This is a genomic window from Stappia sp. WLB 29 (assembly GCF_023507705.1).
Taxonomy (GTDB): Bacteria; Pseudomonadota; Alphaproteobacteria; order Rhizobiales; family Stappiaceae; genus Stappia.
This window is the reverse complement of the sequence record NZ_JALBGD010000003.1, coordinates 1-56,148: the sequence shown is the minus strand read 5'-3', so window position 1 is coordinate 56,148 and position 56,148 is coordinate 1. Positions and strand designations below refer to the sequence as shown.

Below are 56,148 nucleotides of genomic sequence, written 5' to 3'. Positions count from 1 at the left end.
GATGCCCCTTGCTCCTGTTTCGCGTCCCTCTTAATCCAATATGGGACCGGAATGAAATGCCTGTCTGCCGCTTGTCCCGTGGCGCGGCCGGTCGGACCGCACCTAAGGCATGGGCAATCGCGCGCAGGGCGCACTATATTCGGGGATGCGCCGCGATGCCGGGCGGAGCGACGGGGCAGGGGACCTGAAGTGCCGAAGGTGGATTTGCAGAACCGGGGAGCAGGAACGTGACGCTGGGTGTGCCGTCCGTGAGCCTTGGCGATCTCGACAAGCGGTCGCGGGAGATCTTCCGCGCCATCGTCGAATCCTATCTCGACACCGGCGAACCGGTGGGGTCGCGCAACCTATCGCGCCTGCCGGGCATCCAGCTGTCGCCGGCCTCGATCCGCAATGTCATGTCGGACCTGGAACATGCCGGGCTGCTCTATTCGCCGCATACCTCGGCCGGACGCATGCCGACGGAAGGGGGCCTGCGCTTCTTCGTCGATGCGCTGCTGGAGGTCGGCGACCTGACGCGCGAGGAGCGCGACCAGATCGACATCCAGGTCAAGGCGGCGCGCAGCGAGCGCACCAGCGAGCAGCTCTTGACCGAGGCCAGCCAGATGCTGTCCGGCCTGTCGCGCGGCGCCGGCGTCGTCTTCACCCACAAGGCGGACGTGCGCCTGCGCCATGTCGAATTCGTCCGCATCGAGCCGCTGAAGGCGCTCGTCGTGCTGGTCGGCGACGACGGCTCGGTGGAGAACCGCATCGTCGACCTGCCGCCGGGCCTGCCGCAGACCGCCCTGATCGAGGCGTCGAACTATCTCACCAGCCTGATCCGCGGGCGGACGCTCGCCGAGGCGCGGCGCGAACTGGAGATCCAGCGCGACCGCCACCAGAAGGAGCTGGACGAGCTGACCGCCAAGCTGGTGGAAGCGGGCATCGCCACCCGCTCCGGCGTGGTCGACGCGGCCGGCTCGCTGATCGTGCGCGGCCGCTCCAACCTGCTGTCGCATCTGGAGGCCGAGCAGGACCTGGAGCGCATCCGCCTGCTGTTCGACGATCTGGAGAACAAGCGCGACCTGATCCAGCTCTTGACCGCCGCCGAGGGCGGCGAGGGGGTGCGCATCTTCATCGGCTCGGAGAACAAGCTGTTCTCGCTGTCCGGCTCCTCCATCGTCGTCTCGCCCTTCCGCGACCAGGACGAGAGGATCATCGGCGTGCTCGGCGTGATCGGCCCGACCCGGCTGAACTATGCCCGCGTCATCCCGATGGTCGACTATACCGCCCGGCTGGTCGGCCGCCTACTGCGCTGACCATTCGCCTCCTTCTTTCGACGCTCCGGATCCCTTGATGACCCCGCTTTCGCCCGCAGAACTCGAACGCTATGCCCGCCACATCGTGTTGCAGGATGTCGGCGGCCCCGGCCAGCAGAAGCTGAAGGCCGCAAGGGTGCTGGTGATCGGCGCCGGCGGGCTCGGCGCGCCGGTGCTGCAATATCTGGCGGCGGCCGGCGTCGGCACGCTGGGCGTCGTCGACGACGACACCGTGTCCCTGTCCAACCTGCAGCGCCAGGTGATCCACGACACCGACCATCTCGGCGAGCCGAAAGTGGCGAGCGCGGCCGAGGCGATCGCCCGGCTGAACCCGCATGTGAAGGTTGAGCCGCATGTGGCGCGGCTCGGCGCGACCAACGCGCTGGCGCTGATTTCGCGCTACGACCTCGTGGTCGACGGGTCCGACAATTTCGCCACCCGCTACCTGGTTTCCGATGCCTGCTTCTTCGCCGGCAAGCCGCTGGTCACCGGCGCGGTCGGTCGGCTCGACGGCTCCCTGACGCTGCTGAAGCCGTACGAGGCGGGCGAGGACGGCACGCCGAACCCGACCTATCGCTGCCTCTTCCCCGAGCGCCCGGCGGACGGCTTGCTGCCGACCTGCGCCGAGGCCGGCGTGCTCGGCGCGCTGACCGGCATCGTCGGCACGATGCAGGCGATGGAGGCGATCAAGGAGATCGTCGGCTTCGGCGAGGGCCTGCTCGGCCGGCTGCTGCTGGTCGACACCCGCTCCATGCGCTTCGAGACGATCCGCTATCGCTGGAGCGCGAAGAACCCGCTGAACGGCACCGTCCGCAAGCGCTTCGACGAGCTGGCCGGCGCGTGAGCGGCTTGTTCCGCCTGCGCCGGCAACAACCGGTCCTGCCCGAGGCGATCACGCTGGAGATCGACGGGCGGGAGCAGCGCATCGTGCTGCGCGGCAACCCGCAGGCGCGCCGCTATATCCTGCGCGTGCCGCCGGACGGCGGCGCGCCGGTGCTGACCGTGCCGAAGGGCGGAACCCTGGCCACCGCGCGCGACTTCGCGCAGCGCCAGCGCGGCTGGCTGGCCGGGCGGCTCGGCGAGCGGCCCGAGGCGGTGCCGTTCGCGCAAGGGGGCGTGATCCCGCTGCGCGGGGCGGCGCACCGGATCGTTGCAGCGGGGGGCTTGCGCGGACTGGTGCGCGCCGAGCCGGCGCCGGAGCCGGATGCGGACAGCGAAGCCGAGGGCTATGCGGTGGGCCGGCTGCTGGTGCCGGGCGCGGACGAACACATCGCCCGCAAGCTCACCGACTGGCTGAAGCGCGAGGCGCGGCGGGACCTTGAGCGCGCGGTCGCGCGCCACGCGGAAGCGCTGGGCCGCACGCCGACGGCGCTCACCTTGCGCGATACCCGCAGCCGCTGGGGCTCCTGTACCTCGGACGGGCGGCTGTCCTTCTCCTGGCGGCTTGTGCTTGCGCCGCCGTCGATCCTCGATTACGTCGCTGCCCATGAGGTCGCCCATCTCGCCGAGATGAACCACGGCCCGCGCTTCTGGGCCCATTGCCGCCGCCTTGCCCCGCATACGGAGGAGGCGCGCGACTGGCTGAAGCGCGAGGGCGGCCGCCTGCATCTCTACGGCTGACCCGGCAGTTCCGCCCGCCAGCCGCCCTCTCCCCACCGGCGCCCGCCCGAGCTCGCGGCCGCGCGCCGCCGCCAGAAGGCCGCTCGCATGCTCAAGCCGGACACCCTCAAGCCGGACACCTGGGCGCTCACCATCCTGCTCGCCAGCCTGACGGCGCTCGGCCCGATCTCCACCGACATGTACCTGCCGGCGCTGCCGTCGATCCTGCGCGATCTCGATACGACCCACGCCTCGGTGCAGCTGACCCTGTCGGTGTTCCTCGTCGGCTTCGCCGCCGGACAGGTGTTCTACGGCCCGCTCGCCGACCGCATCGGCCGCAAGCCGGTGCTGATCGCCGGGCTTGCCATCTATGCGGTGGCGAGCCTTGCCTGCACGCTGGCGCCCACCGTCGAGGTGCTGATCGTCGCGCGCTTCTGCCAGGCCTTCGGCGCCGCCGGGCCGGTGGTGCTGGCGCGCGCGGTGGTGCGCGATCTCTACGAGGGCCCGCGCGCGGGCCAGGAGCTCGCCCGCATGGGCTCGATCATGGGCCTTGCCCCGGCGATCGCCCCGTTCTTCGGCGGGCTGATCGCGGCGGCCGGCGGCTGGCGCTTCGTCTTCCTGGTCTCGGTCGCCTTTGCAGCCGCGGTGATCGTCGGCGTCTGGCGCGGGCTGCCCGAGACGATCCGCGCACGCGAGACGGCGCCCTTCTCGGTCCGGGCGATCCTGTCGGGCTTCGGCGGCCTGCTGCGCCACCGCGCCTATGCCGCCTATCTGGCGGTGGTGACGCTGACCTATTGCGGGCTGTTCGCCTTCATCTCCGGCTCGTCCTTCGTGCTGCAGGACATCTTCGGGCTCTCCCCCTCGCTCTACGGGATCGCCTTCGGCGTCTGCGCCGGCGCCTATGTGGTGGGAACGCTGATCGGCCAGCGGCTGGCGCCGAAAAAGGGCGCGGAAGTGACGATCCTCACCGGCTGCGCGGCGCTGGCGCTGGGCGGGGCGGCGATGATCGTCGCGGTTCTCGCCGCGCCTTCGGCGCTCTCCGTCATCGCGCCGATGATGCTCTACATGGTGGGGGTGGGCCTTGCCCTGCCGCAGGCGCAGGCCGCGGCGCTGATGCCCTTCCCGGACCGGGCCGGCAGCGCCTCCTCGCTGATGGGCATCTGCCAGATGAGCATTGCCGCGGCGGTCGGCATCGGCGTCGGCGCCACCCATGGCGGCACCGCCCTGCCGCTGGCGCTGATCATCGCCGCCAACGGCTTCGGCGCGGTGCTGGCGCTGCTGGTCAGCCGCCGCGCCCGCATGGCCGGCTGAGGGGCCTGTCGATCAGCCCCCGAAGATCCGGTTGAGGAGGTCGAGCGGGCCGCCCCCGCCGCCGTCCGAATCGCGCATCGGCGGCAGCCGGCGCGACGGATCGCCCTCGGCGGGAATGTCGCGCATCGGCATGTCGAGCGGCGCTGCGGCAGGCTCCGCCACCTGCACCGGCCGGTCGGACACGCCCGGAAGGCTGGCGACCGGCAGGCCCTGGTGCCCCGCCTGCATCACGTCCTTCCAGACCTTGGCCGGCAGCGAACCGCCGGTGGCGCGCTTGGTCGGCGAATTGTCGTCGTTGCCGAGCCAGACGGCGGTGGTCAGCGAGCCGGTATAGCCGATGAACCAGCCGTCGCGGAAATCCTGGCTGGTGCCGGTCTTGCCACCGGCCGGCCGGCCCGGCAGATTGGCGATCTTGCCGGTGCCGGTGGTCAGCGTCTGCGCCATCATCATGTTCATGTCGGCCAGCGTCGCATGGTCGATGACCCGCCCCGCGCCGTCGCCGGTGCGCGCATAGAGCACCTTGCCCTCGAGCGTGCGGATCTGGCGGATGACATGCGGCACCACCGCATAGCCGCCGTTGGAGAACGGCGTGTAGCCGGCGGCGATCTCCAGCGGCGTCACCTCCGAGGTGCCGAGCGAGATCGACAGGTTGGAGGCGAGCGGCGAGGTGATGCCGAGCTTGCGGGCGGTGCGGATGATGGCGCGCGGGCCGACTTCCTCGGCGAGGCGCGCGGCCACGGTGTTGAGCGACAGCGACAGCGCCTCGGTCAAGGTCACCGGGCCGCGATAGGTCTTGGTGTAGTTCTTCGGCGCCCACTTGCCGATCTTGATCGGCTCGTCGACCCGCACGGTCGCCGGCGTCAGCCCGCGCTCCAGCGCGGCGAGATAGACGAAGGGTTTGAAGGCGGAGCCGGGCTGGCGCCGGGCATTGACCGCGCGGTTGAACTGGCTCTGCGCATAGTCGCGCCCGCCGACCAGCGCCTTGACCGCGCCCGATCCGTCCAGCGTGACGATGGCGCCCTGGCCGACGCCGAGCTTGGCGCCTTCCTCGGACAGGGCGCGGCGCAGGGAATCCTCGGCGATGATCTGCAGGCCGAGATCGATCGTCGTGTCGACGACGATGTCGTCCTCGATGGCGCCGACATAGCCCGGCAGCAGCTCCATCACCCAGTCGGCAATGTAGTTCTCGCTGGCCGAGGTGTGGTGGGTGACGACGCGCAGCGGCGCGGCGATGGCATCGCGCGCCTCGGCATCGGTGAGATAGCCCTCCTCGGCCATGGCCGCGAGCACGGTGGTGGCGCGTTCCTGGGCAAGGTCCGGATTGCGGGTCGGGGCGTAGCGCGAGGGCGCCTTGAGCAGGCCGGCGAGCGTTGCCGCTTCGGACACGCTGATCAAGCGCGCCGACTTGCCGAAATAGCGCCGGGCGGCCGCATCGACGCCATAGGCACCGGCGCCGAAATAGACCCGGTTGAGATACATCTCCAGGATCTCGTCCTTGGAGTAGTTGGTCTCCAGCCACAGCGCGAGGACCGCCTCCTGGACCTTGCGTCGCAGGGTCCGGTCGGGCTCCAGGAACAGGTTCTTGGCGAGCTGCTGGGTCAGCGTCGAGCCGCCCTGCACCAGCCGGCCGGAGGTGATGTTGGTCAGCACCGCACGGCCGAGGCCCAAGGGATCGAGGCCGAAATGCGAGTAGAAGCGCCGGTCCTCGATGGCGATCACCGCCTGCGGCAGATAGGGCGGCAATTGTTCGAGCCGCACCGCCTCGCCGCCGGTGTCGCCGCGATTCGCCATCAAGGTGCCGTCGGCGGCGACGATGCGCACGTTGGGCGGGCGCTGCGGCACTTTCCATTCGGAGGTCGGCGGCAGGTAGGCGGCGTAATAGATGAGGACGCCGACGCCGGCGATGCCGCCCCAGATGCACAGGACGAAGCTCCAGTAGAGGCCGCGCTTCAGCAGGCGCGCGAACCCGCCGCCCTGGCGCTTTGCACGGGACTTGCCGCGCCCGCCCTTGCGGCCGCCGCCCTTGCCGCTGCTCCTGCCGCCATTGCCGCCGCCCGAGAGCCGGCCGCCGGAAACCCCGCCGAGACCGGAACCATTACCTGACCCGTTGCCCGAACCGCTGCCAGAACCGTTGCCGGCGCTCTCCAGCGAGCCGGCCTTTCGGGGCGCACGCTTGCGGGCCGGGGCGGAGGAAGAGGAAGAGGGCGCATGTCCGCCGGCCGCCGGCCGGTCGGCGCCGGTCAGCCGCATGTCGAGCGTTGCGCCGCTGCGCTCCATCTTCGGCTCGACGCGGGCGGGGCGCCGGCTTCCGGGTGACGATCCGCGAGCCATCGATTCGGTCTGTCCCTCCAAGGTGTACCAGGGGCGTCGGCTGCTGGTCGATCCGGTGCGGATCCTCCGGCACAGCGCGCCTGACCGAGCTTCGCCTTGGAGCCTAAATGCGGCGATTTAAGGGGGTGTTAAGTACGGCAGGATGGCAGCGGTTCGCGCCCCGGCACGGCTTTACAGCCCTACCGGCCGCGCGCTACGCCTTGGCCCCACACGCGGGGGCGACACGCGGCAGCACAGGGCGGCCGCAGTCCCGACGCAACTCCATGAAAGGTGCAGGCATGGCGAAGGCATATTGGGTGGCACGGGTCGATGTGAGCGATCCCGACGCCTACAAGAAATATATCGAGGCGAATGCGGAGGCGTTTCGCGCCTATGGCGCCCGCTTCATCGTCCGCGGCGGCCGCTTCGAGTGCAAGGAAGGCGCCGCGCGCCAGCGCAACGTGGTGATCGAGTTCGACAGCTACGAGAAGGCGCTCGCCTGCTACGAGAGCGAAGCCTATGCCTATGCCAAGTCGCTGCGCGCCTCGCACGCGGTGTCGGATCTGGTGATCGTCGAGGGCTACGACGGCCCGCAGCCGTGACCGCCTCCGCCGGGGCGTTCGTGGTGCGGGTCGCAGGCCCCGAGGATGTCCCGGCCCTGCACGAGCTGTGGATGGCGCAGGCGGACCGGCGCGACTGGATGCCGGCCGCCTCGCCGGGCGGCCTGCTGCCCGAGCTCGACGTGCTGGCGGCGGAAAACCGCGTCTGGGGCGCCTTCCGGGGCGGCCGGCCCGTCGCCGTGGCGGCGGCGGGCGAACTGGACGGGGCGATGTGGCTGTCGGTGCTGGGGGTGGCGAGGGAGTGCCGCGGCCGCGGCCTGTCGCGCTCGCTGCTGGCCTCGGTGCTCGGCCATGGCGCCTTCGCCTGCTATCCCGCGCTCATCGCCTTCGCGCGCCCCGAGCGCGGCGGTTTTCTCGATCATGTCGGCTTCGTGCGGCTCGACGCGGACCAGATCGAACCCGGCGCGCGGAACATCGCCGCCCGCTATCGGTTGGAGCCCTGGGCGCGGCGGCTTTGAGCCGCGCCGCAGCGGCTACTGGCTGGCGTAGCGGCCGGCGTCGGCGCCGTAATGGTTGACGTAGCGGCTGTTCAGCGCCTCCACCGGCATGACGATCAGCACGTCGGTGGTGCCGAACTGGTGGTCGACGACCGCGCCGTCGCCGATATAGGCGCCGAGCCGCAGGTAGCCCTTGATCAGGGGCGGCAGCTCGCGCAGGGCCTGGCGCTCGTTGACCTGGGCCTTGGGCATGCGGTTCATCTCGACATAGCGCTCGCCGACGGCGCGCACCCGCCAGGCTTCCGGCGCCCGCGCATTGTGGTGCAGGAAGGCGAGCTGCGAGGCCATCCGGTCCGGATCGGTGCCCTCGATGGAGGCGCAGCCGACCATCACGTCGATCCGGTGCATCAGGACATAGGCCCAGATGCCGTGCCACAGCAGCTCCACCGTGCGCTTGGTGCGGTAGGGCTTGAGCACGCAGGAGCGGCCGAGCTCCAGGAACTGCAGCCGCGGATGAGCGTCGACCAGCGACTGGATGTCGAATTCGGCGGCGGTGTAGAAGCCGCCATGGCGCTCGGCGACGTCCTGGCGCAGCAGGCGGTAGGTGCCGACGATGCGCGGCTTGCGCCGGCCCAGCTTGTTGCGCTCGGTAAGCTCGTGGTCGAGCACCAGGAGATGGTCGCAGATGTCGTCATAGGCATCGACGTCGCGCCTGGCCGCCTGGGTCGCGGCGTCGGCGATGGCCGACATCTCCTCGTAGAAGACGTGGTAGCGCAGCTCCTGGGCCTTGCGGATCTCCTTGGCGCTGCGGGCGAGGCGCACTTCCAGCGATCCGATACGGCCGAGGCTGGGCACGTTGCGGCCCGAGGGGCCGGCCTTCATCCCGGCAAGCCAGCTCGTCGCCATCGCCGGAGCGAACTTGCGCATCAGGCTGCGCGGCGACAGCGGCGACAGAACAGCGTTTCTTGACATGGCCCCGAGCCTTCCCTGCTTGCCTCCCGCGGACGCCGCCACGCAACGGGGCCGGTTTCGGGTACGCCCGGCCCGGCCATTCTCGTGTCTTTCTTGCCTGCCGATCCGGGGGCTGCCGGCATCCTCAACCGGCAAAGAATCCCGGCGGAAGCAGGCAGGCGAATCGGCCGCGTATGGCGGACGGCCACGATGCTGGCCGTGCCGTAGACCATACTTTCCCAACACTTGCGTGACAATTGGCGAAGTTTTCAGTCCGCTCCCGCCAGCGGGGTCTCGGCCGGGCGACGGAAGATGCGCCGGCGAAGCAGGTCCGGGTCGAGCGGCTTGGACAGCACCGCATCGGCCCCGGCGGCCAGCGCCGCCTTTTCCGCATCCGCGGTGACATCGGCGGTCACCACATAGACGGGCGCGCGCGACCAGCCGCCGGCTGCCTCCATCTCGCGGAAGCGGCGGATTGCCGCAATGCCGTCGACGACGGGCATGTGCAGGTCCATCAGCAGCATGTCGCAGGACCCGTCGGCCGCCGCGGCAAGGGCGGCGGCGCCGTCGGCGGCCACCACCGGCTCGTGGCCGAGTTTGCGCAGCAGGGCCTCGCTGAGCATCCGGTTGATGTCGTTGTCGTCGGCAACGAGGACGCGCAAGGGGCGCGGCGCGCAGGCATGGTCGCCGGCCTCGTCCGTCAGCGAGCGCGGCTCGGGCCGGTCCCAGGGCGACAGGCCGGTGTCGCGTCCGAGCAGCGTGGCGCAGAGCTCGGCCAGCGAGGCGGCGCGCACCGGGCGGATCAGGTAGCCGCCGAAGCCGGCCTCGCGCAGGCGCGGCAGCCGGTCGCGCTCGCTCGGCGCCAGCAGCACGCCGGCAGGCGCGGCAAGCCCGGCGGCGCGGGCGCTGGCGAGCCAGGCGCCGGCGTCCGTGACGGCGAGCGGGTCGAGCAGCACCAGATCGGCGGCGAGCAGCTTGTCGTCGCCCTCCTCCGTGCCGGGCGCCAGCAGCGAGGTCACGGCGCCTTGCGCGGCGAGCGCCCGGGCGATCAGCGGCATCTCGATGCGGCTGGCCGAGACCAGCGCGATGCGGGCGCCGGCGAGCGCGCGCGCTGCCTCGTTTTCCGCTCCCGGCGCGGGCGCTGCGGCCTCCAGCGGCAGCTCGACGCGGAAGGCGGCGCCCTCGCCCGGCGCGGACTTGGCCACCACGTCGCCGCCCATCAGCCGGGCCAGCCGGCGCGAGATGGCAAGGCCGAGGCCCGCGCCGTCGAAGCGGCGGGCCGGGCCGTGGTCGACCTGCTCGAACTCCTCGAACAGCCGCTCGGCCTCTTCCGGGGCAAAGCCGATGCCGGTGTCGCGCACTGTGATGGCGAAGCGGCGCGCAGGACCGTCGGCAGTCGCTTCGCCGGTCTCCACAATCGGCTCGATGCAGATCTCGACGCCGCCGGTCTCGGTGAATTTCAGCCCGTTGCCGGCCAGGTTGAACAGGATCTGGCGCAGCCGCGTCGGGTCGGCGACGAGGCGCGCGGGCATGTCGGGCGAGATGTAGCAGCCGATCTCCAGCCCCTTCGACTGGGCCCGCGGCGACAGCAGCTCCACCACGCTTTCGGCAAGCGGGGCGAGGGCGATCTCCTCCGGCGCCAGATCGAGGCGGCCGGCCTCGATGCGCGAGAGGTCGAGCACCTCGTTGATCAAGAGCAGCAGGATCTCGCCGGAGGCGCGCACCGCCTCCACATAGCTCGCCTGCTCGGCCGTCAGCCTTGTGTCGGCGAGCAGGCCGGTCATGCCGAGAATGCCGTTGAGCGGGGTGCGGATCTCGTGGCTGACGGTGGCGAGAAACCGGCTCTTGGAGGCGTTGGCGGTCTCCGCCTGGTTGCGCGCGGCAAGCAGCGCGTCCTCGATGCGGCGGCGGTCGGTGACGTCGCGCAGGATGGTCTGGATCAGCGGTTCGCCGCTGGCGCCGTCGCGCACCGGCACGTCGCGCCGGGCGAACCAGCGCTCTCCGCCGGCGGTCTCCATGCGGATGTCGCGGCTGGCCTCGTCCCCGGCCGTGCCGCCGTTCGCTTCCGGCAGGGACGGGGCCCAGCCTTCCGGAAACAGCCGTTCGGCCGCATCGTTGGCATAGACGATCTCGCCGCCGGCGCGCCAGCGGGTGACCACGTCGCCGAGCGTGTCGAGCACGTCGCGCAGCCGGCCGTCGCTTTCCTTCAGCCGCCAGGCCTCGTCGCGCAGCTGTTCGTTCTCGGACTGGAGCAGGTTGCGTTCGGAGGCGAGCGCGGCAAGGCGGGCGCTCGCCTGCGCCATTTCGCGCATATGGGTGCCGCGCTGGGCCTGCAGCACTCCGCCGAGGCCGATGGCAAGCCCGGCAAGTGCCAGCGCGCTGCCGGCCGCGGCAAGGCGCAGCGGCTCGGGAACCAGCCAGACGGTGAGCGCGGCGCCGGCGAGAAAACCGGCGGCGGCCACGCCAAGCGTCAGCAGCGAGGGGCCGGAAACGGCGGGCGTGCGCGGGGAAGCTTCGGCGCGCTCGGGGGCGATCGCGCCGCTGTCGCGGTGCTCCGTTCCGTCATGGCGTTTCGGGGCGGCCACCTGCTCTCCTCGTCAAGGGTCGGGTCCGCGCAAGGCGCACGAACCCGCCCAGTGTCGGCCGGAGAGATTGAGAAACCGTTGCGGCGAAAGGCCTTGGGCGCGGGGCGGCGGCCTTAGGCGGCCTCCGCCAGATCGTCCAGGATGCCGGCCGCCAGCTCGAAGGACCGGACCCGGGCGGCATGATCGTGGATCATCCCGGTGACGATCAGCTCGTCCGGTTGGTAGCGCTCGAGGATTGCGGCAAGCCCCTTGCGGACGGTATCCGGCGACCCGGTCGCCGAAACCGAGAGGGCCTGGTCGACCTGCGCCAGGACATGGGGCGGGATCTCGGCGGCGACGTCCTCGACCGGGGCCGGCAGCTTGCCCGGGCGCCCGGTGCGCAGCCTTGCGAAGGAGAGCACCTGCGAGGAGCGCAGGTAGCGGGCCTCCGCATCCGTGTCGGCGACGAAGACGCCCGCGGCGACCATCACATGCGGCTCGGCAAGCTGGTCCGAGGGCCGGAAGGTGCTGCGATAGACGGCCAGCGCCTCCTCCAGCATCGCCGGGGCGAAATGCGAGGCGAAGGCGTAAGGCAGGCCGAAGGCGGCGGCAAGCTGCGCGCCGTAGAGGCTCGATCCGAGGATCCAGACCGGCACATGGGTGCCTTCGCCGGGAATGGCGCGCACGGGTCCGCCTTCCGACGGGTCGCCGAGATAGGCGATGAGGTCGACGACGTCCTGCGGGAAGTTGTCCTCGCCCGCCATGTGCCGGCGCAGCGCCCGCGCCGTTGCCAGGTCCGTGCCCGGCGCGCGGCCGAGGCCGAGGTCGATGCGCCCGGGAAACAGGGTTGCAAGCGTGCCGAACTGCTCGGCGATGACCAGCGGCGAATGGTTGGGCAGCATGATGCCGCCCGCCCCGACGCGCATGGTCTTCGTCGCCGCCGCCACCTGGCCGATGACGACGGACGTCGCCGCGCTGGCGATGCCCGGCATGTTGTGGTGCTCGGCGAGCCAGTAGCGGTGATAGCCCGCGGCTTCCGCCTTGCGGGCCAGGTCGATGGTGTTGGCAAGCGCGTCGGCCGCAGTCCTGCCTTCCGGCACGGGGGCCAGATCGAGAAGGGAATAGTGTTTCATGAGGATCTCCGTTGGATCCTCATTTAGGACGTGGGGGGCCGGCAGCCAAGGGTGAAGGGGAGGCGGAAGGGGGCGCTCAGGCCGCCCGGCGCTCGAGACTGGCGCCCCGGTAGCTCAGCGCCTCGGCGAGATGCAGCCGCGAGACGGCGTCCGAGCCGTCGAGATCGGCCAGCGTGCGCGCCACCTTCAGCACCCGGTGATAGCCGCGTGCCGACAGCTGCAGCGCATCGGCCGCCGATTGCAGCAGGTCGAGGCCGGCGGCATCGGGGGCGGCGACCTGCTCGATCAGCCGCGCGCCCGTCGCCGCATTGGTGCGGGCGGAGACGCCGAGCGCGGCATAGCGCTCCGTTTGGCGCCGGCGGGCCCGCGCCACCCGCTCGGCCACCGCGGCGGAGCTTTCGGCCTGCGCCGGGCGCAAGAGGTCCGAGGCGGCGACGGCCGGCACCTCGATCCGAAGGTCCAGCCGGTCGAGCAGCGGGCCGGACAGGCGCGCCTGGTATTCGGAGGCGCAGCGCTCGCCGCGCCGGCAGACATGGCCGGGCTCTCCGGCATGGCCGCAGCGGCACGGGTTCATCGCCGCGATCAGCTGCACGCGCGAGGGATAGCTGGTGCGGTGGTTGGCGCGCACGATCACCGTCTCGCCGCTTTCCAGCGGCTGGCGCAGCCCGTCGAGCACCTGCGGCTGGAACTCGGGCAACTCGTCGAGGAACAGCACGCCGTTATGGGCGAGGGAGACCTCGCCGGGCCGGGCGCGGATGCCGCCGCCGACGAGCGCGGCCATCGAGGCGGAATGATGCGGCGCGCGGAACGGCCGGCGCTCGCTGAGCTTGCCGTCGGCAAGCTCCCCGGCGATAGAGGCGATCATTGAGACTTCCAGCAGCTCGCGCGGGCTGAGCGGCGGCAGGATCGAGGGCAGGCGGGTCGCCAGCATCGACTTGCCGGCGCCCGGCGGGCCGATCATCAGCAGGTTGTGGCCGCCGGCCGCGGCGATCTCCAGCGCCCGCTTGGCGCTTTCCTGGCCGCGCACCTCGGAAAGGTCGGGGAGGGCAGACGGATTGGCGCTCAGCTTCGGCTGCGGCCGGGAGAGGATCTGCGTGCCCTTGAAATGGTTGGCGAGCTGGATCAGCGAGACGGGCGCCAGGATCTCCATCTCCGGATCGGCCCAGGCCGCTTCCGGGCCGCAAGGCGCAGGGCAGATCAAGCCGCGGGCGAGCGTGTTGGCGCCGATGGCGGCCGGCAGCACGCCGGCGACGGCGGAGATCGTGCCGTCCAGCGCCAGCTCGCCGAGCACCACGTAACGCTCCAGCTCGGCCGCCGGCAGCGCCCCCATCGCCGCCATCAGGGCAAGCGCGATGGGCAGGTCGAAATGCGAGCCCTCCTTGGGCAGGTCGGCCGGCGCAAGGTTGACGGTGACGCGCTTGGCCGGCAGCGACAGGCCGGAGGCGATCAGCGCGGAGCGCACCCGCTCGCGGCTCTCGCCCACCGCCTTGTCCGGCAGGCCGACGATGGTGAAGGCGACCTGGCCGGGGCCGATCTGCACCTGCACGTCGACAGGTTGCGCCTCTATGCCCTGGAACGCGACCGTGGTGACCCGCGAGACCATTGACCGCCCCCTCGCTTCATGACTTTGCGCGAAATTGCTGCAATCCCAACAGGCTGCAACCTAGCGCAACCGCAAGTCGGTCACAACTGCAAGGAGAGGGAAGACGCGCTGCCCTCGGCGGGCAAACGAAAACGGCGGAACCTTTCGGGTCCCGCCGCTTGTGATCTCAAAGGTTCGGAAGATGCGGGGAGTGCCTACTCCAGCCCCTCGAACAGCGCCGTCGACAGGTAGCGCTCGGCGAAGGAGGGGATGATCACGACGATGCGCTTGCCCTTCATCTCGGGGCGGGCGCCGACCTTGAGCGCGGCCGCGAGCGCCGCGCCGGAGGAAATGCCGACCGGCAGGCCCTCGATCCGCGCGACCTTGCGCGCCATCTCGAACGCCTCGTCGTTGCTCACCGTGACGACCTCGTCATAGGCCGAGGTGTCGAGGATGCCCGGCACGAAGCCGGCGCCGATGCCCTGGATCTTGTGCGGGCCGGGCGTGCCGCCGGACAGGACCGGGCTATCGGTCGGCTCGACCGCGACCACATGCAGGTCGGGCTTGCGCGCCTTCAGAACCTCGCTGACGCCGGTGATCGTGCCGCCGGTGCCGATGCCGGAGACGAAGACGTCGATCGTGCCGTCCGTGTCGTTCCAGATTTCCTCGGCGGTGGTGCGGCGGTGGATCGCCGGGTTGGCCGGGTTCTCGAACTGCTGCGGCATCACCGCGCCGTCGATCTCCTGGATCAGCTCCTCGGCGCGGGCGATGGCGCCCTTCATGCCCTTGGGGCCTTCGGTCAGCTCCAGCTCGGCGCCGAGCAGCTTCAGCATCTTGCGGCGCTCGATCGACATGGTCTCCGGCATCACCAGGATCAGGCGGTAGCCCTTGGCGGCGGCGACGAAGGCGAGCGCGATGCCGGTATTGCCGGAGGTCGGCTCGACGAGGGTGGTCTTGCCGGGGACGATCCTGCCCTCGGCCTCCAGCGCCTCGATCATCGACACGCCGATGCGGTCCTTGACGCTGGAGATCGGGTTGAAGAACTCGAGCTTGGCGAGGATCTCCGCCTCGACGCCGGCCTCGCGCGCCAGCCGGTCGAGCCGGACGAGCGGCGTGTCGCCGATGGTTTCGGTGATGGAGGCGTAGATGCGGCCACGGCCGGGCTTGTTGGCGCTCATTGCGGACTCCCTGGTTCTCGCCGGATCGCGGATGCCCGGCACATCGTTCTGCTCCCAATCTAGGCACGCAGTATGGCGCTGACGAGACCCTGCCGTCGCCGCAAGCCGCGCACGCATGGAACGGGATTCCGAAAATATGCTAAATCTTAGAAAATGATACTCGAAAGCGGCGTCAATGATGCCCGGTCGAGCCGAACCCGCCCTCGCCGCGCCGGGTCTCGTCCAGCTCGTTGACCTCGATCAGTTCGGCCCGCGCCACCGGCGCCACCACCATCTGGGCGATGCGGCTGCCGCGCTCCACGGTGAAGGGCTCCTCGCCGAGATTGATCAGGATCACCTTCACCTCGCCGCGATAGTCCGGGTCGATGGTGCCGGGCGTGTTGAGCACGGTGACGCCGTGGCGCGCGGCAAGGCCGGAGCGCGGGCGCACCTGCGCCTCCGTATGCGGCGGCAGGGCGATGGCGATGCCGGTCGGGACAAGCGCGCGAGCGCCCGGCGCGATCACCAGCGGTGCCTCGACAGCGGCGAGAAGGTCCATGCCGGCGGCCTCCTCGCTCTGGTAGGAGGGCAGCGGCAGGTCGAGGCCATGGGCAAGGCGGCGCACGCGCAGGGGAAGGGTCATGGGCTGGGATCCGTGTGTGAAATCGGGAATCGTTGGCGAAACGGGCTGAAGACGGGCTTGCGAAAGGGCGGCCGCCTCACGCCGGGCCGACGGTGGCGGCGAGCCGGCGGGCGATCTCGGCGACCAGCCGGCGCGCCACTTCGTCCTTGGTCAAGGTCGGCCAGTCGGCGACCCCGTCATGGCCGACCAGCCGCACGGTGTTGGCATCGCCCCCCATGACGCCGGTTTCCGGCGACACGTCGTTGGCGACGATCAGGTCCGCGCCCTTGCGCTCCAGCTTGCCGCGGGCATTGTCGACGACGTCGTTGGTCTCGGCGGCAAAGCCGACCACCAGGCGCGGGCGCGCCGTCGGGTGCCGGCCGATGGTGGCGAGGATGTCCGGGTTTTCGGTCAGCGCCAGCACCGGCACCTTGCCGCTGCCGTCCTTCTTGATCTTGCGTTCGCTCTCGCCGTCGGTGCGCCAGTCGGCGACGGCGGCGGCCATCACCGCCACATCGGCCGGCAGCGCCGCCTCGACGGCGGCCAGCATCTGCCGGGCGGTCTCGACGCGCACGACGTCGACGCCCGGCGGATCGGCCAGCGTCACCGGCCCGCTGACCAGCGTCACGCGGGCGCCGTGCCGCGCCATCCAGGCGGCGATGGCATGGCCCTGCTTGCCGGACGAGCGGTTGGCGATGTAGCGGACCGGGTCGATCGGCTCGTGCGTCGGCCCGGAAGTGATCAGCACGTGCCGGCCGGCAAGGTCCTGCGGCACCGGATCGAGCATGGCCTCGAGCGCGGCGACGATCTCCAGCGGCTCGGCCATGCGGCCGACGCCCGCCTCGCCGGTCTCGGCCATCTCGCCGGCATTCGGCCCGACGAAGGACAGCCCGTCGCGGGCAAGCTGCTCCACATTGCGCCGGGTCGCGGGATTGGTCCACATCGCCGGGTTCATCGCCGGGGCGAGCAATACCGGCTTGTTCGAGGCCAGAAGCACGGCGCCGGCGAGATCGCCGGCAAGGCCGGCCGCCATCTTCGCCATCAGGTCGGCGGTGGCCGGCGCGACGACGATGGCATCGACCTCGCGCGACAGGCGGATATGGCCGACATCGTGTTCGTCGTCCCGGTCGAAGAGATCGGTGAAGACCTTGTCGCCGGCGAGCGCGCCGGCCGCCATCGGCGTCACGAAGCGGCAGGCGCCCTCGGTCATCACCACCCGGACGCTGGCACCGCGCTCGCGCAGGCGGCGGATCAGGTCGAGGCTCTTGTAGGCGGCAATGCCGCCGCCGATCACGAGAAGGATGCGCGTGTCAGTAAGGCTCAACGGTGCCTCCCGCTGGCTGGATGGAGGACGTCGGCGGGCGGCCGCCGTCAGCTGCCCGAGCCGAAGGAGCGCGGTGCCGGCGAGATGACCCGCGAGCCGCTGCCCGTGACCTCGTAGACCGCAAGGCCGCGCTCGTTGCGCCCGTCCCGCTCGAAGCGGAAGACGCCGTCGATGCCGAGGAAGCCGTCGCGGTTGGTCAGCACCCGCTCGGAAAAGCGCGCCGGACCGGCGGAGCGCACGAGGCCTGCGGCAAGGATCGTCGCGTCATAGGCGAGCGAGGCGTTGCGCGGCGGCTGTGAGCCGTAGCGCGACTGGTAGCGCGAGGCGAAGGCCTGGAAGCCGGCGGCATCCGGGCCCGGATACCAGGCGCCGGTCAGCGGCGCCGCGTTCAGCACCTGCTGCGAGTCCCACTGGCCGCTGCCGAGCAGGCGCGTCTGGCCGAGATTGACGCCGCCGGTCGACAGGGTCTGCGCCACGAAGGGCGCGACATTGCCCGCCGGCACGAAGATCGCGTCGATCTGGCTGGCATTGGCGGCGATCTGGCCGGCCTTGGCGGCGATGTCCGCCGTGTCGTTGCCGGTCAGCTTGTAGCGCTCGATGGCGACGATGCGCCCGCCCGCGCGGCCGACCTCCTGGCGGAAGGCGGCCTCGGCCACCGCGCCGTAGGTGTCGTCCGGCAGCAGCGCGGCGAAGGAGCGCTTGCCCTGGCTCGCGGCATGGGAAACGATGCGCGCCACGTCGCTGCGCGGCAGGAAGCTCAAGAGATAGACGCCGCGCGAGGCGACGGACTCGTCGCTGGAGAAGGCGACGACGGGAACGCCGGAGGAGCGCGCGGTCGCCCCCGCTCCGCCGACGGCCGGCGCGAAGACCGGCCCGAGAATCAGTTCCGCGCCTTCCGTAATGGCCGCCTGGGCGGCCGCCTGCGCGCCCTGGGCGGTGCCGCCGGTGTCCTTGATCAGGATCTGCACGTCGGCGCCCTGGAAGTCGGACAGGGCCAGTTCGGCGGTGTTGCGGAAGACGGTGGCGATGGAGGAGGCGCTGCCGCCGCCGCTCATCGGCAGCAGCATGGCGACGCGCACCGAGCCCTGGCCGATGGTCTCGCCGCTCGCGGTCGGCTGGCCCGGTGGCGTCGAGGGATAGCCCGGATAGTCGCCAAGCGTCGAGCCGCTGCAGCCGGCAAGCGCCAGGGCGGCTCCGAGCGAGAGCGCAAGGACGGAACGCCGCGCGTGCATCATCTTGTCCAGAACTCCAAGCACTGTCCCCGATCTCCCGTCTGCCCGGCCTGCCTGCCGCCGGCGGGTCTGCCGTCTTCGGCCCCGGGTGCGAACGGGCCGCCGACCGCAAAATGCTTAGCAGCACCGCCCGCCGGCTGCAAATCCTCGCTCGCCGCCTTGGCCTTGACCGCGTTTCCTGCCAAAACGGGCGAAAGCCCGCCCGGCGGGTCCCGTTCGCATGAAAGCCGACCGCATGTCTTCCACAGAGCCGGACGAGAGCGAAGCGCCGAAGCCGGCCTCCCGCGACTTCTTCATCGGCGCCCATCGCCTGACGGCGCCCTCGCTCGCCTGCGGCCTTTATATCGTCGCAACGCCCATCGGCAATCTCGGCGACATGACGGTGCGCGGGCTGGAGGTGCTGGCGGGCGCCGATCTCGTCGCCTGCGAGGACACGCGCGTCACCGCGGTCCTGATGCAGCGTTTCGGGCTGAAGACGCCGCTCACCGCCTATCACGAGCACAATGCGCAGAAGGTGCGCCCGCGCCTGATGGCGGCGCTGGAGGCCGGAAAGGCCGTCGCGCTGGTCTCCGATGCCGGCACGCCGCTGGTTTCCGATCCCGGATACCGGCTGGTGCGCGAGGTGGTCGAGGCCGGCCACAAGGTCTTCCCCGTGCCCGGCGCCAGCGCGCCGCTGGCCGCGCTCGTCGCCTCGGGCCTGCCCTCGGACACGTTCTGCTTCGCCGGCTTCCTGCCGCAAAAGGGCGGGCCGCGCAGTGCCCGGCTGGAAGAGCTCTCGCGCATTCCCGCAACGCTGATCTTCTTCGAAAGCCCGCACCGCATCGCCGCCTCGCTCGCCGACATGGCGCACGTGTTCGGCGGCGAGCGGGAGGCGGCGGTCGCGCGCGAGATCACCAAGCGGTTCGAGACCTTCGAGCGCGGCACGCTGGAGGAGCTCGCCCGCCATTTCGCGGACGGGCCGGCGCGCGGCGAGTTCGTCGTGGTGATCGCCCCGCCGCCCGAACGGCCGCAGGCCGATGCGGGCGATGCCGATGCGCTGCTGGCCGAGGCGCTGAAGACCATGAAGGCGGCGGGCGCCGCCAAGCATGTGGCGCAGCTCACCGGCCTCGACCGCAAGGACCTTTACGCACGCGCCCTGGAGATGAAGGCGAAGTGACGCGGTGCGCCGCTGCTTTGCCCTCGATTGCCGCCCGTGCTACTCGGGCGGGTGAGCCCCTCAACCCGCCAGCGGAGCGCCGCATGACCAAGATCATCCTGGTTTTCTTTGCCGCCGTCGCCGCGATCCAGGTGATCAAGCCGCTCGGCTGGCCGGGACTGAAGCACCGCCGCGATGCCTGGAAGCTCGCCGCCGGCGGGTTTCTCGTGACGGTGATGGCGGTGATCGTCGCCGCCATGTTCCAGCCCTCCGCATGACCCGGGGCGGCGTGCAAGGGCCGGGCGGCACAAGCCGGCGGCGCGGCGCCTACCGGCTGGGGCTCAGGGCCGAGACGCTGGCCGCGCTCTACCTGCGCGCCAAGGGCTGGCGGATCCTCGCCCGGCGCTTTCGCGCCGGCAGCGGCGAGATCGACATCATCGCCCGGCGGGGCAAGACGATCGCCTTCATCGAGGTCAAGGCGCGAGGCGACCGGGATGCGGCGCTCATCGCGATCACCCCGTCGGCGCAGCGCCGGATCGCCTCTGCCGCCCGCACCTGGTGCGCCGGGCGCGAGGATCTCGGCGCCATGACGCTGCGCTTCGACGCGGTGCTGGTCTCGCCCTGGCGGCTGCCGGTGCACATCGCCGACGCCTTCGCCGTCGCGGAAGCGTGAGGGGCCGGGCGCCCGCGCACTGGACAAAGCCCGGCGCGGGTCGCATATCCTGTCCCCAACCGCGGGGCGCCCGCCCCGCCTTCCCGTCCGTCGTTCAGCGCGCCGTTCCGGCGCCGGAGACCTTCCGATGACATCTTCCAGCACGCCGACATCCGCACGGCTCAAGGTCGCGGTCCAGATGGACCACATCTCCTCCATCAACATCGCCGGCGACAGCGCCTTTGCGATGATGCTCGAGGCGCAGGCCCGCGGCCACGCGCTCTTCCACTATACGCCGGACCGGCTGGCGATGAACGGCAACACCGTGACCGCCTCGCTGGAGCCGGTCACGGTGCGCGACGAGCCGGGCAACCACTTCACCCTGGGCGAGCGGCAGCTGACCGACCTTGCCGAGATGGACGTCGTGCTGATGCGTCAGGACCCGCCCTTCGACATGGCCTATGTCGCGGCGACGCATATGCTGGAGAAGATCCACCCGAAGACCCTGGTGGTGAACGACCCGGCCTCGGTGCGCAATGCGCCGGAAAAGCTGTTCGTCACCGAGTTCCCGGACCTGATGCCGGAAACGCTGATCACCCGCGACCGCGCCGCCATCGACGCCTTCCGCGCCGAGCACGGCGACATCGTCATGAAGCCGCTGTTCGGCCATGGCGGGGCGGCGGTGTTCCGCATCACGGCGGACGATCTCAACTACGGCTCGCTCTACGACTTCTTCGCCGCCACCTTCCGGGAGCCCTGGGTGATCCAGCGCTTCCTGCCCGCGGTGTCGAAGGGCGACAAGCGCATCCTCCTGGTCGACGGCGAGTTCGCCGGCGCGGTCAACCGGGTGCCGCAGGAGGGCGACCTGCGCTCCAACATGGTGCGCGGCGGCGCGGCGCGGGAGGCCGACCTCACCCCGCGCGAGCGCGAGATCTGCGCCCGTCTCGGCCCGGCGCTGCGCGAAAAGGGGCTGATTCTCGTCGGCATCGACGTCATCGACGGTTACCTGACGGAGATCAACGTCACCGCGCCGACCGGCATCCGCGCCGTCGCAAGGCTCGGCGGACCGGACATCGCGGCCCGCGTCTGGGACGTGGTGGAGGCCAAGCGCGCCCAAGCCTGACGCACTGGCGCGTGAGCCGAATTCAAGAGCCCGGCCCCATCAGCCGGTCGATCGGCACGTAATCGTCGCTGAGCACCGGCGGGTCGATGCGGGCAACGAGCGCGTCGATCCGCTCGTCCGGCATGCGCGCGAGGATGCGGCGTGCCGCCCCCTCTGCGACCGGCGGCAGCACGAAGCGGGCCTGAGGCGTCGGCATGCGCCCGGCGATCAGCACGAAGGTGGTGCGCCCGCCGGCGGTGAAGTCCTCCGCCTCGACCCAGACCTCGACCACCGGAAAGGCGGTGCGCAGGGTGCGCACCGTGGCGGCCAGCGCCTGCAGCCGGTCCATGTGGTCGATGAGGTTCATCGCATAATGGCCGTTCGGCGTAAGGCTCTCTGCGATCTCGGCATAGAACTCGTGCGTTACCAGATGCGCCGGCACGGCGATGTCGGTGAAGGCATCGCCGACGATCACCTGGAAGCCGCCGAGTGAGGCGAGGCGGGCCCTGGCATCGGCATGGACGACGGTGAAGCGCGACGGGTCGACGTCGAAGTCGCGCGCGGCCATGCGCGTCACCTGCGGATCGATCTCCGCGACGACGAGGCCGGGGCGGGCGCCGTCCCGCGTCCAGGCGCGCGGCAGCGTCAGCGAACCGCCGCCGATGAAATAGGCCTGCTCGGGCGCATCGCCGAGCCGGGCGCGGGTCACCGCGTCGATGATCGCCGCATAGGGCATTTCCAGCCGCGCCGGGTCGCCGAGCACATTGATGCCGTGGCCGAGATGGTCGAGCACCATCAGCCGGGTCGGCGCGCCGAAATCCGCCGACACGTCCAGCGAGCGGATGCAGTAGTAGCGGCTTTCGATGTCGCAGATCTTCTGCGGCAGGAAGGGGCCGGCGGCGGTGGCGAAAAGCGCAAGGACCGTGATGCCGGCCGCCGCCGAAAGCGAAGCGCCGTCCGACCTGCGCGGCACGCGGCGGGCCATCCACAGGCAGCACAGGGCGAACAGCGTGTAGGCGGCGGCCACCGTGATCAGCGTGCGGGCGGTGCCGAGCCAGGAGATGAAGAGATAGCCGGCGGCCAGCGTGCCGGCGATGGCGCCGATGGCCGAGACCGCATGCAGGACGCCGAGGGCCCGGCCGCTGCGCACCCGATCCTCGATGGCAAGGCGCGCCAGGATCGGCGACGGGATGCCGGCGGCGAAGGAGGGCAGGAAGAACAGCAGCATCGCCAGCGCGACAATGCCGGCGACCGGATCGGTCAGGCTGGAGAGAACCGGGCCGGAGACCCAGCGCAGCAGCGGCAGGGCGGCGATGGTGGCGATCGCCCCGAGCGCGCCGGAGACGGCAAGCCACATGAGGCCGGTGCGCGCCGGCCGGTCGGCGACGAGGCCGCCGGCCCAGTGCCCGGCGGAAAAGCCGGCCAGCACCACGGCGATCACCGCCGTCCAGGTGTAGAGCGACATGCCGACATAGGGCGCCAGCATTCTTCCTGCGACGATCTCCACCACGAGGCCGGCGGCCGCCACCACGAATTGCGCGGCGAGCAGGAACCAGAACGGCGCGGGCGTCGTGCCGGCAAGGGAAACGGAAGCCGGGCGGGGCATGTCCGCGTGGTCGGGCGGGGGCAGGACGGCGTCTGTCATGCGGCGAGCCTAGAGCCCTTTCGGCCAATTCGCAGTCAATTCTGCTTCTCGATTGGGATGGCGATCCGGCGTCGAAACGATTGCCGCGCGATGCCATAGCATCGGGCAAGATCGGTTCGGCGGTGGGCGCCCGCCAATCGGAAGCCCTGCGGGACGGGCGATTTTGCGCCAATTCCGGCGCAAAGTCCCTTGTCCAGATACGGCCTGCGTGCCTTTGCTTGACCTTGCCACAAAATCGCTCCGTCAGAATGGCTCCGAATTGGCCGAAAGGGCTCTGGCCGCCCCGCGCCCGCCGGAAAAGCGGGTCATGAGGATATCCTGATATTCGAAAGCGGATACCTCAAAAGCGGCGGGATCGATGCTCGCCGTCAGGCGGGCGCGCCGATGCGGTCCGGATGGGCGGCGGCGAAGGCCTCCATCTCGGTGCAGGTCGCGTCGATGGCCACCAGCTTCGGCAGGGCGGCAAGGTCGACGCCCCAGCGGCGGGCGTTGTACATCTGCGGCACCAGGCACAGGTCCGCCAGGGTCGGCGTGTCGCCGTGGCAGAAGCGGCCCGTGCGCGGATCGTCCAGCATACGCTCCAGCGCCGCCAGCCCCTTGCCGATGAAGGTGCGCATCCAGGCGGCCTTGGCCTCGTCGCCGCCGCCGGTGATCTCGGCGACGTGATTGGCGACCGACAGGTTGCAGATCGGATGGATCTCCATGGCGATGGCATGGGAGAGGGCGCGCACCCGGTGGCGGCCGGCGGCATCGGCCGGCATCAGGGTCGAGGCCGGCTGGTTGGTCTCGTGCAGATATTCGATGATGGCGAGCGACTGGGTCAGCTCGTGCCCGTCGATCTCCAGCGTCGGGACAAGGCCTTGCGGATTGCGGGCCAGGTTCTCCGCTGCCCGGTGGGCGCCGGTGAGCAGGTTCACCGGCGCGGCCTCATAGGCGATGCCGAGCAGGTTGAGCGCGATGCGCACGCGGTAGCTTGCAGACGAACGCCAGTAATCGTGAAGGACGGGTCGCGTCACCGATCTCTCTCCCGTTTCATGTCCCTTGTGCCGCTTCGCGGCCTGTGTCGCACCGCATATCGCATGCCCGTCGCCGACGGCCAAGCGCCGCGTCGGGCAGCCGGCTTTCGAGCCGCCACAAAAAATTTGACTATTTGGTCAAAATTCGGCCCAATGATCCCGGACGCGCTCCCGCCGAACGAGGCGCGCGCCAAGCAAATCGCCAGAGCCGGCGCAGGCCGACAGCGGGATCCCCTTCCGGTCCCGGTCCGACGACAGAAACGGATCGCCTGCGCTCCAGAGGAGAACATCGACGCCGGAGCCCGCGCCCGCGGCCCGGCGCTATCGGAGGTGCAGCCATGGCTGATGCACTCGTGACCCCCGACATCCGTGCGGGGCGACTGACGGCCGACGACTATCTGGAGAATTTCGAGGACCTGCATCCGCCGCTCGGCGTCCATGAGGCGCGGGTCGAGGCGGATCGCTGCTATTTCTGCTACGACGCGCCCTGCACGATCGCCTGCCCGACATCCATCGACATCCCGAAATTCATCCGCCAGATCGCCACCGGCAACCCGCTCGGCTCGGCCAAGACGATCTTCGAGCAGAACATCCTCGGCGGCATGTGCGCCCGCGTCTGCCCGACCGAGACCTTGTGCGAGGAGGCCTGCGTGCGCAACCTCGCCGAGGACCGCCCCGTTTCCATCGGCCTGCTGCAGCGCCATGCGACCGACACGTTCCTCGCGCGCAATGCATCCCTGCCCTATGAACGCGCCGCACCGACGGGCAAGCGCGTCGTCGTCGTCGGCGGCGGCCCGGCCGGGCTTTCCTGTGCCCATGCGCTGGCGCGCGAGGGGCACGACGTGACGATCTTCGAGGCCCGTCCCAAGCTCGGCGGCCTCAACGAATACGGCATCGCCGCCTACAAGACGACGCACGACTTCGCCCAGGCGGAGGTCGACTTCGTCCTGTCCATCGGCGGCATCACGGTGAAGTGTGACACCGCGCTCGGCCGCGACATCACGCTGGAGGGCCTGCGCCGCGACTTCGACGCGGTGTTCCTCGGCATGGGTCTCGGCGGCGTCAACGCACTCAGGACCGAGGGCGAGGACCTGGCCGGCGTCATCGATGCGGTCGCCTATATCGCCGAGCTGCGCCAGGCGCAGGACCTCTCCGCCCTGCCGGTCGGCCGCAAGGTCGTGGTGATCGGCGGCGGCATGACCGCCATCGACATCGCCGTGCAGATCAAGCGCCTCGGCGCGGAGGAGGTGACCATCGCCTATCGCCGCGACCGCGAGGCGATGAAGGCCAGCGCCTACGAGCAGGAGATCGCCCTGACCAACGGGGTGGTGATCCGCGAGTGTCTGGCGCCGCGCCGGCTGATCGGCGAGGGCGGCCATGTGCGGGCCATCGAGCTGGAGCGGATGCTGCCCGACAGCGCCGGCCGGCTGACGGGAACCGGCGAGAGCGTGACGCTGGAAGCGGACCAGGTGTTCAAGGCGATCGGCCAGACCTTCGTGCCGGACGCGCTGGGCGGCGGCGAGGCGCTGGAGCTCGACGGCGGCCGGATCGGCGTCGACGCGGACCGCCGCACCTCGCTCACCGGCGTGTGGGCCGGCGGCGACTGCGTGGCCGGAGGCGAGGACCTGACGGTCGCGTCGGTCGAGGACGGCAAGATCGCCGCGGCCTCGATCCACGCGGCGCTGTCCGCCTGAGCGCGGCAGGTCTCCCGAACCCTTAGCTTTCACTCCCGAACATCCGTGGGGAGGATTTTCAGATGGCCGATCTTCGCACCAACTTTCTCGGCATCAAGTCGCCGAACCCGTTCTGGCTGGCCTCCGCGCCGCCGACCGACAAGGAATACAACGTCGTCCGCGCCTTCAAGGCAGGCTGGGGCGGCGTCGTCTGGAAGACGCTGGGCGAGGACCCGGCAGTGGTCAACGTCAACGGCCCGCGCTACGGCGCGATCCACGGGCCGGACCGCTCGCTGCTCGGGTTCAACAATATCGAGCTGATCACCGACCGCCCGCTGGAGGTGAACCTGCGCGAGATCAAGCAGGTCAAGCGCGACTGGCCGGACCGGGCGCTCGTCGTCTCGCTGATGGTGCCCTGCGAGGAGCAGAACTGGATCGACATCCTGCGCCGCGTCGAGGAGACGGAGGCCGACGGCGTCGAGCTGAACTTCGGCTGTCCGCACGGCATGTCCGAGCGCGGCATGGGCTCGGCCGTCGGCCAGGTGCCCGAATACATCGAGATGGTGACGCGCTGGTGCAAGCAGCACACGCGCATGCCGGTGATCGTCAAGCTGACGCCGAACATCACCGACATCCGCAACCCGGCCCGGGCCGCCCATGCGGGCGGGGCCGACGCGGTGTCCCTGATCAACACGATCAACTCCATCGTCTCGGTCGATCTCGACCAGATGGCCCCCTATCCGACCATCGACGGACAGGGCGCCCATGGCGGCTATTGCGGTCCGGCGGTCAAGCCGATCGCCCTCAACATGGTCGCCGAGATCGCCCGCGATCCGCAGACGCAGGGCCTGCCGATCTCCGGCATCGGCGGCGTCACCACATGGCGGGACGCGGCCGAGTTCATGGCGCTGGGCGCCGGCACGGTGCAGGTCTGCACCGCGGCGATGACCTACGGCTTCCGCATCGTCGAGGACCTGATCGACGGCCTGTCCGACTGGATGGACGAGAAGGGCTACACTTCGGTCGACGAGGTGGTCGGACGGGCGGTGCCCAAGGTCACCGACTGGCAGCGGCTCAACCTCAACTACGTGGTCAAGGCGCGCATCGACCAGGACGCCTGCATCAAGTGCGGCCGCTGCCACATCGCCTGCGAGGACACCTCGCACCAGGCGATCACCGCGATGAAGGACGGCTTGCGCCACTTCGAGGTGATTGACGAGGAGTGCGTGGGCTGCAACCTGTGCGTCTCGGTCTGTCCGGTCGAGGACTGCATCACCATGGAGCACATTGCCGAGGGCACGGACCCGCGCACCGGCAAGCCGATCGACCCGAACTATGCCAACTGGACGACCCATCCCAACAACCCCAACCGGGTGCCGGAAGCAGCTGAATGACGATGTGCGAAAGACGGGCGGCGCGGTGACCGCCGCTGCCGCCCCTGCGGATGCCGGCGAAACCGGGCGCGCCCATGCGGCGATGCTCGGTTTCGTCTTTCTGGTCTCCACCTCGTTCCCGCTCGGCCATGCGATCACCGGTGCGCTCGACCCGGCGGTGCTGACCGCGCTGCGGTTCTGCATCGCCGCCGCGATCTTCGCCGCCATCGCCACGGTCAAGCGGCAATGGGCGCTGCCGAAGCTCTCACGCCTGCCGGTCTATCTGCTGATCGCTCTGCTGCTGGACATCTTCTTCGTGACGATGTTCGAGGCGCTACGGCTGACCAGTGCGCTCAATGCGGGCGCGGTCTTCACCCTGCTTCCCGCCTTCACCGCGCTTGCCGGCCTTGCGCTGCTCGGCCAGCGGATCTCGCGGCGGCAGGTGGTGTGTCTTGGCGTGGGGGCAGCGGGCGCGCTTCTGGTGCTGTTCGGCGACGATCTCAGCCGGCTCGCCCGGCTGGAATTCGGCCCCGGCGAGCGCATCTATCTCTTCGGCGTTGCCGCCTATGCCTTCTATGCGCCGTTGATGCGGCTCTTCCATCGCGGCGAGCCGCTGGAGATCTTCAACTTCTGGATCCTCACCGCCGGGGCGGCGATGCTGCTGGTCTATGGCCGGGCGGAACTGGCGGCGACCGAGTGGGCCGCGGTGCCGCTGCCGGTGCTGGTCGGCATCGCCTATCTCGCGGTGTTTCCGACGGCGACGAGCTTCTTCTGCGCCACCTATGCCAGCCTGCGCCTGCCGGCGGGGCCGGTGATGGCCTACACCTACCTGCTGCCGTCCTTCGTGCTGATCGAGACGGTGGTGATGGGCGCGCCCTGGCCGGGCGTCTGGACGCTGGCCGGCGTTGCGGTGACGGCGGCGGCGACCTTCGTGCTGCAGCGGGACGGCCGCAGGCCGAAGCCGCGAGCCGCCTGAGCCGCTGCTTTTCCCGACGGCGCTACCTGGTCAGCTCGGTGGCGAAATGGGCGATGGTCCGGCGATAGACCTCGGCCCGGTTCCAGTCGCGCAGCACGCCGTAATTGCTGGTGCCCGGCGACCAGTCGCCGCCCTTGCTCCAGCCGTGCTGGCGCAGGAAGTTGGCGGTGGAGGCGAAGACGTCGGCAGGGCTGCGGATCAGGTTCGGCCGGCCGTCGCCGTCGAAATCGACCGCGAAGCGCTCGTAGCTGGAGGCGAGAAACTGGGTCTGGCCGATCTCGCCGGCCCAGGCGCCCTTCATCTCGGAAATCCGCATCTGGCCGCGATCTGCGATCCGCAGGGCGCTCATCAGCTCGTTGGTGAAGAAGGCCGAGCGGCGGCAGTCGTAGGCGAGCGCGGAGAGCGACGAGAAGATCGGGATGTCGCCCATGAAGCCGCCGAAGCCGGATTCCAGCCCCCAGATCGCGACGATGACCTCCTTCGGCACGCCGTACTTGCGCTCCACCCGGTCGAGCACGACCGCATGCTGCTTCATGCGGCGCTTGCCGATGGCGATGGTCGAGGGCGGGGCGCGGCGGGCCAGGAACTGCTCGAAGGAGAGCTTGAAGGATTTCTGGTTGCGGTCGAGACGGATGACCTTGCTGTTGTAGGTCATGCCGCCGAGCGCGGCTTCCACCGTGCGGCTGGAAATGCCGGAGGCCACCGCCTCGCGCTTGAAGCTGGCGAGCCAGGCCGGAAAGCCGGCGGCGTTGTTGCCGCATTTCGCGGCCAGCGCGGGCCCGGCCAGCGTCAGCGGAGCGGAAAGCAGAAGGGCGGCGACGACGAGGGCCTTGCGCATGCGGTCTTCCGTTCAGGGTCAATCGGGGACGGCGAAACCCGTCCCTCGCTCGGTGCAGGATACAGGCGGCAAAGGCAAGATCAAGGCGAACCCGGACGCGGCAGCAGGCCCGCGAAGATGAGATCGGTCAGCGATTGCAGCGCCTGGCGGCGGAAGGTCTCGTCGTGGATGCCGGTGCCGGTGATCGCCTCGATCTGCGGGGCGAAGTCGGCATAGGTCTGCGTCGTCGCCCAGATCAGGAAGATCAGGTGCACCGGGTCGACCGGGCGGATGCGGCCGCACGCGGCCCAGCGGCGCAGCACCTGCGATTTTTCCTCCACCAGCGCCTTGAGCGGGCCTTCCAGCACGTCGCGCATCATCGGCGCGCCCTGCAGCATCTCGTTGGCGAAGAGGCGCGAGGCCTCCGGATAGTCGGCGGAAAAGCGCAGCTTCTGCTCGATATAGGCGGTGAGCTCCGTGCGCGGATCGCCTTCGGGGTCGAGCGTGCGCAAGGGGGCCAGCCAGCGGTCGAGCAGGTCGGCCAGCACCGCCTTGTAGATCTCCGACTTGGAGCCGAAATAGTAGAGCAGGTTCGACTTCGACATGCCCGCGTCCTCGGCGATCTGGTCGACGCGGGCGCCGCGATAGCCGAAGCGCGCGAAGGTGCCGAGCGCGGCCTCCAGGATGCGGGCGCGGTTCTTTTCCTGGATGCGCGTGCGCGGCGTGCCGTCGCCCTCGGGCCCGGAGCCTCCCGCATCTGCCCGTGTCGGGCCTGCCTCCATCTGCTTTCCGTCCCTGGTTGTGTGCCGTGCCGCTCAGGTCGCGCCGTTGCGGGCGCCAGCATCGCGCGGCCTGTCGCCGGCGGCAAGCCCGGCCGGGGGAACAGCGCCGATACCGGCCAGGATGATGCCGGTCACCGTGCGCTTTGCCTCCTCGAACTGCGCGTCGGACAGGGGCACGCCGCCGTTCAGCGTGTCGATCTGGTGGTTGAAGTCGGCATAGTGCTGGGTGGTCGCCCAGATCATGTAGAGCAGGTAGTGCGGATCGACGGGCGCGATCCGGCCGCTGGCGATCCAGCGCTGGATGGCGCTAACCCGCGAGGCGGTCCACTCGGTCAGCGTCGTCTCGAGATAGTCCTGGATCACCGGAGCCTTGTGCAGGATCTCGTTGGCCCAGACCTTGGAGCCCATCGGGTGGGCGCGCGAGACGTCCATCTTCTTGGAGATGTAGGCGGTCAACGCCTCGACCGGATCGTCGCTCTCGTCGAACGAGTTCGCCGCCTCCAGCCAGATGTTGAAGATGTGCTCGACCACCCGCCGGTAGAGCGCTTCCTTGGTCGGGAAATAATAGTGCAGGTTGGCTTTGGGGATGCCGGCGCGGTCGGCGATCATGCCGGTGGTCGCGCCGCGAAAGCCGCTCTCGGCGAAGACCTCCTCGGCGGCCTTCAGGATGACGCGCTCGTTCTCCGCCCGGATGGCGCTCTTCTGCGTCCTGTCCTGTGTTCTCTCCGTGCCGCTCATCTCTCCCGGTCGTCCGCTGCGGTGAGTGCCTGTTCGGCAGGCGGGCCAAAAATTGACCTTGACCGGATGGTCAAGCCTTCCTACGCTCGATTTGACCATTTGGTCAGGTTTTTTCGCCTGGCGCAATGGCAATACGCGACGGACCGCCGGCGGACATCAAACAGACCGGGGCCGCGCACTTCCAGATTTCGGCCGGAGCGCGAGGACGCGAAGGCTGCCGGATGGCTGTGCATCCGGACCACGGGAACGGCCGGCGGCGCGACCAGCGCTGCCCGATGCCAGGGGATGATGCTGAGGGTTTGCGGGACGCTGTGCCCGGACCCCTGCCCATGCCGGCCGCAATTTGAGACGGACAGGGCGCCCGAGCCGAGAGCCGGCCTGGCGAGCGGAGGGAACATGTCGAAGTCCGGCCTTGCCAGCATCGAGAACGCCGTCGGCGGGGCGCGTGTCGTCTCCCGCTCCACCAGGACGCAAGGGGTGTTCAACCCGGCGACCGGCGAGCAGACCGCCGTCCTGCCGCTGTCGAGCGCGGCCGAGGTGGCGGAGGCGATCGCCGCGGCGAAAGCCGCCTTCCCCGCCTGGCGCGACACGCCGCCGCTCAAGCGCGCGCGCATGATGTTCCGCTTCAAGGAGCTGCTCTCCGCCCATGCCGACGACATCGCCCGGGCGATCTCGGCCGAGCACGGCAAGACCCACGACGATGCCCTGGGCGAGGTGGCGCGCGGCATCGAGGTGGTGGAATTCGCCTGCGGCATCCCGCATCTGCTGAAGGGCGAGTTCGCCCGCAATGTCGGTCCGGCCATCGACAGCTATTCCGACCGCCAGCCGCTCGGCGTCGTCGCCGGCATCACCCCGTTCAACTTCCCGGCCATGGTGCCGCTGTGGATGTATCCGATCGCGGTCGCCTGCGGGAACACCTTCGTGCTGAAGCCGTCCGAGCGCGACCCCTCCGCCGTCATGGCGGTCTACGACCTGTTCCGGCAGTCTGGCTTCCCGGACGGGGTGCTCAATGTCGTGCACGGCGACAAGGAAGCGGTCGACGTGCTGCTGACCCATCCCGACGTCAAGGCGGTGTCCTTCGTCGGCTCCACGCCGATTGCCGAATACGTCTATGCGACCGGCACCGCGCACGGAAAGCGGGTGCAGGCGCTGGGCGGGGCCAAGAACCACATGATCGTCATGCCGGATGCGGACATGGACCAGGCGGCCGACGCGCTGATGGGCGCGGGCTACGGCTCGGCCGGCGAGCGCTGCATGGCGATCTCCGTCGCCGTTCCCATCGGCGAGGAGACCGCCGACCGGCTGGTGGAAAAGCTGGTTCCCCGCGTGCAGGCGCTGAAGATCGGCCCGGCCACCGACCGCGAGGCGGAAATGGGCCCGCTGGTCACAGAGGCGCATATGCGCAAGGTGCTCTCCTATATCGACCAGGGCGTCAAGGAAGGTGCCGAACTGCTGGTCGACGGGCGCGGCTTCTCGCTGCAGGGCTACGAGAACGGTTATTTCGTCGGCGGCACCCTGTTCGACCGGGTGACCCGCGACATGACGATCTACCGCGAGGAGATCTTCGGCCCCGTCCTGTCGGTGGTGCGTGCGGGCGGCTACGAGGAAGCGCTGTCGCTGATCAACGAGCACGAATACGGCAACGGCACCGCGATCTTCACCCGCGACGGCGATGCCGCGCGCGCCTTCGCCGACCGCATCGAGGTGGGCATGGTCGGCATCAACGTGCCGATCCCGGTGCCGGTCGCCTATTTCTCCTTCGGCGGCTGGAAACGCTCGCTGTTCGGCGACCATTCGATCTACGGCGCGGAAGGCGTGCGCTTCAACACGCGCCTCAAGACGGTGACGACGCGCTGGCCGGCCGGTATCAAGGACGGCGCCGTCTACACCTTCCCCAATATGGAGTGAGGCCGGCGCCGCCGGCCGGGCCCCGACATGGAATGAGCGCCGACGGCGCCGCCGCCGCACCGGACGAAGAGGGAGTGAGCTGAATGACCGCACCGGGCAAGAACCTGCGCATCGACGCCGACCGCCTGTGGGACAGCCTGATGGAGATGGCGAAGATCGGCCCGGGCGTCGCCGGCGGCAACAACCGCCAGTCCCTGACCGATGCCGACAACGAGGGCCGCAAGCTGTTCCAGGCCTGGTGCGAGGCGGCCGGGATGAGCATGGGCGTCGACGCCATGGGCAACATGTTCATGACGCGCGCCGGCACCGATCCCGATGCCCTGCCCGTCTATGTCGGCTCGCATCTCGACACCCAGCCGACGGGCGGCAAGTACGACGGCGTGCTCGGCGTGCTCGGCGCGCTGGAACTGGTGCGCACCCTCAACGACCTCAACATCCGCACGAAGCGGCCCATCGTCGTCACCAACTGGACCAACGAGGAGGGCACGCGGTTCGCCCCCGCCATGCTGGCCTCCGGCGTCTTTGCCGGGGTGCACGATCTCGACTGGGCCTACGAGCGCAAGGACGCGGACGGCAAGACGGTCGGCGACGAGCTGAAGCGCATCGGCTGGGTCGGCGAGGAAGAGGTCGGCGCGCGCAAGATGCACGCGATGTTCGAGCTGCATATCGAGCAGGGGCCGATCCTGGAGGCCGAGGGCAAGGATATCGGCGTCGTCACCCACGGCCAGGGCCTGTGGTGGCTGGAAGTCACCGTGACCGGCAAGGAGAGCCACACCGGCTCGACGCCGATGCCGATGCGCCGCAATGCCGGCCTCGGCATGGCGCGGATGACCGAGCTGGTGCACGAGATCGCGATGAAGCACCAGCCGCGCGCGGTCGGCGCCATCGGCCATTGCGACGTCCATCCCAATTCGCGCAACGTCATTCCCGGCAAGGTGGTCTTCACCGTCGACTTCCGCTCGCCCGACCGCGAGACGCTGGACGCGATGAAGGCGGAGTTCGAGGCGCGCGTGCCGGGCATTGCCGAGGATCTGGGACTGACGGCGACGATCGAGGCGGTCGGCCATTTCGATCCCGTGACCTTCGACGAGACCTGCGTCAAGGCCGTGCGCAACGCGGCGGAAAAGCTCGGCTACAGTCACATGGACGTCATTTCCGGCGCCGGCCACGACGCGTGCTGGGTCAACAAGGTCGCGCCGACGGCGATGATCATGTGCCCCTGCGTCGACGGGCTGTCGCACAACGAGGCCGAGGAGATCACCAGGGAGTGGGCGCAGGCCGGTGCCGACGTGCTGCTGCATGCAGTGCTGGAAGCGGCCGAGATCGTGGAGTAGGGCGGGCGGGGATCGCCGGCGCGGGGGACGCAGATGGACCTTTCGATACTGGTTTCCTTCATCGTGGTTGCGGGCCTGCTGGTGATGTCGCCCGGTCCCAACGGCGTGCTGATCGCGCGCACGGTGCCGACCTCCGGCCGGATGGCCGGCTTTGCCAATATCGCCGGCTTCATCACCGCCTTCTATCTGCACGGCGCGTTGGTGGTGTTCGGCGTGTCCGTCATCCTGGTGAAGTCGGCCGAGCTGTTCTTCGCCGTGAAGATGCTCGGCGCTGCCTATCTGTGCTGGATCGGCCTGAAGGCCCTGCGCGATGCCTGGCGCGGCCCCGTGGCTGCGGCCAGCGTGTCTCCGGCGCGGCGTCGGCGGACGCTGACGATCGCCTATTGGGAGGGGCTGCTGACCAACGCGCTCAACCCGAAAGTGTCGATGTTCTACCTGGCGGCGTTTCCGCAATTCCTGCCGCCGGGACTGGCGACGCCGGCCAACACGTTCACGCTGGTCTTCGTCCACTCCATGCTCAACCTCGTCTGGTTCTCCCTGATGGTGCTGGCCTTTTCGCGGCTGACGGCGGCGGCACGCAGCGGGACATTCCAGCGTTGGATCAAGGGCATCACCGGGGTGGTCTTCCTGGGCTTCGGGGCACGACTGGCAACCATCGAACCGTAACGGCGGCAGGCGCGGGGCGCTGCGCTTCTGCACACCACGAGAGGGAACCGACATGGCGAGCAAAGTGATCAAGGGCGGAACGGTCGTCACGGCCGACCTTGCCTACCGCGCGGATGTGAAAATCGACGGCGGCAGGATCGTCGAGATCGGGCCGGATCTTTCCGGCGACGAGGTGCTCGACGCCAGCGGCTGCTACGTGATGCCGGGCGGCATCGACCCGCATGTGCACCTGGAAATGCCTTTCATGGGCACCTATTCGGCCGACGATTTCGAGAGCGGCACGCGCGCCGCCCTTGCCGGCGGCACCACCATGGTGGTGGATTTCTGCCTGCCCTCGCCCGGCCAGTCGCTGCTGGAAGCGCTGACCATGTGGGACAACAAGTCGACCAGGGCCAATTGCGACTACTCCTTCCACATGGCGATCACCTGGTGGGGCGAGCAGGTGTTCAACGACATGGAAGCGGTGGTGCGCGACAAGGGCATCAACAGCTTCAAGCATTTCATGGCCTACAAGGGCGCGCTGATGGTGGACGACGACGAGATGTTCGCCTCGTTCCAGCGCTGCGCGGAACTCGGCGCGCTGCCCATGGTGCATGCGGAAAACGGCGATGTGGTCGCCCAGCTGCAGGCCAAGCTGATGGCCGAAGGCAATGACGGGCCGGAAGCCCATGCCTATTCGCGCCCGGCGGAAGTGGAGGGCGAGGCGACCAACCGCGCGATCATGATCGCCGACATGGCCGGCGTGCCGCTCTACGTGGTGCACACGTCCTGCGAACAGGCGCATGAGGCGATCCGCCGGGCCAAGCAGAACGGCATCCGCTGCTACGGCGAGCCGCTGATCCAGCACCTGACGCTGGACGAGAGCGAGTACCGCCATCCCGACTGGGACCATGCGGCGCGGCGGGTGATGTCGCCGCCCTTCCGCAACAAGAAGCACCAGGACAGCCTGTGGGCGGGCCTGCAGGCGGGCACGCTGCAGGTGGTGGCGACCGACCACTGCGCCTTCACCACGGAGCAGAAGCGCACCGGGCTCGGCGACTTCACCAAGATCCCCAACGGCACCGGCGGGCTCGAGGACCGCATGCCGATGCTGTGGACCCACGGGGTCGCCACCGGCCGGCTGACCATGAACGAGTTCGTCGCCGTGACCTCGACCAACATCGCCAAGATCCTCAACATGTACCCGAAGAAGGGCGCGATCCTGGTCGGCGCCGATGCCGACCTGGTGGTCTGGGATCCGGAGAAGGAAAAGACGATTTCCGCCGCGACCCAGCAGTCGGCCATCGACTACAATGTGTTCGAGGGCAAAAAGGTGAAGGGTCTGCCGCGCTTCACGCTGACCCGCGGCGAGGTCGCCATCGAGGACGGGGCGGTGAAGACGCGCGAGGGGCACGGCAAGTTCGTCGCGCGTCCGCCGTTCCAGGCGGTCAACAAGGCGCTGTCGACCTGGAAGGAACTGACCTCGCCGCGCAAGGTGGAGCGCTCGGGCATTCCCCGCAGCGGCGTGTGAGACTCCGGTGGACCGTTCGGCACAGGGACGGTCTGCTGCGCACCTGAAAAGACCGGGCCTGAGCCCCGTGAACCATGACATCGAGGCGGACGCAGGGCAGGCGACCGCCGATCGAGGGAGACGCTGCGAGCATGCAATCACAGCCTGCGGGAGACACGGCAGCGCCGGTCATCGACATCGAGAACCTGTCCCTGACCTTCGAGACCGATGACGGCCCGGTGCACGCGCTGTCGGACATCGACCTCGCCATCGGCGAAGGCGATTTCGTCTCGCTGATCGGCCCGTCGGGCTGCGGCAAGACCACGCTTTTGCGGGTGATCGCCGATCTCGAGGCGCCGACCGGCGGCTCGATCAGCGTCAACGGCATGACGCCGGACGAAGCCCGGTTGAAGCGGGCCTATGGCTACGTGTTCCAGGCCGCCGCGCTCTATCCCTGGCGGACCATCGCCGACAACATCGCCCTGCCGCTGGAGATCATGGGCTTTTCGAAGGGGGAGCGCGAGGAGCGCATCCGCCGCAACATGGAACTGGTGAACCTTGCCGGCTTCGAGCGCAAGTATCCCTGGCAGCTGTCTGGCGGCATGCAGCAGCGCGCCTCCATCGCCCGCGCCCTCTCCTTCGATCCCGACCTGCTCTTGATGGACGAGCCCTTCGGCGCGCTCGACGAGATCGTCCGCGACCACCTCAACGAGCAGCTGCTGAAACTGTGGGCCAAGACCCGCAAGACGGTGGTCTTCGTCACCCATTCGATCCCGGAGGCGGTGTTCCTGTCGACCAGGATCGTGGTGCTGTGCCCGCGTCCGGGCCGCATCTACGACGTGATCGAGAGCGACCTGCCGCGCGAGCGCACGCTCGACATCCGCGAGACGCCGGAATTCCTGAAGATCGCGCACCGGGTGCGCGAGGGGCTGCGGGCGGGGCACAGCTATGACGATTGAGGCCGCCGCCGCGTCGCCCGCCCGCTCGCCCTTCGCCGGCCTGATGCAGGGCACGGCCGGGCCGGTGCTGGTGGTCATCGCGGCGATCATCGCCGTCTGGTATCTGGCGGCGGTGCTGCTCAACGCGCCGTTCCAGCGGGACATCTACAAGCGCGGCGGAGTGGAGGATGCGCCGCTGGTGCAGCTCGTCGCCGACACGCTGTCGCAGGAGCGGCCCGTCCTGCCCGCCCCGCACCAGGTGGCGGTCGAGCTGTGGGACACCACGGCCAACAAGGCGGTGACCTCCAAGCGCAGCCTCGTCTATCACGGCGGCATCACCCTTTCCTCGACCCTGCTCGGCTTCGTGCTCGGCACCGCCCTCGGCATCGGCCTGGCGATCCTGGTCGTGCACAGCCGCGTCCTCGACAAGAGCCTGATGCCCTGGGTGATCTCCTCGCAGACGATCCCGATCCTCGCCATCGCGCCGATGATCATCGTTGTGCTGAACGCCATCGGCATTTCCGGCCTGCTGCCCAAGGCGATGATCTCGACCTATCTCTCCTTCTTTCCGGTGACGGTCGGCATGGTGAAGGGCCTGCGCTCGCCCGAGGCTATCCAGATGGACCTGATGAAGACCTATTCGGCCTCGCCCGCGCAGGCGCTGTGGAAGCTGCGCCTGCCCTCCGCCATGCCCTATCTCTTCGCCTCCATGAAGGTGGGCGTTGCCGCCAGCCTCGTCGGCGCCATCGTCGGCGAGCTGCCGACCGGCGCGGTCGCAGGCCTCGGCGCGCGCCTGCTGTCGGGCTCCTATTACGGGCAGACGGTGCAGATCTGGTCGGCGCTGATCGCGGCGGCCGTGCTGGCGGCAGCGCTGGTCGCGCTGATCGGCATGGCCGAGCGGCTGGTGCTGAAGCGCATGGGGATGCGGCGATGAGCACCCCGCACCCCTCCCTCGGCTCGCCGCTGGCGGAGCGCCGCCGGCTCGGTCCGGTCAAGGCGCTGCTGGCGGCGCTGGCGCTGGTCGTCGCCGTGGTCGCGACCATGCTACCGATTATCGCCTCGGACACGATGGCGCTGGGCCTGTTCCGCCATCCGCTGCTGGCGATCGCCGCCCTGGCCGGCGTCATCGTGCTGGCGCCCTATCTCCTGCGCTTCCTGCAAGGCCCGCCGGCGATGCTGGCCCTGGTCGCCGTCTCCTACGCCATGGCCTTCGCGCTGATTCGGATCGCCGGCGGATATCCCGGCCAGGCTGCTTCCGGGTTCTGGGCCTATGTCTTCGTCGCCTGGGCGCTCGCCTGGCTGTCGGTGGAGGAGATGGCGGCGCTGACCCCGCGCGGGGCCGTGTGGAAGCGACTGCTTGCGCTGGCCATCCCGCTGACCTTCGGCGCCTGGCTGCTGATCCTGTGGCAGGTGCTGGTCGTCGGTTTCGCCGTGCCCAAGGTGCTGCTGCCGCCGCCCTCCGACATCTGGGTGCGGCTGCTGACCTCGCCGGCCGTGCTGTGGGCGGACTTCCGCCAGACCTTCCTGAAAGGGGTGCTGGTCGGCTACGCCATCGGCTGCGGATCCGGCTTCCTCGTCGCCATCCTGGTCGACCGGGTGCCGTTCCTGCGGCGCGGCCTGCTGCCGGTCGGCAATCTGGTCTCGGCCCTGCCGATCATCGGCGTCGCGCCCATCATGGTCATGTGGTTCGGCTTCGACTGGCCGTCCAAGGCGGCGGTGGTCGTGATCATGACCTTCTTCCCGATGCTGGTGAACACGGTGACCGGCCTTGCCGCCGCCGACCGGATGCAGCTCGATCTCATGCACACTTACGCGGCAAACTACCCGCAGACGCTGCTCAAGATGCGCCTGCCCATGGCCATGCCGTTCGTTTTCAATGCCTTGAAAATCAACTCGACGCTTGCGCTCATCGGGGCCATTGTTGCCGAATTCTTCGGCACGCCCATCGTCGGCATGGGCTTCCGTATCTCCACCGAGGTGGGGCGGATGAACATCGACATGGTCTGGGCCTCGATTGCCGTCGCCGCACTCGCCGGGTCGCTATTCTACGGTTTGGTGACCCTCGTCGAACGGGCGGTCACATTCTGGCATCCGTCAGTCCGGGGATAACGGGCGGCGGCTGCCCCACCAGAGGGAGCAGGAAATGAAGAGGACTTTGCTAGCCGCCGCCGCGCTTGCCTTCGCATTCGGTCCCGCGCAGGCAGCCGACGACATCACGCTGCAGCTGAAATGGGTCACGCAGGGCCAGTTCGCCGGCTATTACGTGGCCAAGGACAAGGGCTTCTACGAGGAAGAGGGACTCAACGTCACGATCAAGCCGGGCGGGCCGGACATCGCCCCGCCGCAGGTCATCGCCGGCGGCGGCGCCGACGTGATCATCGACTGGATGCCGGCCGCGCTCGCCAGCCGCGAACGCGGCGTACCCTTGGTCAACATCGCCCAGCCCTTCAAGGAGTCGGGCATGATGCTGGTCTGCCTGAAGGAAACCGGCATCACCAAGCCGGAGGACTTCCGCGGCCGCACGCTCGGCGTCTGGTTCTTCGGCAACGAGTATCCGTTCCTGTCCTGGATGAGCAAGCTGGGCATCTCGACCGAGGGCGGCCCGGAGGGGGTCACCGTGCTGAAGCAGGGCTTCAACGTCGATCCGCTGCTGCAGAAGCAGGCCGACTGCATCTCCACCATGACCTACAACGAATACTGGCAGGTCATCGATGCCGGCATCGCGGAGAGCGATCTGATCATCTTCAAGTATGAGGACCAGGGCGTCGCGACGCTGGAGGACGGCCTTTATGTGATGGAGGAGAACCTCGAGGATCCGGCCTTCGTCGACAAGATGGTGCGGTTCGTCCGTGCCACGATGAAGGGCTGGGAGTACTCGCGCGAAAATCCGGACGAGGCGGCCGACATCGTGCTGGAGAACGATGCCACCGGCGCGCAGACCGAGAAGCACCAGAAGCGCATGGTCCGCGAGGTCAACAAGCTGACGGAAGGCTCCGACGGCCGGCTCGACATGGAAGACTACCAGCGCACGGTCAACACGCTGCTGAGCGGCGGATCCGACCCGGTGATCAGCAAGGAACCGGTCGGCGCCACCACCACTGCGGTGACCGACAAGCTCTGATCGTCATCTGCGCAGGACAAGACGAAAAGACCGCCGGGCGAGGGATCGTCCGGCGGTATTTGCATGATGGGGCGGGCTGTCCGGCCTCAGGCCTTGCTGCGCCCGGCGCCCGCTGCCGCGAGGCCGGCAAGGCGCTCGGTCATCCAGGCTTCCAGCGCCTGGGCCTGCTGCGCCGCGACCCGCAGGCCCAGCTTGCTGCGGCGCCACAGCACGTCCTCGGCATGACGCGCCCACTCGCGGTCCATCAGATAGGCCACCTCCCGGCCGTAGAGGTCGGCGCCGAAATGCGGTCCGAGATCGTCGAGCGAGGTCGCGCCGGCCAGCAGGTCGCGGGTGCGGGTGCCGTAGCTGCGGGCGAGGCGGGCGATGAGCGTACGGGGCAGGAAGGCGAAGTCCTGCGCAAGGGCCGCTTCCAGATCGGCAAGGCCGGTGGTGGGGAAGTCGCCGCCGGGCAGCAGCGCCCGCGCGGTCCATTCCGGCCCCTTGGCGCCGAGCGCCTTCTCGATCATCTCGAGCACGGACAGGGCCAGGCGCCTGTAGGTGGTGATCTTGCCGCCGAAGATGTTGATCATCGGCGCCTGACCGCCCCCGCCGTTGCCGTCGAGCTTGAGCACGTAGTCGCGGGTGGCTTCCTGCGCCTTGGAGGCGCCGTCGTCGAACAGCGGCCGCACGCCGGAATAGGTCCACACCACGTCCTGCCGGGTAATCGGCTTGCGGAAATACTCGCTCGCCGCCTCGGTCAGGTAGACGATTTCCTCCTCGCTCGCCGCCACCTTTGCCGGATCGCCGTCGTAGTCGCGGTCGGTGGTGCCGATCAGGGTGAAGTCCTGCTCGTAGGGAATGGCGAAGACGATGCGCCCGTCGCCGTTCTGGAAGATGTAGGCGCGGTCGTGGTCGAACAGCTTGCGCACGACGATGTGGCTGCCCTGCACGAGCCGGACGTTGTGGGTGTCGTTGCGCTTCAGGGCGCCCTTCAGCACCCGGTCGACCCAGGGGCCGGCGGCATTGACCACCAGGCGGGCGGTGACGCTGCGCGTTGCCCCGCCCTCGCGGGCCTGCAGCGTGGCGCGCCAGATATCGCCCTCGCGCGCGAGGCCGACGACCTGCGTGCCGGTGTGGATCTCCGCTCCCCGGTCCGCGGCGTCGCGGGCGTTGAGAACGACCAGCCGGGCATCGTCCACCCAGCAGTCGGAATATTCGAAGCCGGTGGTGAACCCGTCCTTCAGCGGTTTGCCGGTCGGGTCGGTCGCAAGGTTCAGCGTCCGCGTGCCCGGCAGCAGCTTGCGACCGCCGAGATTGTCGTAGAGGAACAGGCCGAGGCGCAGCATCCAGCGCGGGCGCAGGCCCTTCTGGTGCGGCAGCACGAAGCGCAGCGGCCGGATGATGTGCGGCGCGTTGGCCCATAGCAGCTCGCGCTCGCTCAAGGCTTCGCGCACCAGGCGGAACTCGTAATGCTCCAGATAGCGCAGCCCGCCATGGATCAGCTTGGTCGACCAGGACGAGGTGCCGCTGGCCAGGTCGTTCATTTCCGCCAGGCAGACGGAATAGCCCCGCCCGATCGCGTCGCGGGCGATGCCGCATCCGTTGATGCCGCCGCCGACGACGAGAAGGTCGTAGTCGGCCGCTTGCGCTGCTGCACTCATTTGCCCTGGGCTCCCTGGCCGTCTTCGCGCTCCATGTCGCGGCGCTCCGGTTCCCCGTCGCCGGCGATCTCGATGCGCACGCCGTGCTCCCGGCAGATCTCGACCACGGGCTCGGGAGGGACCTTGTCGGTGACGAAGATGTCGATCTGGGAGATATGGGCGATGCGCACCGGGGCGCTGCGTTCGAATTTCATGCTGTCGGCGACGAGGATCGTCTGCCGGGCATGCGTGATGATCTCGCGGGCGACGCGCACCTCGCGGAAGTCGTAGTCGAAGATCGTTCCGTCCGGGTCGATGGCCGAGGCGCCGATCAGCGCGTAGTCGACCTTGAACTGGCGGATGAAGTCGGCAGCCGCCTCGCCGACGATGCCGCCGTCGGAGGCGCGGACCTGGCCGCCGGCGATGATCACCTCCACGGCCGGTGCCGCCCGCAGGATGTTGGCGACGTTGATGTTGTTGGTGATCGCCATGATGCCGTCATGCTGGCGCAGCGCCCGCGCCACCTGCTCGGTGGTGGTGCCGATGTTCAGCATGATCGAGGCATTGTCGGGAATGAGGCTGGCCGCGCGCAGGCCGATCCGCCGTTTCTCGTCGGCCGCGAGCTGGCGCCTTGCGTCATAGGCATAGTTGGCGATGCCCGACGGCAGCACGGCACCGCCATGCACCCGCTGCAGCATGCCGCGCTCGCACAGCTCGTTGAGATCCTTGCGGATGGTCTGCGGCGTGACGTCGAACTCCGTCGCGAGGCCGTCGACATCGACCCGCCCGGCGCGTCGCGCGCGGTCCAGGATCTCGGACTGACGGGGGGTTACGGGTTCCATCTAGTGATCTTTCGTTTTTTTTCGATATTGGCGCGTATTTTAACCGGATTTCGTTTGCATCGGCAACAACCTACCGAAACTCCACGAATTTTGCCTCCTGCAAGCAAGGAATGGCAAGAAGGTTTTCGTGTTGACGTTCATTTTTTTTCGTTTGATAGTCGGGATGCAGAAATGCATGGGAGGACTTCATATGAGATACAAGATGCTGACGGCCGTTGCGGCCGTCGCGCTGATTGCTGGTGCGGGCTCGGCATTCGCCGGTCCCGAGGAGGCGCAGCGCTGGATCGAGACCGAGTTTCAGCCTTCTGCTCTCACGAAAGAGCAGCAGATGGAGGAAATGAACTGGTTCATCGAGGCGGCCGAGCCGTTCCGCGGGATGGAAATCAACGTGCTGTCGGAGAGCATTCCGACCCACGACTATGAATCGAGGGTTCTTGCGAAAGCCTTCGAGGAAATCACCGGCATCAAGGTCAATCACCAGATCCTGGGCGAGGGCGAGGTCGTCCAGGCGGTGCAGACCCAGATGCAGACGAACCGCAATCTCTACGACGCCTATGTCAACGACTCCGACCTGATCGGGACCCACAGCCGCATGCAGCAGGCCGTGAACCTGACCGACTGGATGGCGGGCGAGGGCAAGGACGTCACCCTGCCGACGCTCGACCTCGACGACTTCATGGGCCTCAGCTTCACCACCGGCCCGGACGGCGATCTTTATCAGCTCCCGGACCAGCAGTTCGCCAATCTCTACTGGTTCCGCAAGGACTGGTTCGACCGTGAGGATCTGCAAGCCCGGTTCAAGGAGAAATATGGCTACGATCTCGGCGTGCCGGTCAACTGGTCGGCCTATGAGGACATCGCCGAGTTCTTCTCCGAGGACGTCAAGGAGATCGACGGCGTCCGCATCTACGGCCATATGGACTACGGCAAGCGCGCCCCCGATCTCGGCTGGCGCATGACCGATGCCTGGCTGTCGATGGCCGGTGCCGGCTCGCCCGGACTTCCGAACGGCCGTCCCATCGACGAATGGGGCATCCGCATGGAAGAGGGCTCTTGCAACCCGTCGGGTGCGTCGGTCGCCCGCGGCGGCGCGACCAACGGCCCGGCCGCCGTCTACGCCATCGCCAAATGGGACGAGTGGCTGCGCGAATACGCGCCTCCGGGGGCGGCGGACTACGACTTCTACCAGTCGCTGCCCGCCCTCAGCCAGGGCAACGTCGCCCAGCAGATCTTCTGGTACACCGCGTTCCTCGCCGACATGGTCAAGCCGAAGTCGGAAGGCAACAACACGGTGGACGACAACGACATGCCGCTGTGGCGCGCAGCTCCGAGTCCGCACGGTCCCTATTGGGAAGAGGGCATGAAGGTCGGCTATCAGGACGTGGGTTCCTGGACGATCCTCAAGTCGACGCCGACCGACCGCGCCAAGGCGGCCTGGCTCTACGCCCAGTTCGTCGTCTCCAAGACCGTGGACGTCAAGAAGAGCCATGTCGGCCTGACCTTCATCCGCGACAGCTCGATCCGGCATGAATCCTTCTCCGAGCGCGCGCCGAAGCTCGGCGGCGTGGTCGAGTTCTACCGCTCGCCCGAGCGGGAGAAGTGGACGCCGACCGGCATCAACGTGCCGGACTACCCCAAGCTCGCCCAGTTGTGGTGGCAGCAGATCGGTGACGTGAACTCGGGTGCGTTCACGCCGCAGGAGGCCATGGATCGTCTCGCCGAGGAGATGGACACGATCATGATCCGCATGCAGCGTGCCGACGAGGCCAACAACACCTATGGCGGCTGCGGCCCGCGCATGAACGAGCCGAAAGACCCGTCCGAGTGGATCGGCAAGGGCGGTGCCAAGGCCAAGCTCGACAACGAGAAGCCGCAGGGCCAGACCGTCAACTACGACGAACTGGTCAAGCGCTGGGCCGAGAACTGAGCCTGCAGATCGACGCAAACCGCAACCCGGGATCCGTCCCGGGTTGCCCGCCCGGATCCTTCGCAGTGGCGCGGCACGTCCGCTCCGTCGCCGGGGAAGGCGGCCGACCTTGTGCGTCCGTCACCAACCTGCGGCTGCCCTCCCTGGGAAGGCTGACAGCGAGCCGGCGATCCAGCACCATCGAACCTTGCATGAAGGGCGACCCGAGATGTCCCTTGAATTGAGGCGCGTCAGCCTGCGCGTTGGTGCGGAGACGCATATTCACCCCGTCGATCTCGTCTGCGAGCCCGGCAGCTTCAACGTCCTGCTCGGAACCACGCTGGCGGGCAAGACCACCTTGATGAAGCTGATGGCGGGCCTCGAACGTCCGACCTCCGGCGAGGTCCATTTCGGCGGCCGCGATGTCACCGGCGTGTCGGTGCGCAACCGCAACGTCTCGATGGTCTACCAGCAGTTCATCAATTACCCGAACATGACCGTCTACGAGAACATCGCCTCGCCGCTCAAGGTGGCGCGGATGGCCGACGACGAGATCAAGCGCCGGGTCGGCACCTTCGCCGAACTGCTGCGGCTGACGCCGATGCTGGACCGACGGCCGTCCGAACTGTCGGGCGGCCAGCAGCAGCGCACGGCGATGGCACGGGCGCTGGTCAAGGATGCGGATCTCGTCCTGCTCGACGAACCGCTCGCCAATCTCGACTTCAAGCTGCGCGAGGAGTTGCGGGACGAGCTGCCGCGCCTCTTCGCCGACCGCGACTGCATCGTCGTCTACGCGACGACCGAGCCGGTCGAGGCGTTGCTGTTCGGCGGCCACACCGCCTGCCTGTACGAGGGGCGGGTGGTGCAGTTCGGTCCGACGGGCGAGGTCTATCGCAGCCCGGCCGACCTCACCAGCGCGCAGGTCTTCTCCGATCCGCCGATCAACACGGCGCAGGTGACCAAGGCGGGCGGCGACTTCCACCTGGTCGATGGCGGCAGGTTCCCGGTGCCGGCCCGCCATGCGGGCCTTGCCGACGGGGCCTATACGCTGGGGGTGCGCCCGCATCACGTCAGTCCCGCCCCGAAGGGCACCCAGCCGGTGGCGGTGGAGGGTACGGTGCTGGTGACCGAACTCTCCGGCTCGGAGAGCATCATCCATTTCACCTTCCACGAGCGGACCTGGGTGTCGCAGGCCCATGGCATCCATCCCTTCGAGGTCGGTACGCGGCAGCGGCTTTATGCCGACATGTCGAAGGCGCTGGTCTTCGACGAGACCGGCCGGCGGCTCTAGGAGGACGGGACATGGCACGAATCGTACTCGACACCCTGCGGCACGCCTACGGTCCCGCACCGGCCTCCGACGGGGACTGGGCGCTCAAGCGTCTCGACCTCGAATGGGAGGACGGCGGCGCCTATGCGTTGCTGGGCCCTTCCGGTTGCGGCAAGACGACCTTGCTGTCGATCATTTCCGGCCTCTTGAAGCCGACGGAGGGGCGCGTTCTCTTCGATGGCACCGATGTGACGGCGCTGCCGCCGGACCGGCGGCACATCGCCCAGGTCTTCCAGTTCCCGGTCGTCTACGACACGATGAGCGTCTACGACAATCTCGCCTTCCCGCTGCGCAATCGCGGCGTCGCCGAGCGCGATGTCGACGCAAGGGTGCGCGAGATCGCCGGGATGATCGACCTCACCCACATGCTGGAGCGCCGGGCCGCCGGCCTGACGGCCGACGGCAAGCAGAAGATCTCGCTCGGCCGCGGCCTCGTGCGATCCGATGTCAATGCGATCATGTTCGACGAACCGCTGACGGTGATCGATCCGCATCTGAAATGGCAGTTGCGTTCCAAGCTCAAGGAACTGCACCAGCGGGTGCACACCACGATGATCTACGTCACCCACGACCAGACGGAGGCGCTGACCTTCGCCGACAAGGTGGTGGTGATGAACCAGGGCGAGGTGGTGCAGATCGGAACGCCGGTCGAACTGTTCGAGCGGCCGCAGCACACGTTTGTCGGCCACTTCATCGGCTCGCCGGGCATGAACGTGCTTCCTTGCGAGGTCTCCGGCGGCAAGGCGCTGATCGGCGGCATTGCCGTGGCCGATTGTCAGACGGCGGAGGCGACGGGGCCGGTCCGGCTGGAAGTGGGCGTGCGGCCGGAATTCGTCAGCTTTGTAGAGGGCGGCGAGGAGGGCGGACTGCCGGCTCGCACCGTCAAGGTGAGCGACGCGGGGCGCTTCAGCATCGTCGAGACGCAAGCATTCGGGCATGTCGTCAAGTTGCTGGTCCCCGAGGGGACGCGGATCCCGAGCGAGGGCGTCCTGCGCTTCGATCCGGAGCGCACCGCCGTTTACCGCGACGGCTGGATCGTGAACTGAGGGGGCGGGAGGGCTCCAGAGCCCTTTCGGCCAATTCGGAGCCATTCTGACGGAGCGATTTTGTGACAAGGTCAAGCAAAGACACGCAGGCCGTATCTGGATACGGACAAGGGGCTTTGCGCCGGAGTTGGCGCAAAATCGCCCGTCCCGCAGGGCTTCCGATTGGCGGGCGCCCAACGCCGAACCGGTCTTGCCCGATGCGACGGCATCGCGCGGCGACCGTTTCGACGCCGGATCGCCGCTCCAATCGAGAAGCAGAATTGACTTCGAATTGGCCGAAAGGGCTCTAGATGAACAAGACGCACGACAACAGGGCATGGTTCTTCGTCCTTCCGGTGGTGGCGCTGGTTGCCTTCAACGCCGTCATCCCGCTAATGACCGTGGTCAACTATTCGGTCCAGGAGACCTTCGGCGACAATGTCTTCTTCTGGGCCGGCGTCACCTGGTTCGAGCAGGTTCTGCAGTCCGAGCGCTTCCACAACGCGCTCGGCCGCCAGTTGATCTTCACCTTCACCATCCTTGCCATCGAGATTCCGCTCGGCGTTGCCATCGCGCTCGCCATGCCGCGCAAGGGGCCGTGGGTACCGGTCTGTCTGGTGCTGATGGCGCTTCCCCTGCTCATTCCCTGGAATGTGGTCGGCGCCATGTGGAATATCTTCGCATTGCCCGATATCGGCCTTCTCGGCCGCAGTCTGAATGCGCTCGGCTTCGACTACAACTTCACCCGCCAGCCGGGCGACGCCTGGTTCACGCTGATCCTGATGGACGTCTGGCACTGGACGTCGCTGGTGGTGCTGCTGGCCTATGCCGGCCTCGTGTCGATCCCCGACGCCTACTACCAGGCGGCCAAGATCGACGGTGCGAGCCCCTTCGCCATCTTCCGCTACATCCAGCTGCCGAAGATGAAACGGGTGCTGACCATCGCCGTGCTGCTGCGCTTCATGGACAGCTTCATGATCTACACCGAGTTGTCGGTGCTGACGGGCGGCGGCCCGGGCAACTCGACGACGCTTCTTTCGATCGATCTCGTCAAGATCGCGCTCGGCCAGTTCGATCTCGGCCCGGCGGCGGCCATGTCGCTGATCTACTTCCTGATCATCCTGTTGCTCAGCTGGGTATTCTACACCCTGATGATGCGCAACGAGCAGCAGTGAGGAGACGACCGATGAACAAGGGCAAGGCTCTCGTCCCGATCCTCTATATCATCTTTCTGATGTTGCCGATCTATTGGCTCGTCAACATGTCGTTCAAGACGACGAACGAGATTCTCGGCACATTCACATTGTTCCCGAGTGAATTCACCGTGGAGAACTACGTCAAGATCTTCACGGACCCGACCTGGTACATGGGTTATGTCAACTCTTTGATCTATGTGCTGATCAACACGGTCATCTCGGTGACAGTTGCCCTGCCGGCGGCTTATGCGTTCTCGCGCTACCGGTTTCTCGGCGACAAGCACCTGTTCTTCTGGCTGCTGACCAACCGGATGGCACCGCCTGCGGTCTTCGCCCTGCCCTTCTTTCAGCTCTACTCGGCGATTGGCCTGTTCGATACGCCGATCGCTGTGGCGCTGGCGCACACGCTGTTCAACATTCCTCTCGCCGTGTGGATTCTGGAGGGCTTCATGTCCGGTGTCCCCAAGGAGCTGGACGAGACCGCCTATGTGGACGGCCACTCCTTCTGGTCCTTCTTCCTGAAGATCTTCGTGCCGACCATCGCCGCGGGCATCGGCGTCGCCGCCTTCTTCTGCTTCATGTTCTCCTGGGTGGAACTGCTGCTGGCCAAGACGCTGACCTCGGTCGCCGCCAAGCCGATTGCTGCCACGATGACCCGGACGGCGAGCACGTCGGGTTATGAGCTCGGCCTTCTTGCCGCGGCCGGGACGCTGACCATCATACCGGGGGCCTTCGTCATCTATTTCGTTCGCAACTACATCGCCAAGGGCTTCGCCCTGGGACGGGTGTAGCGTCAGGCCAGGAGAGAAATGTCATGGGACTGAGCTGGATGGCCTGGACCGGGCCGACCGCCGCCTTCTTCATCTTCATCGGGCTGTGCTTCGTCGCCATGTCCGTCTGGGAATACGTGTCGCCCGGCGGCGGGCCGCGGCACGGCGTCCTCGGGCTGGACACCACGCGCGGCGACCGGCTGTTCATCTCGCTGCTCGGCAGCGCCTTCATCTTCCTGGGATGGCTTGCCCTGGTCGGACCCGATCTGTGGGTGCCGCTCGCCATTGCCGTTGCCTATGCGGGGGCGGTGTTCCGCTGGGTGTGACGAGCGTTCGTCGTCGCGTCCCTTGTCCTTCGATCCGACTCGCCGGATGATTGCCGCATGGCAACCGGCGACGCGCGAGCGAGAATGCAAAGCGGCCCGATAGCGAGAGCGAAGGCAGGGACGGAACGCGCCCGACCGTCGGGCGGCGGCAGCGCCCGCATGAGGGTGCTGCGTCTCAGGGCCGCCTCGGTGGCCGGCGCCTGTCTCACCGCCGCAGGAGCTTTGGCCAGCGCCGCACCGGTCTCGGCCGAGGGCTGGCAAGATGCCGGGCAGATCGCGGCGATCTGCAAGGCGGAGCCGGAGGCCAGTCCGGTCGCCGTCACCTTCTGCCTCGGATACCTCCAGGGAACGCTCGATGCCTTCCTGCTGGGGCGGGCCAATTGCATGCCGCCGGGGGTCGACGCCAACGGGCTGCGCCGCATCCTGCTCGAGCATGTGGCGCGCCATCCGGACAGGCTCGCGGCCAGTGGCCCGCTGTTGGTCTACGACGCCTTTGCCGAGGCCTGGCCTGCCTGCGCCCACATGCCCCGCTATTCGGCCCGCAGCGCCGGTCGGTGATCCGCTGAAACGCAAAACGCGCCGGCGGGGCCGGCGCGTTGCAAGGCTCGCGAAGAGGCGCTAGGGCCGCCGCTTCAGGCGACCGCCCGTGCCAGCGCGCATTGCGACCACAGCGACTCGATCGAGCGCACCAGATGGTCGATGTCGCCGTCGCTGTGCAGCGGCGAGGGGGTGATGCGCAGCCGCTCCAGGCCCTTCGGCACCGTCGGATAGTTGATCGGCTGGATGTAGATCCCGTAGCTGTCGAGCAGGATGTCCGAGATCATCTTGCACTTGACCGGATCCTTCACCATCACCGGAACGATGTGGCTGGGATTGTCGATATGCGGGATGCCCGCGGCATCGAGCTTGCGCCGCAGCGTCGCCACCCGGTTGCGATGGCGGGCGCGCAGCGCCTCGCCGTCGGCCGACTTCAGGTACTGGATCGAGGCGCGGGCACCGGCGGCGAGCGCCGGCGGCAGCGCGGTGGTGAAGATGAAGCCGGAGGCGAAGGAGCGCACGAAGTCGCACAGCGACTCGGACGCGGCGATGTAGCCGCCCATGACGCCGAAGGCCTTGCCGAGCGTGCCCTCGATCACCGTCAGGCGGTCCATCAGGCCTTCGCGCTCGGCGATGCCGCCGCCGCGCGGACCGTAAAGGCCGACCGCATGCACCTCGTCGAGATAGGTCATCGCGCCGTATTTGTCGGCAACGTCGCAGATCTCCTTGATCGGTGCGATGTCGCCATCCATCGAATAGACGGATTCGAAGGCGACGAGCTTCGGCCGGCCCGGCTCGATCTCGGCGAGCTGACGCTCCAGATCGGCCACGTCGTTGTGCTTCCAGATGCGCTTTTCGGCGCGCGAATGGCGGATGCCCTCGATCATCGAGGCATGGTTCAGCGCGTCGGACAGCACCACGCAGCCCGGCAGGTGCGCGGCGAGCGTGCCGAGCGCGGCCCAGTTGGACACGTAGCCCGAGGTGAACAGCAGCGCGGATTCCTTGCCGTGCAGGTCGGCCAACTCGCGCTCGAGCAGCACATGATAGTGGTTGGTGCCGGAAATGTTGCGGGTGCCGCCGGCGCCGGCGCCGCAGCGCTCGATCGCCTCGTGCATCGCATCGGTCACGACCGGCTGGAGACCCATGCCGAGATAGTCGTTGGAGCACCACACCGCGACTTCATGGGAGCCGTCCTGCGTGTAGCGCGTCGCGCGGGGGAAATTGCCCGTCTGACGTTCGAGATCCGCGAAAACCCGGTAGCGGCCTTCCTTGTGCAGTCCTTCGATCTTGTGTCGAAAGAAGCTCTCGTAATCCATTCCGGCCTCCGGACCTCTTGCGGGGGTGCTGACGGCAACTGTGCGTCGATTCATACGAGGTTTCAAATACTCGCAAATTAGTCTCGTTCCAACCTATAACCGATGGGCGCGGCTGCGTGAATTGGGAATATGCCGAATGGGCGTTTCGACGCAGGTCCGACGTCCGGCGGCCCCGGACTTGGCCCCTTGACCGGCCGCTCGTGCAGGCCATCCATATCATCCATCCGTTGCATGATTGCATGCAGCGCCGGCGAATGCACCCCGCCCGGTCCTTGCGCCGCCCTTGCCGCTTGCACGCAGCGCCCGCCTTCGCCATAACCCGCGGGCGCACGGCACCTGCCCTGCGCCGCATCCTGCGATCGACCCGAGGTCCAAACTGGGGGACAGTCATTTGAACGAGTTTCAGCCGCGCGTTTTCTCCGGCGTCCAGCCGACCGGCAACCTGCATCTTGGCAATTATCTCGGCGCCATCGCGCGTTTCGTGCCGCTGCAGGACGAGATGCCGGCGATCTATTGCGTCGTCGACCTGCATGCGATCACCGTCAAGCACGATCCCGCGCTGCTCGCCGGGACGACGCGCGAGGTGACCGCCGCCTATCTGGCCGCAGGCATCGACCCGAAGAAGGCCATCATCTTCAACCAGAGCCAGGTCCGCGAGCATGCGGAGCTTGCGTGGCTGTTCAACTGCATCGCGCGCATCGGCTGGCTCAGCCGCATGACCCAGTTCAAGGAAAAGGCCGGCAAGAACCGCGAGAACGCCTCGGTCGGCCTGTTCGCCTATCCGACGCTGATGGCGGCCGACATCCTGGCCTATCGCGCGACGCATGTGCCGGTGGGCGACGACCAGAAGCAGCATCTGGAGCTGACCCGCGACATCGCGCAGAAGTTCAACAACGACTTCGCCGACCGCATCAAGGAGCTGGGCCTCGGCATTCCAAACCCGACGCCGAGCCCGGAGCTGCCGGACGAGCTGTTCTTCCCGCTGACCGAGCCGATGATCGCCGGGCCCGCGACCCGCATCATGAGCCTGCGCGACGGCACCAAGAAGATGTCGAAGTCGGACCCGTCCGACCTGTCGCGCATCAACCTGCGCGATTCGGCCGACGAGATCGCCAAGAAGATCCGCAAGGCGAAGACCGATCCGGAGCCGCTTCCGGGGGAGATGGAGGGCCTTGCCGAGCGTCCCGAGGCGGCCAACCTGGTCGGCATCTATGCCGCGCTGTCGGGCAGGTCCAAGGACGCGGTCCTGTCGGAGTTCGGCGGCCAGCCCTTCTCGATCTTCAAGCCGGCGCTGGCCGATCTTGCGGTCGACAAGCTGGCGCCGATGACCGGCGAGATGAACCGGCTGCTCGCCGATCCCGGCCATATCGATGCGGTGCTGCGCGACGGCGCCGGCCGCGCCTCGGAGATCGCCCGCCCGGTGCTGCGCGATGCCCGTCGCATCATGGGCTTCCTGGAAGGCCGCTGAGCGGTCGCTGGCAGGGTGTACTGCCAGCAGGCATCTTGCGAAAAGCATTTCGGGGCCGCGGACATCGTCTGCGGCCCTTTTCTTTTGCGATGCCTCGCCGGCGTCTCCGTACAGGCAACGGGCTTGTCTTTTGCGCCCGCCCGGGTCTAGTGTTCGGATCGAACAAAAGAGGAACGGGATTTCGGCAGATGAGCGGGCAACGGATCCAGCTCGACCAGCCGCTGGTCGACGGCCGGCAGTCGGAGACGGCCTTGCGGGTCTGGCGCGGGGCGGCGCGCCTGTTGCGGCAGCTGCGCTTTGCCTGCGTCGGCGAACTGACGCTGGCCTCGGGCCGGCGCGCGGACATCGCCGCCATCGGGCCCAAGGGCGAGATCTGGATCGTCGAGGTGAAGTCGTCGCTGGCGGACCTGCGCGCCGACAGCAAGTGGCCGGACTACCGCCTGCATTGCGACCGGCTGTTCTTCGCCACCCATGCCGACGTGCCGGCGCAACTGTTTCCGCCGGACGCGGGCCTTATCCTTTCCGACGGGTTCGGCGCCGAGATCCTGCGCCAGGCGCCCGAACACCGCCTGCCGGCCGCGACCCGCAAGGCGGTGCTTCTGAGATTCGCGCAGTCTGCAGCCCTGCGCCTTCACGACCTGCACGATCCCGATGCGCGGGCGGCCACCGGCTACGGTGTGCTGTGAAGGTCCGGCGGAAAGCTCAGCGCGGCGCGCGCTTGGCGAGGATCCGCTGCAGCGTGCGGCGATGCATGTTGAGACGCCGCGCGGTCTCCGACACGTTGCGGTCGCACAGTTCGTAGACGCGCTGGATATGCTCCCACCGCACCCGGTCGGCCGACATCGGGTTCTCCGGCGGCGGAGCCTTCTCCTCGCCCTCCGACAGCAGCGCGGCCAGCACGTCGTCCGCATCGGCCGGCTTTGCCAGATAATCGACGGCACCCAGCTTCACGGCGGTGACGGCGGTGGCGATGTTGCCGTAGCCGGTCAGGATCACCACCCGGGCTTGCGGCTTGCGGGCGCGGATCGCCTCGACCACGTCGAGGCCGCTGCCGTCCTCCAGCCGCATGTCGACAACCGCATAGTCCGGCGCCTCGGCCTGGATCGCCTCCAGCGCCTCGCGCACGCTGTCCGCGGTCACGGTGGTGAAGCCGCGCTTCTCCATCGCCCGCGCCAGTCGCTGCTGGAACGGGCGGTCGTCGTCGACGATAAGCAGGTTGCCCTCAACGACCCTGTCCGTTCCTGAAACTTCACTCATCGCACCGTCCCGTTCGTTCTGCCGCCGTGCCGTCCGCCGGCGGATCTCTTTGGATCTTTTATAAGTGCGTTTCCGCTTCGGGCAAATCGAGCGGCCGGGTTGTTGCTGCGTCATTTGCACTCGCGCTCACATGCCACGGAGAGCGGCCGTCGCGCGGCCAGGCGATGCGAACGACGGCGCCGCGCTCCGGCGGCGGACGGTTGCGCAGGCGCAGGTCCGCCCCCGTGCGTTCGAGCAGCGTCTTGGCGATGAAGAAGCCGAGGCCCAGCCCGCCGCCGGTCTGGCCCTGGCCCGGCCGCCCGTCGCGGGCCCCGCGCGCGGTGACGTAAGGCTCGCCGAGCTTGGCCATCACGTCCGGCGAAAAGCCCTGGCCGTCGTCGGAGATTTCCAGCAGCACCTGCGTGCCCGTCCAGCGGGCGGAGACCGTCACCGTGCTGTCGGCGAAGTCGACGGCGTTTTCCAGCAGGTTGCCGAGACCGTAATACATGGCCGGATTGCGCCGGGCCATCGGCTCGTCGCCCTCGCCCTGGATGTCGATGCGGATACGCGCGCCATAGGCCCGTGCCGGCTCCACCACCTGGTCGATCATGTGCGACAGCTTCTCGCCGCGGAAATGCTGGTCCCGGTCGTCGGGCAGCGAGGAGAGCTTCGACAGGATCTCGCGGCAGCGCTCGGCCTGCGACAGGATCAGCGCCAGTTCCTCCTTCAGGGCCTCCGGCGAAGGCGGATGCTTCTCGTCGGCAAGGTCGCGCACCAACTCCTTGGCCGACAGGTAGACGGTGGCGAGCGGCGTGCCGAGTTCGTGCGCGGCCGCCGCGGCCAGTCCGTCCAGCGCATGCAGGTGCTGTTCGCGCGCCAGCACCAACTCGCTCGCGGTCAGCGCGTCGGACAGCTGGCGGGCCTCCTCGGCAACGCGGAACGCATAGATGCTCATGAAGGCGAGCGAACACACGAGCGCGATCCACAGGCCGATGGCATAGACCGGCGGCAGGCGGAAGGTTTGCCCTTCCGGCCAGGGCAGCGGCAGGTGGAAGGTCGCGATCAGGGTTGCGATCACCGCCGCGAGCAGGCCGAGATAGATGGTGTTGCGCGCCGAAAGCCCGGCGGCCGACACCATGACCGGTGCCAGCAGCAGGAAGACGAAGGGATTGCCGAGACCGCCCGTCAGATAAAGAAGGCCGCCGAGTTGCATCAGGTCGTAGGCCAGCTGCAGCGCCGCATAGCGCTCCGACAGGCGCTGCGACTGCGGCGAGCGCACTTTCAGGAAGATGTTGAGCCAGGCCGAGGCGGCGACCAGCGCCGCGCAATAGGAGAGCGGCAGCGGATAGGCCAGATAGAAGTGGACGACGACGAGCGCGGCGGTCTGCCCCGCAATCGCCAGCCAGCGCAGGCGCACCAAAGTGTCGAGCTTCAGTCGCCGGTGCGGGGAGCCGAGTTCGGGTCTGTCGGTATCGTCCATCGTGTCCTGCCAGCCTGCCTGAGGGGTCTGCGCCTGTTGTGGCGTGCGCTCCGGGCCGCGTCAAATCCGGGGGAGTCCGGGGGAGAGCCCGTCCCCGCCGTCGCCCTTTCGCCGGCGGCGCGGGGCGCCGCGGCGACCAATCAACCCTTGGCAGGGAAGCCGTGCCATGCTAGCCGATGCTACGAGTTTGAGCGCGCAGGCCAGCGTGTCCGGGAGCGAGACTTTGCCGGGGACATGGGGACTACGCGCCGGGATATGGATGTCATCGAGACAGGATAGCTGACGCATGAGCGACACGAACGACGCGGCCGCGGGCCAGGGCAACGAGGCCGGCGGTGCACCGGGCATGAGCATTCTCGCCCAGTACATCAAGGATCTCTCCTTCGAGAACCCGAACGCGCCGGGATCGCTGCAGCCGCAGGAGCAGCCCAAGCTCGACATCAACGTCAATGTCGGCGCCCAGCCGATGGGCGAGAACCAGTTCGAGGTGGTGCTGACGCTGACCGCCAGCGCCAAGACCTCGGCGATGACCGTCTTCGCCATCGAGCTGGTCTATGGCGGCCTGTTCCGCATCGTCGGCGTGCCGCAGGAGCACCTGCACCCGTTCGTGCTGATCGAGTGCCCGCGCATGCTCTTCCCCTTCGCCCGCAACATCCTGGCCGAGGCCTCGCGCAATGGCGGCTTCCCGCCCCTGATGCTCGACCCGATCGATTTCGCGGCGCTCTACCGCCAGAATGCCGCGCAGGCCCAGGCGGCCGGCGAGCAGAAGCCGAACTGATCTGCCTGCCAGCCTTGCTGCAGGATGCGAAAAAGCCGCGGACGGGGTCCGCGGCTTTTTTCGTTCCTCGGGCATCCGCAGAGCGGAGGCGTTACGCCTCCGGCGATGCCGGACCGCGGCCGCGATTGGCCATGAAGCGGTCGAACTCTTCCTGGTCGCGTGCCCTTCGCAGCTCCTGCAGGAACGCGTCGAACTCCGCCCGCATCTCGTCGATGCGTGCGCGCTCTTCCTCGAGCCGCTTCAGCTCGCGGGCCCGGTAGTCGTCGAAAGCGGCGTTTCCGGTCGGGCGGACGTCGGAAAAGCCCCGGCCCGAAGACAGGCCCTGTCCGAAGGGGCTGGCATTCCACTGCTCGCGCGCATCGCGTGCAAGGCCCGGAAGGCGGTCGCCCCACAGGATATAGGCCAGCATCGCCAGGCCGAGCGGCCAGAAGACGATGAAGCCGAGCACCATCAGGCCGATCGTCACTGGCGACCAGCCGGGACGGATTGCCGGACGGCACGAAGCCCCCGCGGGGCCGCTTGCATGGGTTGCGGTTCCGTAGCTCATCTACACTCCTCTCGTTCGAGAACGAATTTGATGTGGGAACGCCGCCTCCCGCATTCAAGAAAAACCGCTCGCCGCGCGAATCCGACAGGGGTTTCGGTCCGCGACCGGATTGCCCCCGTATCTCCATGAGCGGGAAACGACAGGCGAGAGGTCGGGAGCATACGGGGGGGAGGCAAGACCGACGAGAATGACCCGGATCTGCGACGTTGGGATGACGTTGTTGGGTGGGGATCTGCCGAGGGGGTGTTTTGGAGGGGGTTTGGGCGT

Annotated in this window: 51 protein-coding genes; 31 read left to right on the top strand and 20 right to left on the bottom strand. The window is 68.6% G+C overall.

The features are described 5' to 3' along the window. The first annotated feature begins 227 nt into the window (after positions 1 to 227). The 4 genes from hrcA to MNI96_RS06535 all read left to right on the top strand — a co-directional run bounded on the left by hrcA (position 228) and on the right by MNI96_RS06535 (position 4,205). On the top strand, positions 228 to 1,295 hold the full coding sequence (gene hrcA, locus MNI96_RS06550) for a heat-inducible transcriptional repressor HrcA (protein ID WP_249691474.1): 1,068 nt from the start codon (positions 228 to 230) through the stop codon (positions 1,293 to 1,295). 37 nt (positions 1,296 to 1,332) lie between these two features. Beyond that, on the top strand, positions 1,333 to 2,139 hold the full coding sequence (gene moeB / locus MNI96_RS06545) for a molybdopterin-synthase adenylyltransferase MoeB (RefSeq protein WP_249691473.1): 807 nt from the start codon (positions 1,333 to 1,335) through the stop codon (positions 2,137 to 2,139). Beyond that, on the top strand, positions 2,136 to 2,915 hold the full coding sequence (locus MNI96_RS06540; RefSeq protein ID WP_349629131.1) for a M48 family metallopeptidase: 780 nt from the start codon (positions 2,136 to 2,138) through the stop codon (positions 2,913 to 2,915). Before moeB ends, MNI96_RS06540 begins: the two co-directional genes overlap by 4 nt. Before the next feature lie 87 nt (positions 2,916 to 3,002). After that, positions 3,003 to 4,205 carry a multidrug effflux MFS transporter gene (locus MNI96_RS06535; protein WP_249691472.1) on the top strand — a complete coding sequence of 401 codons (1,203 nt, stop codon included), beginning with the start codon at positions 3,003 to 3,005 and terminating at the stop codon, positions 4,203 to 4,205. Positions 4,206 to 4,217: 12 nt separating this feature from the next. On the opposite strand, the gene MNI96_RS06530 is transcribed toward MNI96_RS06535, so the two are convergent. Then, a complete protein-coding gene (locus MNI96_RS06530; RefSeq protein ID WP_249691470.1) occupies positions 4,218 to 6,536 on the bottom strand; it encodes a transglycosylase domain-containing protein in 2,319 nt (772 codons plus the stop codon). Between the two features lie 278 nt (positions 6,537 to 6,814). Between MNI96_RS06530 and MNI96_RS06525 the strand changes: the two genes are divergently transcribed. Then, positions 6,815 to 7,117 carry a DUF1330 domain-containing protein gene (locus MNI96_RS06525; protein ID WP_249691468.1) on the top strand — a complete coding sequence of 101 codons (303 nt, stop codon included), beginning with the start codon at positions 6,815 to 6,817 and terminating at the stop codon, positions 7,115 to 7,117. Continuing rightward, positions 7,114 to 7,593 carry a GNAT family N-acetyltransferase gene (locus MNI96_RS06520; protein WP_249691466.1) on the top strand — a complete coding sequence of 160 codons (480 nt, stop codon included), beginning with the start codon at positions 7,114 to 7,116 and terminating at the stop codon, positions 7,591 to 7,593. The genes MNI96_RS06525 and MNI96_RS06520 overlap by 4 nt, the downstream gene beginning before the upstream one ends. A 15-nt stretch (positions 7,594 to 7,608) precedes the next feature. On the opposite strand, the gene olsB is transcribed toward MNI96_RS06520, so the two are convergent. The 8 genes from olsB to MNI96_RS06480 all read right to left on the bottom strand — a co-directional run bounded on the left by olsB (position 7,609) and on the right by MNI96_RS06480 (position 18,161). Further along, positions 7,609 to 8,478 (bottom strand): l-ornithine N(alpha)-acyltransferase, encoded by an 870-nt coding sequence (gene olsB, locus MNI96_RS06515; RefSeq protein WP_249692188.1) that lies wholly within the window; start codon positions 8,476 to 8,478, stop codon positions 7,609 to 7,611. Positions 8,479 to 8,792: 314 nt separating this feature from the next. Next, on the bottom strand, positions 8,793 to 11,108 hold the full coding sequence (locus MNI96_RS06510) for an ATP-binding protein (RefSeq protein ID WP_249691463.1): 2,316 nt from the start codon (positions 11,106 to 11,108) through the stop codon (positions 8,793 to 8,795). A gap of 113 nt (positions 11,109 to 11,221) precedes the next feature. Then, positions 11,222 to 12,220, bottom strand: coding sequence for an LLM class flavin-dependent oxidoreductase (locus MNI96_RS06505; protein WP_249691461.1), 999 nt, complete (start codon positions 12,218 to 12,220; stop codon positions 11,222 to 11,224). Between the two features lie 76 nt (positions 12,221 to 12,296). Further along, positions 12,297 to 13,823, bottom strand: coding sequence for a YifB family Mg chelatase-like AAA ATPase (locus tag MNI96_RS06500; RefSeq protein ID WP_249691459.1), 1,527 nt, complete (start codon positions 13,821 to 13,823; stop codon positions 12,297 to 12,299). Positions 13,824 to 14,017: 194 nt separating this feature from the next. Beyond that, the gene (cysK, locus tag MNI96_RS06495; protein WP_249691457.1) at positions 14,018 to 14,980 is read right to left on the bottom strand and encodes a cysteine synthase A; all 963 of its coding nucleotides are present in this window, start codon (positions 14,978 to 14,980) and stop codon (positions 14,018 to 14,020) included. A gap of 172 nt (positions 14,981 to 15,152) precedes the next feature. Next, positions 15,153 to 15,602, bottom strand: a complete 450-nt coding sequence (gene dut / locus MNI96_RS06490; protein ID WP_186397428.1) for a dUTP diphosphatase — start codon at positions 15,600 to 15,602, stop codon at positions 15,153 to 15,155. Between the two features lie 76 nt (positions 15,603 to 15,678). Further along, positions 15,679 to 16,905 (bottom strand): bifunctional phosphopantothenoylcysteine decarboxylase/phosphopantothenate--cysteine ligase CoaBC, encoded by a 1,227-nt coding sequence (gene coaBC, locus MNI96_RS06485; protein WP_249691455.1) that lies wholly within the window; start codon positions 16,903 to 16,905, stop codon positions 15,679 to 15,681. A 47-nt stretch (positions 16,906 to 16,952) separates the two neighbouring features. Further along, the gene (locus tag MNI96_RS06480; RefSeq protein WP_249691453.1) at positions 16,953 to 18,161 is read right to left on the bottom strand and encodes a penicillin-binding protein activator; all 1,209 of its coding nucleotides are present in this window, start codon (positions 18,159 to 18,161) and stop codon (positions 16,953 to 16,955) included. Positions 18,162 to 18,372: 211 nt separating this feature from the next. Between MNI96_RS06480 and rsmI the strand changes: the two genes are divergently transcribed. The 4 genes from rsmI (at position 18,373) to gshB (ending at position 21,047) form a co-directional block, all read left to right on the top strand. After that, on the top strand, positions 18,373 to 19,293 hold the full coding sequence (gene rsmI / locus MNI96_RS06475; protein WP_249691450.1) for a 16S rRNA (cytidine(1402)-2'-O)-methyltransferase: 921 nt from the start codon (positions 18,373 to 18,375) through the stop codon (positions 19,291 to 19,293). A gap of 83 nt (positions 19,294 to 19,376) precedes the next feature. Further along, the gene (locus MNI96_RS06470; protein WP_249691448.1) at positions 19,377 to 19,550 is read left to right on the top strand and encodes a hypothetical protein; all 174 of its coding nucleotides are present in this window, start codon (positions 19,377 to 19,379) and stop codon (positions 19,548 to 19,550) included. Next, on the top strand, positions 19,547 to 19,945 hold the full coding sequence (locus MNI96_RS06465) for a YraN family protein (protein ID WP_249691446.1): 399 nt from the start codon (positions 19,547 to 19,549) through the stop codon (positions 19,943 to 19,945). Before MNI96_RS06470 ends, MNI96_RS06465 begins: the two co-directional genes overlap by 4 nt. 127 nt (positions 19,946 to 20,072) lie before the next feature. Next, a complete protein-coding gene (gshB, locus tag MNI96_RS06460; RefSeq protein ID WP_283776369.1) occupies positions 20,073 to 21,047 on the top strand; it encodes a glutathione synthase in 975 nt (324 codons plus the stop codon). A gap of 22 nt (positions 21,048 to 21,069) precedes the next feature. Here gshB and MNI96_RS06455 read toward each other — a convergent pair whose 3' ends face one another. Together MNI96_RS06455 and maiA are read right to left on the bottom strand one after the other, a co-directional pair. Next, positions 21,070 to 22,671 (bottom strand): fused MFS/spermidine synthase, encoded by a 1,602-nt coding sequence (locus MNI96_RS06455; RefSeq protein WP_249691444.1) that lies wholly within the window; start codon positions 22,669 to 22,671, stop codon positions 21,070 to 21,072. Positions 22,672 to 23,039: 368 nt separating this feature from the next. Further along, on the bottom strand, positions 23,040 to 23,687 hold the full coding sequence (maiA, locus tag MNI96_RS06450) for a maleylacetoacetate isomerase (RefSeq protein ID WP_249691442.1): 648 nt from the start codon (positions 23,685 to 23,687) through the stop codon (positions 23,040 to 23,042). 338 nt (positions 23,688 to 24,025) lie between these two features. Between maiA and MNI96_RS06445 the strand changes: the two genes are divergently transcribed. The 3 genes from MNI96_RS06445 to MNI96_RS06435 all read left to right on the top strand — a co-directional run bounded on the left by MNI96_RS06445 (position 24,026) and on the right by MNI96_RS06435 (position 27,709). After that, complete coding sequence (locus MNI96_RS06445; protein WP_249691440.1) at positions 24,026 to 25,381, top strand: NAD(P)-dependent oxidoreductase; 1,356 nt, start codon at positions 24,026 to 24,028, stop codon at positions 25,379 to 25,381. Between the two features lie 62 nt (positions 25,382 to 25,443). Further along, the gene (gene preA, locus MNI96_RS06440) at positions 25,444 to 26,754 is read left to right on the top strand and encodes an NAD-dependent dihydropyrimidine dehydrogenase subunit PreA (protein WP_249691438.1); all 1,311 of its coding nucleotides are present in this window, start codon (positions 25,444 to 25,446) and stop codon (positions 26,752 to 26,754) included. Between the two features lie 25 nt (positions 26,755 to 26,779). After that, on the top strand, positions 26,780 to 27,709 hold the full coding sequence (locus MNI96_RS06435; protein ID WP_249691436.1) for a DMT family transporter: 930 nt from the start codon (positions 26,780 to 26,782) through the stop codon (positions 27,707 to 27,709). Positions 27,710 to 27,731: 22 nt separating this feature from the next. Here the strand turns inward: MNI96_RS06435 and MNI96_RS06430 are convergent, their stop codons facing one another. The 3 genes from MNI96_RS06430 to MNI96_RS06420 form a co-directional block, all read right to left on the bottom strand. Further along, entirely contained in the window at positions 27,732 to 28,547 is an 816-nt protein-coding gene (locus MNI96_RS06430) for a lytic murein transglycosylase (protein WP_249691434.1), read from the bottom strand. An 80-nt stretch (positions 28,548 to 28,627) separates the two neighbouring features. Then, positions 28,628 to 29,308 carry an HTH-type transcriptional regulator RutR gene (gene rutR, locus MNI96_RS06425; RefSeq protein ID WP_249691431.1) on the bottom strand — a complete coding sequence of 227 codons (681 nt, stop codon included), beginning with the start codon at positions 29,306 to 29,308 and terminating at the stop codon, positions 28,628 to 28,630. 33 nt (positions 29,309 to 29,341) lie between these two features. Beyond that, positions 29,342 to 30,046, bottom strand: coding sequence for a TetR/AcrR family transcriptional regulator (locus tag MNI96_RS06420; RefSeq protein WP_249691429.1), 705 nt, complete (start codon positions 30,044 to 30,046; stop codon positions 29,342 to 29,344). Between the two features lie 396 nt (positions 30,047 to 30,442). Here MNI96_RS06420 and MNI96_RS06415 point away from each other — a divergent pair, with 396 nt between their 5' ends. The 8 genes from MNI96_RS06415 to MNI96_RS06380 all read left to right on the top strand — a co-directional run bounded on the left by MNI96_RS06415 (position 30,443) and on the right by MNI96_RS06380 (position 39,502). Then, the gene (locus MNI96_RS06415; protein WP_249691426.1) at positions 30,443 to 31,954 is read left to right on the top strand and encodes a CoA-acylating methylmalonate-semialdehyde dehydrogenase; all 1,512 of its coding nucleotides are present in this window, start codon (positions 30,443 to 30,445) and stop codon (positions 31,952 to 31,954) included. A gap of 83 nt (positions 31,955 to 32,037) precedes the next feature. Next, positions 32,038 to 33,288, top strand: coding sequence for a Zn-dependent hydrolase (locus MNI96_RS06410; protein WP_249691424.1), 1,251 nt, complete (start codon positions 32,038 to 32,040; stop codon positions 33,286 to 33,288). Between the two features lie 33 nt (positions 33,289 to 33,321). Beyond that, a complete protein-coding gene (locus tag MNI96_RS06405; RefSeq protein ID WP_249691422.1) occupies positions 33,322 to 33,954 on the top strand; it encodes a LysE family translocator in 633 nt (210 codons plus the stop codon). A 52-nt stretch (positions 33,955 to 34,006) separates the two neighbouring features. Then, the gene (hydA, locus tag MNI96_RS06400) at positions 34,007 to 35,464 is read left to right on the top strand and encodes a dihydropyrimidinase (protein WP_249691420.1); all 1,458 of its coding nucleotides are present in this window, start codon (positions 34,007 to 34,009) and stop codon (positions 35,462 to 35,464) included. A gap of 131 nt (positions 35,465 to 35,595) precedes the next feature. After that, positions 35,596 to 36,402, top strand: coding sequence for an ABC transporter ATP-binding protein (locus MNI96_RS06395; RefSeq protein WP_249691419.1), 807 nt, complete (start codon positions 35,596 to 35,598; stop codon positions 36,400 to 36,402). 43 nt (positions 36,403 to 36,445) lie between these two features. After that, complete coding sequence (locus tag MNI96_RS06390) at positions 36,446 to 37,315, top strand: ABC transporter permease (protein WP_249692185.1); 870 nt, start codon at positions 36,446 to 36,448, stop codon at positions 37,313 to 37,315. Further along, a complete protein-coding gene (locus MNI96_RS06385; RefSeq protein WP_249691417.1) occupies positions 37,312 to 38,490 on the top strand; it encodes an ABC transporter permease in 1,179 nt (392 codons plus the stop codon). Before MNI96_RS06390 ends, MNI96_RS06385 begins: the two co-directional genes overlap by 4 nt. 34 nt (positions 38,491 to 38,524) lie before the next feature. Further along, entirely contained in the window at positions 38,525 to 39,502 is a 978-nt protein-coding gene (locus tag MNI96_RS06380) for an ABC transporter substrate-binding protein (protein ID WP_249691415.1), read from the top strand. Between the two features lie 86 nt (positions 39,503 to 39,588). On the opposite strand, the gene glpD is transcribed toward MNI96_RS06380, so the two are convergent. Both glpD and MNI96_RS06370 read right to left on the bottom strand, forming a co-directional pair. Continuing rightward, complete coding sequence (glpD, locus tag MNI96_RS06375) at positions 39,589 to 41,145, bottom strand: glycerol-3-phosphate dehydrogenase (protein ID WP_249691414.1); 1,557 nt, start codon at positions 41,143 to 41,145, stop codon at positions 39,589 to 39,591. Next, positions 41,142 to 41,966, bottom strand: coding sequence for a DeoR/GlpR family DNA-binding transcription regulator (locus MNI96_RS06370; RefSeq protein WP_249691412.1), 825 nt, complete (start codon positions 41,964 to 41,966; stop codon positions 41,142 to 41,144). Before MNI96_RS06370 ends, glpD begins: the two co-directional genes overlap by 4 nt. Before the next feature lie 190 nt (positions 41,967 to 42,156). On the opposite strand from MNI96_RS06370, the gene MNI96_RS06365 reads away from it, so the two are divergent. From MNI96_RS06365 to MNI96_RS06335, 7 genes are all read left to right on the top strand, one after another. Next, positions 42,157 to 43,893, top strand: coding sequence for an ABC transporter substrate-binding protein (locus tag MNI96_RS06365; RefSeq protein ID WP_249691411.1), 1,737 nt, complete (start codon positions 42,157 to 42,159; stop codon positions 43,891 to 43,893). A 208-nt stretch (positions 43,894 to 44,101) separates the two neighbouring features. Beyond that, entirely contained in the window at positions 44,102 to 45,163 is a 1,062-nt protein-coding gene (locus tag MNI96_RS06360; protein WP_249691409.1) for an ABC transporter ATP-binding protein, read from the top strand. 11 nt (positions 45,164 to 45,174) lie between these two features. Next, positions 45,175 to 46,248 carry an ABC transporter ATP-binding protein gene (locus tag MNI96_RS06355; protein ID WP_249691408.1) on the top strand — a complete coding sequence of 358 codons (1,074 nt, stop codon included), beginning with the start codon at positions 45,175 to 45,177 and terminating at the stop codon, positions 46,246 to 46,248. Between the two features lie 290 nt (positions 46,249 to 46,538). Further along, positions 46,539 to 47,402, top strand: coding sequence for a carbohydrate ABC transporter permease (locus MNI96_RS06350; protein WP_158194381.1), 864 nt, complete (start codon positions 46,539 to 46,541; stop codon positions 47,400 to 47,402). 11 nt (positions 47,403 to 47,413) lie between these two features. Then, a complete protein-coding gene (locus MNI96_RS06345) occupies positions 47,414 to 48,214 on the top strand; it encodes a carbohydrate ABC transporter permease (RefSeq protein ID WP_249691407.1) in 801 nt (266 codons plus the stop codon). Positions 48,215 to 48,237: 23 nt separating this feature from the next. Beyond that, a complete protein-coding gene (locus tag MNI96_RS06340; protein WP_249691406.1) occupies positions 48,238 to 48,519 on the top strand; it encodes a DUF2160 domain-containing protein in 282 nt (93 codons plus the stop codon). A 159-nt stretch (positions 48,520 to 48,678) separates the two neighbouring features. Then, a complete protein-coding gene (locus MNI96_RS06335; RefSeq protein ID WP_249691405.1) occupies positions 48,679 to 49,077 on the top strand; it encodes a Rap1a/Tai family immunity protein in 399 nt (132 codons plus the stop codon). Positions 49,078 to 49,151: 74 nt separating this feature from the next. Here the strand turns inward: MNI96_RS06335 and hemA are convergent, their stop codons facing one another. Further along, positions 49,152 to 50,372 (bottom strand): 5-aminolevulinate synthase, encoded by a 1,221-nt coding sequence (gene hemA / locus MNI96_RS06330; RefSeq protein WP_249691404.1) that lies wholly within the window; start codon positions 50,370 to 50,372, stop codon positions 49,152 to 49,154. 391 nt (positions 50,373 to 50,763) lie between these two features. On the opposite strand from hemA, the gene trpS reads away from it, so the two are divergent. Together trpS and MNI96_RS06320 are read left to right on the top strand one after the other, a co-directional pair. After that, on the top strand, positions 50,764 to 51,840 hold the full coding sequence (trpS, locus tag MNI96_RS06325) for a tryptophan--tRNA ligase (RefSeq protein WP_249691403.1): 1,077 nt from the start codon (positions 50,764 to 50,766) through the stop codon (positions 51,838 to 51,840). Between the two features lie 188 nt (positions 51,841 to 52,028). Then, positions 52,029 to 52,526, top strand: coding sequence for an MmcB family DNA repair protein (locus MNI96_RS06320; RefSeq protein ID WP_249691401.1), 498 nt, complete (start codon positions 52,029 to 52,031; stop codon positions 52,524 to 52,526). 16 nt (positions 52,527 to 52,542) lie between these two features. Here the strand turns inward: MNI96_RS06320 and MNI96_RS06315 are convergent, their stop codons facing one another. Together MNI96_RS06315 and MNI96_RS06310 are read right to left on the bottom strand one after the other, a co-directional pair. Continuing rightward, complete coding sequence (locus MNI96_RS06315; RefSeq protein WP_249691399.1) at positions 52,543 to 53,097, bottom strand: ActR/PrrA/RegA family redox response regulator transcription factor; 555 nt, start codon at positions 53,095 to 53,097, stop codon at positions 52,543 to 52,545. 58 nt (positions 53,098 to 53,155) lie between these two features. Continuing rightward, the gene (locus tag MNI96_RS06310; RefSeq protein WP_249691397.1) at positions 53,156 to 54,556 is read right to left on the bottom strand and encodes an ActS/PrrB/RegB family redox-sensitive histidine kinase; all 1,401 of its coding nucleotides are present in this window, start codon (positions 54,554 to 54,556) and stop codon (positions 53,156 to 53,158) included. 286 nt (positions 54,557 to 54,842) lie between these two features. Here MNI96_RS06310 and secB point away from each other — a divergent pair, with 286 nt between their 5' ends. Then, a complete protein-coding gene (gene secB / locus MNI96_RS06305; protein WP_067224741.1) occupies positions 54,843 to 55,334 on the top strand; it encodes a protein-export chaperone SecB in 492 nt (163 codons plus the stop codon). A 91-nt stretch (positions 55,335 to 55,425) separates the two neighbouring features. Here secB and MNI96_RS06300 read toward each other — a convergent pair whose 3' ends face one another. After that, a complete protein-coding gene (locus MNI96_RS06300; RefSeq protein ID WP_349629129.1) occupies positions 55,426 to 55,881 on the bottom strand; it encodes a DUF2852 domain-containing protein in 456 nt (151 codons plus the stop codon). Between the last annotated feature and the right edge of the window lie 267 nt (positions 55,882 to 56,148).

Bases quoted from the DNA above. Each gene is read 5' to 3' on its own strand.
- MNI96_RS06445 (WP_249691440.1), top strand. From the start codon at position 24,026: ATGGCTGATGCACTCGTGACCCCCGACATCCGTGCGGGGCGACTGACG.
- MNI96_RS06380 (WP_249691415.1), top strand. From the start codon at position 38,525: ATGAAGAGGACTTTGCTAGCCGCCGCCGCGCTTGCCTTCGCATTCGGT.
- MNI96_RS06410 (WP_249691424.1), top strand. From the start codon at position 32,038: ATGACCGCACCGGGCAAGAACCTGCGCATCGACGCCGACCGCCTGTGG.
- MNI96_RS06355 (WP_249691408.1), top strand. From the start codon at position 45,175: ATGGCACGAATCGTACTCGACACCCTGCGGCACGCCTACGGTCCCGCA.
- glpD (WP_249691414.1), bottom strand. From the start codon at position 41,145: ATGAGTGCAGCAGCGCAAGCGGCCGACTACGACCTTCTCGTCGTCGGC.
- hydA (WP_249691420.1), top strand. From the start codon at position 34,007: ATGGCGAGCAAAGTGATCAAGGGCGGAACGGTCGTCACGGCCGACCTT.
- MNI96_RS06365 (WP_249691411.1), top strand. From the start codon at position 42,157: ATGAGATACAAGATGCTGACGGCCGTTGCGGCCGTCGCGCTGATTGCT.
- MNI96_RS06430 (WP_249691434.1), bottom strand. From the start codon at position 28,547: ATGCGCAAGGCCCTCGTCGTCGCCGCCCTTCTGCTTTCCGCTCCGCTG.
- preA (WP_249691438.1), top strand. From the start codon at position 25,444: ATGGCCGATCTTCGCACCAACTTTCTCGGCATCAAGTCGCCGAACCCG.
- MNI96_RS06525 (WP_249691468.1), top strand. From the start codon at position 6,815: ATGGCGAAGGCATATTGGGTGGCACGGGTCGATGTGAGCGATCCCGAC.
- MNI96_RS06350 (WP_158194381.1), top strand. From the start codon at position 46,539: ATGAACAAGACGCACGACAACAGGGCATGGTTCTTCGTCCTTCCGGTG.
- MNI96_RS06530 (WP_249691470.1), bottom strand. From the start codon at position 6,536: ATGGCTCGCGGATCGTCACCCGGAAGCCGGCGCCCCGCCCGCGTCGAG.
- gshB (WP_283776369.1), top strand. From the start codon at position 20,073: ATGACATCTTCCAGCACGCCGACATCCGCACGGCTCAAGGTCGCGGTC.
- MNI96_RS06465 (WP_249691446.1), top strand. From the start codon at position 19,547: ATGACCCGGGGCGGCGTGCAAGGGCCGGGCGGCACAAGCCGGCGGCGC.
- rsmI (WP_249691450.1), top strand. From the start codon at position 18,373: ATGTCTTCCACAGAGCCGGACGAGAGCGAAGCGCCGAAGCCGGCCTCC.
- MNI96_RS06505 (WP_249691461.1), bottom strand. From the start codon at position 12,220: ATGAAACACTATTCCCTTCTCGATCTGGCCCCCGTGCCGGAAGGCAGG.
- MNI96_RS06395 (WP_249691419.1), top strand. From the start codon at position 35,596: ATGCAATCACAGCCTGCGGGAGACACGGCAGCGCCGGTCATCGACATC.
- MNI96_RS06310 (WP_249691397.1), bottom strand. From the start codon at position 54,556: ATGGACGATACCGACAGACCCGAACTCGGCTCCCCGCACCGGCGACTG.
- cysK (WP_249691457.1), bottom strand. From the start codon at position 14,980: ATGAGCGCCAACAAGCCCGGCCGTGGCCGCATCTACGCCTCCATCACC.
- MNI96_RS06300 (WP_349629129.1), bottom strand. From the start codon at position 55,881: ATGAGCTACGGAACCGCAACCCATGCAAGCGGCCCCGCGGGGGCTTCG.
- MNI96_RS06335 (WP_249691405.1), top strand. From the start codon at position 48,679: ATGAGGGTGCTGCGTCTCAGGGCCGCCTCGGTGGCCGGCGCCTGTCTC.
- secB (WP_067224741.1), top strand. From the start codon at position 54,843: ATGAGCGACACGAACGACGCGGCCGCGGGCCAGGGCAACGAGGCCGGC.
- MNI96_RS06370 (WP_249691412.1), bottom strand. From the start codon at position 41,966: ATGGAACCCGTAACCCCCCGTCAGTCCGAGATCCTGGACCGCGCGCGA.
- dut (WP_186397428.1), bottom strand. From the start codon at position 15,602: ATGACCCTTCCCCTGCGCGTGCGCCGCCTTGCCCATGGCCTCGACCTG.
- MNI96_RS06415 (WP_249691426.1), top strand. From the start codon at position 30,443: ATGTCGAAGTCCGGCCTTGCCAGCATCGAGAACGCCGTCGGCGGGGCG.
- MNI96_RS06320 (WP_249691401.1), top strand. From the start codon at position 52,029: ATGAGCGGGCAACGGATCCAGCTCGACCAGCCGCTGGTCGACGGCCGG.
- MNI96_RS06470 (WP_249691448.1), top strand. From the start codon at position 19,377: ATGACCAAGATCATCCTGGTTTTCTTTGCCGCCGTCGCCGCGATCCAG.
- MNI96_RS06340 (WP_249691406.1), top strand. From the start codon at position 48,238: ATGGGACTGAGCTGGATGGCCTGGACCGGGCCGACCGCCGCCTTCTTC.
- olsB (WP_249692188.1), bottom strand. From the start codon at position 8,478: ATGGCGACGAGCTGGCTTGCCGGGATGAAGGCCGGCCCCTCGGGCCGC.
- hemA (WP_249691404.1), bottom strand. From the start codon at position 50,372: ATGGATTACGAGAGCTTCTTTCGACACAAGATCGAAGGACTGCACAAG.
- MNI96_RS06405 (WP_249691422.1), top strand. From the start codon at position 33,322: ATGGACCTTTCGATACTGGTTTCCTTCATCGTGGTTGCGGGCCTGCTG.
- MNI96_RS06420 (WP_249691429.1), bottom strand. From the start codon at position 30,046: ATGAGCGGCACGGAGAGAACACAGGACAGGACGCAGAAGAGCGCCATC.
- rutR (WP_249691431.1), bottom strand. From the start codon at position 29,308: ATGGAGGCAGGCCCGACACGGGCAGATGCGGGAGGCTCCGGGCCCGAG.
- MNI96_RS06500 (WP_249691459.1), bottom strand. From the start codon at position 13,823: ATGGTCTCGCGGGTCACCACGGTCGCGTTCCAGGGCATAGAGGCGCAA.
- MNI96_RS06360 (WP_249691409.1), top strand. From the start codon at position 44,102: ATGTCCCTTGAATTGAGGCGCGTCAGCCTGCGCGTTGGTGCGGAGACG.
- moeB (WP_249691473.1), top strand. From the start codon at position 1,333: ATGACCCCGCTTTCGCCCGCAGAACTCGAACGCTATGCCCGCCACATC.
- MNI96_RS06390 (WP_249692185.1), top strand. From the start codon at position 36,446: ATGCAGGGCACGGCCGGGCCGGTGCTGGTGGTCATCGCGGCGATCATC.
- MNI96_RS06345 (WP_249691407.1), top strand. From the start codon at position 47,414: ATGAACAAGGGCAAGGCTCTCGTCCCGATCCTCTATATCATCTTTCTG.
- MNI96_RS06385 (WP_249691417.1), top strand. From the start codon at position 37,312: ATGAGCACCCCGCACCCCTCCCTCGGCTCGCCGCTGGCGGAGCGCCGC.
- MNI96_RS06455 (WP_249691444.1), bottom strand. From the start codon at position 22,671: ATGACAGACGCCGTCCTGCCCCCGCCCGACCACGCGGACATGCCCCGC.
- MNI96_RS06535 (WP_249691472.1), top strand. From the start codon at position 3,003: ATGCTCAAGCCGGACACCCTCAAGCCGGACACCTGGGCGCTCACCATC.
- MNI96_RS06315 (WP_249691399.1), bottom strand. From the start codon at position 53,097: ATGAGTGAAGTTTCAGGAACGGACAGGGTCGTTGAGGGCAACCTGCTT.